Raw genomic sequence first — 46,745 nt, forward strand, 5'->3', positions numbered from 1 at the left:
CGTGCTCCTTCAGAATGCCGATGATCTGATCTTCAGTGAACCTGCTGCGCTTCATCTCTGGTCCTATCGGTTGGGCCAGAGTCTATCTCAAACTGGACTAGGCGGAGGGGGCAACGTCAAGCATCGCTTGGCCCCACCGATGCATCCGCAAACCAATGGCATGGTCGAGCGCTTCAACGGCCGGATCGAGGACGTCCTGCAAAGCCACCGCTTCCGCAGCGGCGAGGATCTTGAACAGACTATTCTTCGATATGTCCGGCTCTACAACGGCCAACTCCCCCAATCAGTGTTGAAGGGGCAAACGCCCATCAACGCGCTCAAGGACTGGCAAAGGCAAAGGCCGGACATCTTCAAGAAGCGGCCGTATAATCACGCGGGATGTGACACGTAGTGCCTAAAGGAATGAAATCTCCTCTCCCCCGCAATCGATCCAAGTTGCTTGTCCAGCATGTTTCTGAAGTTGTAATGGATATGGTCACCTAAATTTGCCAACCCCGATTTTCGTTTGAGTTCGGGGAAAATCCTGCCTGTTTTTATCTTATTGACATGATCCAGAAGGCCAAGTTCGATCAGATGCTCGTGGATGGGCACTTTCCTTTTTGACTGCGCGTTCTTCAGTCGGCGAACCTCGGTGAAGGTGAAGTTGAACGCCCAGATCTCGTCTTCCCTCAGAATGTCCGATTTTTGAAGCCCGGCTATCTCTTCGCGACGGGCACCCGTATAGGCCGCGATCAGAGGGATCCAGTAGAGTCCATCTCTGATAAACATTTTTCCCGGGGTCGTGCGACGTGCCGCACTTTGGCATCCGGACCAGATCGATCCGGTGAAGAGCTTGCGAATCTCTAGGCGGTCGAACGGGGTCACTTTCTCCTGGTCATCTTGAGCGTCGCGTTCCCGAAGATCCTTGATCTCGATCACTTCCTTCAGTGTGATTCCTTCCGCCTTTGCATGCGTAACGAACCGCTTGATAAACCCGATGTTTCTGTTCACGGTCGCGGGCGCCAAGCCGACTTTTGTGGACTTTTTTGCTGCCGCTGCGATGATGTCGGCCAGCGGCATTGTCTTTTCCTTAGCACTCTTTCGATAGGTTGGAGGCAGTTGCGACATCGTGTTGCAGAAGACAGCGATGTCCGACTGCTTCAGGTGCCTGATATCGGTGACGCCGGTCGACTCGACCAGAAGCGCGGCAGTGTTTCGGATCTGGTAAGCCGTCTTTTCCGTGGCACGCTCAGGGGTCGCCATCCTTTGCGCCAAGCGTCCTGCAACGGCCACGATGGCAGGATCGAACGGTGGCTCGACCTCCCGGTCCGCCGTAACCGTTCGCGCAATTGAGGCAGAGCCACCCCGTGCGAGGGCGTCCGCAACCTCCATCGCCTCGAAGAAGGCCGGGTCACGACGCTGAGACGCAGTCAGGTAGGCTGCCGCGCGACCGCGAAGATAGATGGTCCGGGCATCGATGAACCTGTGGCGCTTGCGGAGGTTTCGCCGGTAATTGCGGTGATAGTGTCTTGGATCTTGCGCTCCACCGCGGCACTGAACACTTCACCGGCTGCCTGCGCAAGGTAGTCCTCGATCTGTTCGAACGCGGTTTCCGGCACACCCTCCGAGATCAGTTCGTTCTTTTCTTCGTGCCCCAACTCGGCACTGACGCCGTCGCGTGCCAGCAGCCTGAGCGCATGGCCCATAGCACGGTCCGCGTCGGCGTTCTTTCGTGCATAGCCCTTCTCATGACTATCCGCCTGCGCCCGTTTGCGGCGTTCGATCCGAGCGATCTCGTCCTGGACGACCTGCTCCAGCCATTGTCTGGCCGCCTCCTTGGAAAGTCCGTCCAGTGCCATTGCCTCAAAGACCTCGTCGCTTTCATGCGTCAGGATGCCCGCGAGGCGCCGTGCGGTTGCCGGGCAGGTTGTTCTCAAACTGACCTGAAGGTGAAGGCTTTCGCAACCGACACGTGTAGGTATCCGGCCTCGCCACGTATAGATGGCAGCTTGGCGAAAGACGAAGTTGGCAATGCCCATTCTAGGCCCTCAAAGCTGGGGCGCGGTGGGTCTGGAGGACAGGCATGGAGGACACTGCCCTCCGTAGCCACCTGACGATGACTAACTGCTTATCTCTCCAATACTTAAGTGATCTTGGCTGGGGCGGTAGGATTCGAACCTACGGTACACGGTACCAAAAACCGATGCCTTACCACTTGGCCACGCCCCAACTGTGGAGCGTGATTACCCAAGGCCGCCGGAGGGTGCAAGTCGAAAATTCTGGAAATCTTGCCCATTTATCTGGCGGCAGGTAAGCGGCGGCCATGGAGCATGTAGACCTTTTGATTTTGGGTGCGGGCGCAGCGGGTCTGTTCTGCGCGGGTTCGGCTGTGGCGCCGGGGCGGCGGGTCCTCGTGGTGGATCATGCCTTGAAACCGGGCGAGAAGATCAGGATCTCGGGCGGGGGGCGGTGCAACTTCACCAACCTCGCGACCGCGCCGAATCGCTTTCTGTCCTTAAACCCGCGCTTTGCCTCCAGCGCTCTGGCGCGGTACAGGCCCGAGGCGTTTCTAGGGCTCGTGGATCGCGCAGGGATTGCCTGGCATGAGAAGACGCAGGGTCAGCTTTTCTGCGACGGGCGCGCGACGCAGATCACCGACATGCTGCTGGACCGCATGACGGGGGCCGAGTTGCGAATGGGCACCGCAGTCGGCGATGTGGCGCATCAAGCCGACCGCTTCATGGTCGAGACCTCGAGCGGTCCGATCAGCGCGGCGCGGCTTGTCGTGGCCACGGGGGGGAAGTCGATCCCGAAGATCGGGGCGACGGGCCGGGCCTATGATCTTGCGCGGCAGTTCGGGCTGCGCATGGTCGAACCCAAGCCTGCCCTGGTGCCGTTGACCTTTGCGGAACAGGAACTGGCGCTCTGTCGGCCACTGGCGGGCGTGTCCGTCGAGGCGGAAATCGCGCATGGCGGTGGGCGCTTCAGGGATGCGCTCCTGTTCACGCATCGCGGTCTCAGCGGGCCGGTGATCCTGCAGATCTCCAGCTTCTGGCAGCCGGGGGAGGAGCTTCGGATCGATCTTGCGCCCGGTTGCGACGTGGCGTCGGCGCTCAAGGCGGCGCGTGGCAGCGGCGGACGGACCGCGGTGGCGACGGCCCTGGCGCAGATCTTGCCTGATCGGCTGGCGCAGTCCATCGCCGCCGAGCTTGGTCTGGCGCAGGCGCGGCTGGCCGATCAGCCGAACGCGCGGCTGGAGGCTGTAGGGGCAAGGGTCAACCGCTGGCAGGTCCGGCCGGTCGGTACCGAGGGGTACCGCACGGCCGAGGTGACCCTGGGGGGCATTGACACCCGTGACCTCGACTCGCGCACGATGCAGGCGCGGAACATGCCGAACCTGTTCTTTATTGGCGAATGCGTCGACGTGACGGGCTGGCTGGGGGGCTATAATTTCCAATGGGCCTGGGCGTCTGCTGACGCGGCGGGGCGCGCCGCCTAGCGGGCGCCGGGGCTGAGCAGGTCGCGGCCGTCGTCGACACGCTCACGCTCGACCATTTCCTCGAAGGCGGCGTCGGGGCCAAGTTCCGACAGGCGCCGGTCCACCGGCTGCGCAGGCCGCAGCGGAGGGCGCGTGTCCGCCGATTGCTCCAACTGGATGCGGTGAACGGGCTCGGGCGGCAAATAGCCCTGCGAATCGAAGGCATAGCGCAGCAGGCGGAACGCCTCGCCACGCGCCAGGTCAAAGTCGGTGCCATCCTGCGATACCCATCCGCCAGCACGGATCACGACATGTTCCGGCCCGGATGCGTCCAGCCAGGCCACGGGTTCCGGGCGCGGCAGCACGAACGGCATGCCTGCTAGCGTCTTCAGCGCCAAGTCGCGCGCGGGACCCGGATCGGCAGCCGGATCGATGGCCAGATCCACCATGAACCGTCGTTCAGGATTGCGGGTGAAGTTCGTCAGGACGGCCTTGTAGATGATCTGGTTGGGAATGCGGATGTGGTTGCCGTCCAGCGTCAGCAACGTGGTTCCGCGGCTGGTCAACCGGATTACCCGGCCGCGCATGCCAGCAACCTCGATCAGGTCGTTAGGGCTGAACGGCTGGCGCAGGGACAGCAGCATCGTCGCAACGAAACCCTCAATCGTGTCGCGCGCTGCGAAGGACAGCGACAGGCCGAAGATGCCTGCCGCACCCAGCAGAGTCCCCAGCAGAGCCCGCGCCCCCATCAGGTCCAGCGCGACCACCAGCGCGATGATCCAGGCGCAAAGGCGGATCGCCTGCGCCAGAAAGCCCGCGATGAACGGGTTCGGGGCAATGCCAGACAGCACCCGCTGCCGCCGAGAGATCCAGCCGCCCAGCAGCACGATCAGCGCGCCGACCGCCAGACCCAGGACCATGAATGGCAGGCCCGCGATCACCTGCGTCAGGCGCACCCGAAAGCGTTCGCGCACGGAATCGAGCCGCGTGCCGAGGTCGGTGGAGAGCCGGACATTGTCTTCGACCGCGACGACGCCGTCGACCCGGTTGATCAGCCCGAGCAGCCGGTCGATCGTCTCCTGCTCGGTTACCTCACCGGTCAGGGTGACGACGCCGGCGTCGACCTGGACGCGCAGCCCGTCGAAATCGGGCAGCTGCGCCAGGATGCTGGAGATGCGGCTGAGGATCGCCAGATCCGAGGCGCTGTCGCTGCCGACGGGAATGGTGCCCGTCGGCGTCTCGGCCGGGGCGACCTGCTGTGCCGCCGCCGGCGTCAGGGCCAGCAGGAAGATCAGCAGAAATGCCCGGATCATGCCGGCAGAGGGTCCGCCTTCGCCAGCGCGTCGAAGCGCATGAGAGAGGCGACGAGGTCGCCCATCCGTGCCAGCGGGATCATGTTCGGCCCGTCTGACGGCGCGCGGTCGGGATCCTCGTGCGTCTCGATGAAGACGCCCGCCACGCCAAGCGAAACGGCGGCACGGGCCATGACGGGCGCGAATTCGCGCTGGCCGCCCGAGCTTCCGCCCTGGCCGCCGGGCTGCTGCACCGAATGGGTGGCGTCCATGATCACCGGATAGCCGGTGCGGGACATGATCGGCAGGGACCGCATGTCCGCCACCAGCGTATTATAGCCGAAGCTGGCCCCACGTTCGGTCAGCAGGATATTGTCGTTACCGGTCGAGGCCACCTTGTCAGCGACGTTCGGCATGTCCCAAGGCGCCAGGAACTGGCCCTTCTTGATGTTGACGACCGCCCCCGTCCGCCCGGCGGCCAGAAGCAGATCGGTCTGGCGGCAGAGGAAGGCTGGGATCTGGATGATGTCCACGACCTCGGCCGCGCGGACCGCCTGTTCGGCATCGTGGATGTCGGTCAGCACCGGGCATCCGATCCGGTCGCGGACGGAGGCCAGGATCTGCAGCCCCTCGTCGATGCCCAACCCGCGCCGCCCCGACAAAGACGTCCGGTTCGCCTTGTCGTAGCTGGCCTTGAAGACGAAGCCGGCGCCAGCAGCCCGACATGCCTCTGCCATCGTTTTGGCAATCATCAGGGCGTGGTCCAGCGATTCCAGCTGGCAGGGGCCCGCGATCACGGTCAGCGGCAGATCGTTGCCGCAGGTCAGCGGGCCGAGTGCGATGTGCTTGTGATGCGTCATGTCGAAACCTGTTCGCGAAGGATGGAGGCCGTCAGCGACAGCATCAGGTAGATACCCGAAAAGATGAGGAATGCCACCAGGGTGTTCTGGAACGCCTTGGGGTAGGTCGCCTCGTCCGGCGGGATCGGGGCGATCGACATCGACAGATAGCGGACCTGCTTGTTCGCCTCGATCCGCGCAGCCTCCATCTGCGCGGCGGCGGCGGACAGCAGTTCCTGCCGCGTCAGCAACTCGCTTTCGGCGATGCGCAGCTCTCCGGTGATGGCCGCGAGGGAGCTTCGGTTTTCGGTCCCCTCGGTCAAGTTCTCGCGCGTGTCGGCGATGATCTTCCGCAGGCGGGAAATATCGCCGCGAACTGCCTCGACACGGCTTTCGAGCGGTTGAGGATTCGCCAGCAACTGCCCGAGTTCCAATTGCTTTTCGGTCAACTGTGCTTCCAGCTGCGCGACCTGTCCCATGACGACCGACGTTTCTGCGGCCGGGTCCAGAACCCCCAGTCTTTGTTGCAGGTCCTGGACGCGGTTCTGCGCGGCCAGCATCTTGTCCTCGGCATCCTGATACGTCTCGCGCGCGCCATCCATCTGGTCGGAACGCAGGCGCGAGGTCAGGTCGTCGACCAGTTCCTCGGCATAGGAGATCAGCGCCCGGGAGAAAGCCTCGCTCAGCAGCGGATCGGGCGCGATCACTTCCATGTTCAGCATGCCCTCGGTCGGGTCATAGCCAATCTCGACCAGGTTCTTGTAGAGCGAGAAGGCGTCCTCCATCGTCGCATCCGGCTGAAGACGAGTGATGGGGTCGATATCGGGGTCTTGGAAGGCTTCGCGGAAGCCCAGGTCCTCATCCAGGCGCAGCATCGCGGCGCGCGAGGTCAGATAGCTCTGGACGGCGACGGCGTCGGTGTTGGCCGCCATGGCCGACAGGCCGGGCATGGACCCCAATCCACCGCCGCCGCCTTCGGCAGACTGGATCTGGAACTGTGAAAACGTGGCGTAAAGCGGCGTCGCATACCGGAAGTAATAGATCCCCACCGCGATCGTCGGGATGATGACGAAGACCAGAACGCGCGCCGCCAGCATGGTCAGCCGGCGGCGGCGGCGGCGGGCCAGGTCGCGCTGGATGCGGAAGATCTCGGCCGCGCGCTTTTCCTCGGTCAGATCTTCGCGCGAGGGGAGGGCAGGGCGCTTGGCCGGGGCGGTCTCGGGCACGACCGAAGGGACTGGCGGCTGGCGGATCGCAGGCGGATTGACCGCCGGCGCGGCCTGCGCGCGGCTGCCTGCTGACGACAGGATGCTGCCGACCGCGCTGCGGTGCGACGGGTCGATGCCGCGTTCCCGCAGCCGCAGCACGGCCTCTTCGCCCGACGCGACCTCGATCTGGTGCAGGGCCGCGATCCGGCGGGCAATGCGCAACTGCCGCTCTGTCAGCTTTTCGGCGCGAATTGCCCCCAGCCGCTTTTCAAGGTCGGCGTCGGGTGCCCCGTCCGCGGCGGCGGTGTCGGGCTCAGGACGGTTCAGGCTGAAATCGCCGAAGCCGTCATCCGTCGGTTGCGTCGCCGTCAGGCGTCCCAGCCGCTGTGCGTCCTGATCCTGCGGTGCGGGCTGGGCCTGCGGTGCGTCCTGATCCTGCGGGGCGGGCTGCGCCTGCGCTTCCTTGCGGACAACCTCCAGCCGGGGGGAGGGCGCCTGACCTCCGGACGGGGGGGCGCCGCCCGCGCGCACGGATTCGGCGGTCGAGGCGTGGTAGCGGCGCGTCTTAGGAGGTGTAGTCATAGTACTGCTTGGCCTCGTCCAGGGTCTCGAACATATAGAGCCTGCCGTCCCGCAGGATCGCCGCCCGATTGCAGAATTTCTCGATCGTGCTGGGCTGGTGGGACACAACCACGACAGTGGCCGTCTTCAGCCGGTCGAACAGCACGCGGCCCGCCTTGCGGTTGAATTCGACATCCGTTGTCTGGGGCATCCCCTCGTCGATCAGGTAGATGTCGAAATCCAGCGCCAGCAGCAGCGCGAAGTTGAAGCGCTGCCGCATGCCGCTGGAATAGGTGCCGACCGGCATGTCGAAATATTCGTGAATGTCGCACAGCCAGCGCGTGAAGGCCGACACGTAGTCCGGATCCAGCCCATAGATGCGCGCGATGTAGCGCGCGTTCTCGTTCGCGCTGTGGCGGTTCACCAGCCCGCCCATGAAGCCCAGGGGAAACGAGATGCGGCAGTCGCGCCGGATCTTGCCCTCATCCGGTTTTTCCAGCCCGCACATCATGTTGACAAGCGTCGTCTTGCCGGTGCCGTTCGGAGCAAGGATGCCGAGGGAATTCCCCACTTCGACCCGGAACGAGGCCTGGTCCAAGATGATCTTATGCTGCTTGCCGGTCCAGAACGACTTCGAGACGCTATCGAATTCCAGCATGGCGGTGATGAACCAATTGAGAGGGCACGGGCCGCGCCATGCACGGTGCCTGAGAGACGACACAACTTTAAGCTGCCAGGGCGGCGCTGTCCAGTAACTGCATGGGACCGCAGATCCGGTCGAAGGACCAGCACGATCTGATGCAAGTTTGCATCGAATCCCCGGCGTCCATGCCGTCGAATCGCGGGCCTGTGGTTGACCAGCCGCAGCCGCCGCTTGCCTTCGCGCCCGGCCTGCCTATCTGGCACAGCATGGATGACCTGATGACCCAGATCGAGGCCTGTCGCCTTTGCGCCGACAGGTTTGCCGCAACCTGCACGCGGCACGCGCCGCGGCCCGTGGTGTGGTTCGACCCCGCGGCCAGGCTGCTGGTGGCCAGCCAGGCGCCGGGCCTGCGGGTCCATGAGGCCGGCATCCCGTTCTGGGATCGGTCCGGCGACCGGCTGAGGGCTTGGCTGGGGCTGGACAAGGCCAGCTTCTATGACCGCAGCCGCGTGGCGATCCTGCCCACCAGCTTCTGCTTTCCGGGCTATGACGCGAAGGGCAGCGACCTGCCGCCGCCGGCGCTCTGCGCGGCCACCTGGCACAGTCGCGCCATGGCGACTATGCCGAACCTGCGGCTGAAGCTGCTGATCGGGGGGCATGCGCAGCGGTGGCACCTGGGCGACCGGCGCCCCGTAACCCAGATCGTGCAGTCCTGGCGCGACGCCCCCGACGGCGTCGTCCCGCTGCCCCATCCGTCCTGGCGCAATACCGCCTGGCTGAAGAAGAACCCTTGGTTCGAGGCCGAGCTTGTGCCCCACCTTCAGGCCCGCGTCAGGCAGGTCCTTCAGGACTGATTTGCACGCACGGCTGCGCAGTCTGCATCAAGGGGTTGTCGAAGCGGCAAACTTCGCAGACCATTAACGCATCTGTGATGGCGGGTTGCGTCCTGCCCCGCCACGTGACGAATCAGAGGAGAAGCCGCATGAGCAAACTGAAACCGATCCTGCTGGGCACCGCCTTCGCGCTGAGTGCGCAGCCGGTCCTGGCGCAGGAAGAACAGTTCATCACCATCGGCACGGGCGGTCAGACCGGCGTCTATTACGTCGTCGGCCAGTCGATCTGCCGGCTTGTGAACCGTGACAGCGCCGAAACCGGTCTGCGCTGCACCGCCCCCGCCACCGGCGGGTCCATCGCCAACATCAACGCCATCAAGTCGGGCGACATGACGATGGGCGTGGCCCAGTCCGACTGGCAGTACCACGCCTATAACGGCAGCTCAGATTACGAAGGCGACGCATTTGAGGATCTGCGCAGCGTCTTCGCCGTCCACCCCGAGCCCTTCACCGTCCTTGCCCGCGCCGATGCCGGGATCGAGAACTTCGAGGACCTGGCTGGCAAGCGCGTGAACGTGGGCAATCCCGGCTCCGGGTCGCGCGGCACGTTCGAGATCGTGCTGGACGCGATGGGCATGTCGATGGACGACTTTGCGCTGGCGTCGGAACTGCGCCCGGCCGAGCAGGCGGCGGCGCTGGGCGACAACCAGGTGGACGCCATCAGCTATACCGTCGGCCATCCGAACGGCTCGATCCAGGAAGCCACCTCGACGGTGGATTCGAATCTGGTGACCGTGGCGGGCGATGCCATCGACCAGCTGGTCGCGGACAATCCCTATTACTCGAAAGTCACGATCCCCGGCGGCATGTATGCCGGCAACGACGAGGATACCGAGACCTTCGGCGTGAAGGCAACCTTCGTGACCTCGGCCGAGGTGCCCGAGGAAACCGTCTATCAGGTGGTCAAGGCGGTCTTCGACAACTTCGACCGCTTCAAGGGCCTGCACCCGGCCTTCGAATCGCTGGAGCCCGAGGACATGATCAGCGAGGGCAACAGCGCCCCGCTGCACCCCGGCGCCGAACGCTATTACCGCGAACAGGGCTGGATCGAGTGATCCGGACCTGACGATCGGGGCGGTCCTTCGGGGCCGCCCCTTTCCCGACGACTGCCAAGCCACATCCCAGAGGTGCTTCGATGAGCGACGACCCCGAACATGAGAAGCGCCGCCAGCAGCAGGCCAGCGCGGTCGAGATGCAGGCCGCCGGCCACGGCGAGTTGAGCCAGGCGGAACTGGACGAGCTTGTAGCCTCGTCCGACACCGGCGCCAGAACCCCGCCGGGCGCGGTGGGCAAGCTGATCCTGGCAGTCGCGCTCTGCTGGTCGCTGTTCCAGCTGTGGATCGCCTCTCCGCTGCCGTTCATGCTGAACTTCGGCATCATCAGCGCGACAGACGCGCGCTCGGTCCATCTGGCCTTCGCAATGTTTTTGGCGTTCATGGCCTATCCGGCCGAGAAGTCGCCGTTCCAGCTGGCACTTGGTGTCGCTATCCCGCTGATTCTGGCAGGCCTCTTCGTCTATGGCGCACCCGGTGACTTTCCCCTGTGGTGGATCGGCCTGTCGGCCGCCGGCGTGATCGCCGCAATCCTGCTGGGCAGTCCCAAGACCCGCGTCCCGCCCTGGGAATGGGCGCTGGCGTTGGTGTCGGTCGCGGTCACCATGTACGTCTTCGTCTTCAGCGATGAACTGGGCCGCCGCGTCGGTGCGCCGATCACCCGCGACCTGGTCGTCGCCGTCATTGGCCTGCTGCTGCTGCTGGAGGCCACGCGCCGCAGCCTTGGCCCGGCCCTGATGATCGTGGCGACGGTTTTTCTGGTCTATACCTTCCTTGGCCCCTACATGCCGTCGATCATCGCGCATGGCGGCAATTCGCTGTCCGAGGTCGCGAACCACCAGTGGATCACGACCGAGGGCGTGTTCGGCATCGCCCTGGGCGTGTCGACCAGCTTCGTCTTCCTGTTCGTGCTGTTCGGCGCGCTTCTGGACAAGGCCGGGGCCGGCAACTACTTCATCCAGGTGGCGTTTTCGCTGATGGGCCACATGCGTGGCGGACCTGCCAAGGCGGCCGTGGTCAGCAGCGCGATGACGGGGCTGATCTCGGGGTCGTCCATCGCCAACGTGGTGACGACCGGCACCTTCACCATCCCGCTGATGAAGAAGGTGGGCTTTTCCAGCGAGAAGGCCGGCGCGGTCGAGGTCGCGTCGTCGGTGAACGGCCAAATCATGCCGCCGGTCATGGGTGCCGCCGCCTTCCTGATGGTTGAATACGTGGGCATCCCCTATTTCGACGTCGTCCGGCACGCCGTCCTGCCAGCCACGATCAGCTACATCGCGCTGGTCTATATCGTTCACCTCGAGGCCGCGAAGGCCGGAATGGAGGGGCTACCCCGCGCCTATGAGCCGCCCCCGGTCCTGCGCCGCCTGCTGACGGCGGCCTTCATCATCGCGGGCATCTGCGCGCTGTCGCTGGCCGTCTATTACGGCATGGGCTGGATCCGACCCGCCTTCGGCGCCAATGCGCCCTATGTCGTCTTCGCACTGCTGACCGCGGCCTATGTCGGCCTTCTCTGGATCGCCTCCCGCGAAGAACCGCTGCAGATCGACGATCCGAACGCCCCCGTCACGTCGCTGCCCCTGCCGGGGCCGACGGTGCGGTCGGGCCTGCACTTCATCCTGCCGGTCGTGGTGCTGGTCTGGGCGCTGATGGTCGACCGCCTGTCGCCGGGCCTGTCGGCCTTCTGGGCGACGGCCTTCATGATCTTCATCCTGGTCACGCAGCGACCGCTGATGGTGATGCTGCGCGGCATGGACCGCACCGGCAACGCGACGACGGGCGCCGCGGCGCGCGCCGGCGTCAACGACCTTGTGGACGGCCTGATTTCGGGCGCGCGGAACATGATCGGCATCGGCATCGCCACCGCGGCGGCGGGCATCATCGTCGGTGCGGTCAGCCAGACGGGCGTCGGGTCAGCCCTGGCCGACGTGGTCGAGGTGCTGTCGCGCGGCAACCTGCTGGCGATCCTGGGCCTGACCGCCGTCCTGTCGCTGATCCTGGGGATGGGGCTGCCGACGACGGCGAACTATATCGTCGTCTCGGCGCTGCTGGCGCCGGTGATCGTGACGCTGGGGCAGCAGAACGGACTGATCGTGCCGCTGATCGCGGTGCACCTCTTCGTCTTCTACTTCGGCATCATGGCCGACGTGACGCCGCCCGTGGGCCTTGCGTCCTTCGCGGCGGCGGCCGTGTCGGGGGGCGACCCGATCCGCACGGGGGTTGTCGCGTTCTTCTACAGCCTGCGGACAGCGGCACTGCCGTTCCTGTTCATCTTCAACACCGACCTCCTGCTGATCGACGTGGGCTGGGTGCAGGGCATCTTCGTCTTCATCACGGCCACGGTGGCGATGCTGCTGTTCGCGGCGGCGACGCAAGGGTGGTTCCTGGTCCGCAACCGCATCTGGGAAACCGTGGCGCTTCTTCTGATCGCCTTCACGATCTTCCGCCCGGGCTTCTTCTGGAGCTATGCCTTCCCACCCTTCGAGGAACGCCCCGGCACGGAATTCGTGCAGGCGCTGGCCGACAGCGACCCCGGCGACGGGCTGCGGCTGCGTATCTCGGGCCTGAACGAGATCGGAAACCCGGTCGAGTTCACCGCCCTGCTGCCGGTACCGGAGGGTGAGACCGGCGAAGATCGCCTTGCCGCCGCCGGGATCGAGCTCTTGCAGGATGGCGACCGTGTGGTGATCGACAACGTGGCCTTCGACAGCCCCGCGCAAGAGGCCGGGCTGGACTGGGACCAGACAATCCTGGCCGTCAACGCGCCCGTTGCGGCGCCCTCGCGGTACTGGATCTATATCCCGGCCTTCCTGCTGCTCGCTCTGGTCGTCTGGTCTCAGCGCCGGCGGCCGGACATCGCCCGCCCGCGACACGAGGTCCGCCATGCATAGGAACATCCTTCTGCCCATCGACCTGCAGCATTCCGAAAGCTGGGAACGCGCGCTGCCCGTGGCTCAACACATGGCGGGGGCGCAGGCGACCATCCACCTGCTGGGAATCGTGCACGACTTCGGCAGCTCGATGGTGGCCACGTTCCTGCCGAAGGGGTTCGAGGAAAAGGCCCTTCAGGCGATGAAGGACTCGTTGGAGGACTTCGCCAGTCAGCATTTCCAGGACCCATTCAGGGTCCGCACCCATGTCGGTCACGGCAACATCTCGGAAACGATCCTCAGGAACGCCGAAAAACACGACGTTGACCTGATCGTCATGGCCAGCCACAAACCCGATGAATTGCGCAGCATCCTGGTCAGCCGAGACGTGAATGCGGTGGTGCGGCATTCGCTCGTATCGGTCCTGGTGGTGCGGTAGAGGTTGATGCAGTTCGACATCCAGATCCGTCGCACGGCGAAGACGCGTGACATTCCGGACATCGCTGCCGGTCCGGGACTGACGGATCGGCAGATCCTTACCTACGGGCACCACCTAGCCAAGATCACGCACGGGGCAGTTGCGAATCTGCAGGGCCGCCCAGAAGGTCGCCTGATCCTGGTGAGGGCGACAACCACCCCTGCGGACGAGGGCAAGTCCACGAGCACCGCGGGCTTGGGGGACGCACTGAACCGCATCGGCAGGCGCGCCACCATCTGCATTCAAGAGGCGAGTGCGGGTCCCAGCTTCGGCATGTAGGGTGGGGCGGCCGGTGGCGGGCTTGCCCATATCGCGCCGGTGGGGGACATGAACTACCCTCCACCGGCGATTCTCGCGCGATCACCTCGGCCGACACTGCTGGCCACGATGATCGACAACTACGTCCATTTGGCAAAGGCCTGAACATCGACACGCGCCGAAGCACTTGACGGCGCTTGATCGACATGAACGCCCGGACCTTGCGCGACGTGATTGTCGGACTGGCGGACCCGGCAGCGGCTTTTCCCGCCAGACCGGCTTCGACATAACTTTCGCCTCCGAAGTCATGGCGATCCCGTGCCTGGCGCACGACCGCAGGACCTGCAGGACCGCTTGGGCCGCATCGTCATTGCCGAGACGTTCGATCGTCAGCCGGTCACCGCCCGCGACCTGAAGGCGGACAGCGCGATGACGGTCCTGCTGCGCGATGCGCTGCAGCCGAACCTGGCCCAGACGCTGGAGAACGGTCCCGCCCTGGTCCACGGCGGCCCCATCGCCAACATCGCGCACGGCTGCAACAGCGTCACCGCCACGCGGGCTGCGCTGCGGCTGTCGGACCATGTCGTCACCGGCGCCGGCTCCGGAGCCAATCTTGCGGCCGAGAAGCTCCTGAACATCGTCTGCTGCCAGATCATGATGATCCAGGCCCCGCCGCGCTGCCCCGAGGCTGAAGTCATCGGCATCAATGTCGAGCGCCAGATCGACCGTCTATTCTAGCCGGATTGCTGCCGGATCCTGGACACGCAGCGCTTCAAGATGCTTCTTTCAGCGAAAGAAGAACCGGTGATTGGTCTCGCAAAGCTCCTTTGACCGTTGCCATCCGTCCCCTTCAGACGACAGCAGAGAGCAAGAAGTTGACGTCGGCCTACGGGTGCTGGCTCAGGTCAGGTATCGGGAGGGCCGTGTGTGTCACCGGAAAGGCCTCGTAGCCCTGAGCGCCTGCGCATCGATGACATGTCAAGAAAACTGGTGCTGTGAGAGAGGATTGAAAAATCGATTTAATCTATATATCAATGGCTTGTATTGATCTATGGCACCGATCTTGGCACCAGTTCTGGCACCGCATGACGTAGGGGCATCTTCAATGAAGAAGCCCCAAGCGCGATGGGGACGCTTGGGGCTGAAGATAGGCACCACGCGGGCAAGGCTATCCCGCTGCACCTAGTCGGGGTTTTGGGGATGTCGCCCGCGCACAAACCGACTGACCGCGACCAAGCGAGGCTCGAAATCCCGCTTAGCTGCTTTGCTATTACGGCGTGTCAGGCTGCCTGTTGCATGGGATCAAGAGGGATGAGGCCGAGGGACCGGTCGATTTCACGAAAGGCCTGAGCAACCTGCTCGAGGTGCTTGAGGCGGCCCTTGGCGCTTTTGCGACGCTCTGACACCGAGTAGCCGCGATAGCCGTGCACTGAGTAGTGCCCAGTGTCGAGGTCTGCGAGTTCCATGTTGATCTTTACCCGATGGTAGGCAATGACCATGTCCCTCTCTTCGCGCCGAAGCTTCGCCAAGACGCTGATGCGAGGCAATTCCGACCTTGAGTCGCAAAAGCGGGGCCATCCACGCTGAGGGTCAGGCATCGCGGCCATAGCGTGAAGAGCGATATCGGTCAGGTTCGAGACAGTCCTGTCGCCCATTATTCTGCCTCCCTTTCCTGATCGTCATTCAACTCGGAGATAATCAGTTCAGCCGCGCCAGCATAAGTAACGTCGACGAACCGATCCTCCTTTCCCAAGATCTGCGCGAGAAAGAAGCCGACATTATCGTTCCGGACGCGATCGTGATCGTCGGCGAGACGCTTGGCTGCGGCAAGAAGCGTGTTCCGCGCGTCGGTGTGGCCGTCCGAGTAGCTTTCGAGGGCGTCCAAGAAGGTAACGCGATCCTGCTGGGTTGCTGCCTCGGGTGCGGTCATGGTATCAATGTTAGACATGATGAAAACTCCATTCATCGGGGTTCAAGTCTGAGACAAGGGCGGCGCGGTTGTGAGAGGCTGGCACCGCCCTTGCTATTCCTGTGTATCGGGTTTCTTTGTGGCCGTCCTCCGGCAGATCTCAGGCAATTCGCACTTCGCAACTGACTGATTTGTCTCCTAAAAAAAATTCTGGAACGATCCTCAGGCGGCGATAGGCTCTATCTCAGGCTCATCATCCCGGCATGCTTCGGGCAGCACGTCAGCATTCGCCAGCGCCAGCGCAAGCAGATCGCTCAAGGTGTAGCTGGTCGAGTTCGCCGCCTCGGTGAAGGCGGCAGCCAGATCGGACAGCAGTTCATTATAGGTCGCTGTAGGCAGGTATTTCGTCACGGCATTTTCCCTCGTTACCGGTGCAGCGATGTATGCTGAACTTTAGCCCTGACGCAAGGATAGAATCCTTCTAACTTATTGAATTTGCAGTAAGTAAGTGCTTACCGCTACTGCCGATCCATGCCTTTAAAATGCGCCGAACATTGGATTGCGCTCGAGTTCTGCTTGTTCCTCATCCGCCTCGTAAGATGCTGCACGTTTGGCCTCGCGGGACCGTATGCGCACGACAAGTTCGGCCTGTATCTTCACCTCAGGCCAACCGGCTTTTCTGCAGCGGCGACGCCATGCGCGGTCCGCAGCGCCGTCTTTGTCGTGCTGCTGTCTCTGTTCTGGGGTCATGCTGGCAACGTCCGCGTGAGGCGTTCCCCTCCCATTGCGCCGGCTCGAGTTGTAAGTTTCCCGCCCAGCATCGGCACGCCATTCGTCGATACTCTCCTGCCGCCGGGAAACATCACCCTCGGCCCGCTTAAGGGCCTCGCGGGCACGAACGATCTGCGCATCCAGGATCGCAGCCGTTTGAAACGAATGGTCCAGCGGCAGGGCATCGCGCTTTGCTACAAGATCGCGGAGCCTGCGGCTGGCCTTGTCCCACCGGGTCAGCTTCACGTCATCAATGATGGTATCAGGGTCATTCGGATCAGGGTCTTGGAAGCTGCGCGTTGATACCTTGTGCGCGTCAGAACCTTGAACTTTTTGGATGTCCGACATATTCTAGCTCTTGCATGAGACGACATTTACGGGGGTTCGAGGTTGGCGCGTCGGCCCCTGTTTCTATTTGGCGGCGCGGTCGATCTGGTCGGCCAGATCGGCGGCGACGCCGAATGTCAGCGGATACGTCTTGTCGCTGACGGGCGACACCAGCCGGACACCCTGCGCCATCCGCTCGACCTTGATACCTGACACCGCGCCCAGACCTTCAAGCATCCGCTGTTTCCGTGCCCGGTCTATTGGCGTTGAAGGGGCTCCCGCTTCACGCAGGCTGTCTGCCAGCTTCGCGGCGTCACTGGCCGAGACTTCCCCCTCGAAGCCAGGCATCTCGATCCGCAGCTTGTTGTCAGACCGGGTGACGGTGACACCGGGAAGGTCAGCAGGCATGGCGTGTTCCGCCAGCTTCGCGCGGATCATGTCGGAAACGACATCAACCGCAGTCCTTCCCTCGTGTTCCGCGATCATCTTCAGTTGTGCGCCGCGTTCGTCCGGCAGCTTCAGCATATAGGGCATGTGTAACCTCATTGACTTAATAAAGTTCATTTAAGGTATACCGGTATACCATTCAAGTGCAGTTGGAACATAACATCGTCACGTTTTTGTTCGTAACGCAGCCAAGGGACGTGCGCCCGAGAGCGTCACGTTTTTGTTCGTATTAAGTGATCTTCTAAGTATCTTTTACTTTTACTCATACAGGATAAGCGTAACGAACAAAAACGTGACGCATCTCTGAGACCTCCCCCGGTCGTTCACAGGCCGCGCCCACTCACACCCTCGGCCGGCTACAACACGTTGCGTCGCACCTGCTTGGGCGAAGCCTGCTGTCATGCCGTTCCCGGCTGCACCAAACGCGGCCACGCCGCCGACCGGGCACGGGCATGGCTGCAGGAACTCGCAGGCGGGCCGTGAGGCGCCGGCTCGTATCCTCGGGTGCACCGGCACCGGCTGCGCTTCAGCGGGCTTCTAGGTGGCCTCCCAGAGCCTCTAGCGCCTCAGGCCGGAAAGCATGCCACCGCTGCGCATCTGCTGGACCATTTCACCCTGCACGAACGCGCGCATGTTCTGCTCGATCTGCCGGCTGATCTGCCCGGCCATTACGGGATTTGCTTCAATCGTGCCGTTCGCGCCCTGCACGTTCACCGTCGTGTTGATCGTGGCGCTGCCAATAGTGATGCCCTCGGCCGAACCGGCGGTCGCGCCGCTCTGGCTTACTGCTGCTGCCAGCGTCCCGGTGGCCGCGACCAGCCCTCCCTCGGCGTATCCGCGCTTCGCGCTCTGATGCAGGCGTTCGAGGTTGCCCGCGCCGAGCCGCGCAACGGTTTCCTTGCTGAAGACATACTCGCCGCGATGAACCACGCCGGCTGGTTCATACTTGCCGCCGTGGCCGGTGTAGCCGCCGGCCACAAAGCCCAGCTGGCCGCCAACGGCAGTTCCAACCCCGCCTAGCATGCCACCGCCGCCGAAGATGCCAGCCAGACCCTTCGTCAGTTGCGCCTGCGCGATCTGAAGCAGCAAGTTCGTCAGTGCCTCTTCGGCCGTCATGCTGCCGTTCGCCACGCTCATGAACATATCGGTCAGCGCATCGGCGCCCCGCTGGCCGCGTTCTTCGACCTGCCTGATCTGTGCAGCGGCCTGTTCGGCGCGGTTGCCGGCTTCGACATAGGCGCCGGCCAGCCGGTCGATCTCTGCCTGCAAGGCCGGGGTAACGGTCTTCCCCTCGCGCTGGGCGGCCATCAGCAATTCGGCGCGCGCGCGGGCGTAGTCGATGGCATCGCCATAGTCGCGGCCGGCAGCCGCAGCAGCGATCAGCGCGACAGCCTCGGCATCTAGCGCGGCCTGTTCCTCGCGCATCCGCGCGACAGCATCAGCATATTCATCGCGATCACGGCCGGCGCCGCCAGATGCACCGCCCTTGTCGGCATCGGCACCGCCCCCGGTCCGATCAGCCGCGCGTCGGACCTCTTCGCCTGCGATGGCGTCGGCCGCATAGCTGTTCACCTGCGCATCGGTCAGACGAACGCCTGCTTCCTCGGCGCGCTGGCGGACTTGCTCGGCTTCGCGCTGAAGGCGGATTTGTTCGCTGGTCGCAGCGTTGCGGCCGTTCTCGGCTTCGGTAAAGCCTTCCACGGCCTGCCGGTGCCGCTCAAGGCTCGCCATGCTGGCGGCTTCAGCCTCGTTGCGCGTCCGGGCGGCTGCCACGATGGCATCCCCGCCACCGGGCAGCGCGGCACGCAACTCGCCGGCCTTGCGCTTTAGCACGTCCAGCGCGCCGCCCAGACCGGCCAGCCGGTCGATCACGCGGGCGAAGCGCACATCGTCGATGGCGGCGATCTGCGACATGGCGTCTTGCGCCCGGTCGATCAGCGCGCCCATCTGGGTCTCGAAGTCCCGCGCCTCGATCTCGCCCCGATCCAGTTCGCCGGTCAGGCGCATCGTGCCCTGTGCTGCCTCGAAGAGAGCATCGGCGGCGTCCGTCTCGCCCATCCGGCGAAGTTCGTTGCCGAACTTCTCAAGGATCGGCGCAAGCTGGCTGGCCTCGGCGCCGAAGCGCTCGTATTCTACTAACAGCGCGCCGATCTGGGCCGCGTGATCGGCCACGGCCTGACCGTCGCCGGCCAAGGCGTCGGAGATACCTGGGCCGAGGATACTACCGGCCTGCGCGCCCGTCCGAAACAGGTCCGAGGCTTCCAGCGCTTCAACATCCTGCCGGATGTTCGCCACTTGCGCGGCGAAGTCGGCGGTGCCCAAGGCAACCCGCTTCCAGCCGTTTGCGAGGTTCTGGGTCAGGGCCGAATAGCGCCGGTCCAGTTCGGCGGCCTTGTCGATCTGCCCGGCGCTCATCACGCTGGCCTCGCCCATCATCCGGCGAATGCCGGCTTCGCCCATGCTCAGCAGTTCCACGAAGCGCTCGCCGCCGGTGCCGCCGAAGACCTCATCCGCGACCCTGATCTGCGCCGCCTTGTCGAGGCCCTGCATTCGGTCCACGATTTCCAGCATCAACTCGGATGGATCAGTCAGCCGCCGGGCCAGTTCCTCGGCAGACAGCCCGAGGCGGGTGAAGGACTCTTCGGCCGATCCCTTGCCGGTGACGATGAACTCATCGGCGCGCAGCGACAGTTCCTTGAAGCCATCGGTCAGCGCATCGACGCCGATCCGGTTCTGCTCGGCGACATAGCGCCAGCGCTGGAACGCCTCGACCTCGACGCCCGCGCGCTTCGCTTCATCGCCGAGTTCGGCGATGCCGCGCACGGTCTGGCGGATTTGCTGGGCGCCGGCGGCAAGGCCGGCGCCGCCAATCAGCGGCAGAGCCACGCCCTTCAGCATGGCGGGCAGCTTGGCGAAGCTGGCGCCAATGCCGTTGCTCATTCGGCCGTAGGTGTCGTTGATCCGCTCGGCGCTCTGCCGCGCCCGGCGTTCCATTTCGCCGGCGGCCCGGCGCTGGCGGTCGTTGGCCTGCTTCAGGCCGCGTTCCAGCTTGTTGATCCGGGCTTCGATGTCGATCACAAGGCCGGGCGTTACTGCGTTCATCGGGTCGTCTCACTCATTACAGGACAAAGAGGCCGGACACGTCCGGGTCGTCGTAGCGGGATTTCGTGTCATGGGCGGCCAATGCGCGCGACACGGCCATGCTGGCGGCCACGGCGCCGTCGATATGGCCGCGCTTGGGGTCGGCCTTCGTCATCCAGACCATGCCGGTATTGTTGACCTTCGCCGCGACGCTGGCGAAGTGCTGGCGCAAGACCGGGTGGCCGTCATGGCGGATCAGGCGCCCGTTGACGGCCCGGATCAACTCGCCATTGGCCGGACCCATCGTCGCCGGGCCTTGGCGCATTTCCAGCATGGGCACGCCGTCGCCCAGAAGCTCGATCGCCATGCGCCGGAACTGCCACGGGTCATAGGCGGCTTCCTGCACGTCATAGGTGCCGCAAATTTCGCGCACCTGATCGGCGACGGCCTCGGGCGTGATGACCGGACCTTCGAGCTCGATCACATGCCCGGCCTCGATCCACGCCCGATAGGGCAGGTCTTCCAGCCGTGCCCGTTCGTCCAAGCCCTCGGAAGGCACGAAGAACCACGGCTTGATCGTGATCTGCCCGTCATCATGGCGCCATGCGGCGACGATGGCGGCAAGATCGCCGCTCTGGGCGTAGTCGATCCCGAGATAGCAGGGCAGCGCTTCAGGGTCGGCTTCGTCATCTTCGAACTGCCGGGCGTCGTATTCGGCGAAGTTGAACAGGGGCGCAGTGCTGTTCCCGAGCCAGCGGCAGAGGTGATACTGCTGGAAGTCATACATCGCCGACAGATCGTTCTCGGCGCGCTTGGCGTCGATCCGCAGCTTGCCGATATCCTGAAAGCCATCTGCCAGACCGGGATTGCAGCGGTGCCAGACCGCCTCATTGGTCCAGTCGTCATCCTCGCCCATCTCGAACAGGATCGGCAGGAATGACGGGTCGATGATCTCGCCAAGCGCGACCTTCCGGGCGTAGGCATAGCGTTCGGCTGCCAGCCCCTCGCGCCCTCGGCCGGCCGTGGTTGCGGTGACAGTGAGGCCGCCGGGGCGCTTCGCCATGCCTGTCTGCAACGCCTGCCACAACTCTCGCCCGTTCGCCCGCCACGCGTGGATTTCATCGACCAGCACAAAGGTCGGCGTCGTGCCATGCTGCGCGCGGCCATCGGATGCGACCGCCTTCAACGTGCTGCCGTCCAAACCGGACCGGATCATCTTCGCGCTGTTGAAGGCATCGTAGATCTTCGTGGCGCGCGTCATGCTGGGCACGATCCGCACAATGTCGGCGGCCTCGCGAAAGCCGATACCGGCCTGTTCGCGATCAGCGGCTGCAAAGATGGCCTGTCCGTTGGGCACGCGCTCGGGGCCGATCAGATGCAGAAGCGCCATTGCGGCTGCGAGGCTCGTCTTTCTGTTGCCGCGCCCAATCAGCAGGAAGACGTCGCGCACGATCCTGTTGCCATCCGCATCGCGCGGGCCATAGATGGCGCGGATGATCCGTTCCTGCCACGGATAAAGCTGGAACTTGCGGCCCGGCAGGGTGCTAGACGGATGGCGAAGGGCGCGCAGGAAGCGCACCGCCCGGTCGCCGTGGCCGAGCGGGTCAGGGATCGGGCTGTTGTCGAAGACCCACGCCGGGAAGGTCAAGGCCATCAGCGCACCGCCAGCGGATCGTCGTCGTCATCCTCGGGCGCTGCTGTGCCGAGGCGGGCGCGGCTGACCGGATCAAGACCGAGGGTGGCGGCAAGCTGGCGTGCGGTCTGGGCAGCCCGGTTCTGAACGCCGAAGAGCTTCACGTCGATCAGCCCGCCCGAAAGCTGGCGCTCATGGGTGATCTGCCGGACAAGCCCGGTCATCTCGCAATAGGTCTCGACCTGAGCCAGATCAGCCTTGCAGATCACCCGGCGGCCGATCAGCGTCGGCATGATCCGGTGCCATTCGTCACGGGCATAGGTCGAGAACCACGCGGGCGGCTTTGGGGCGCGCGTCAGTGGTTCTTGATCCGCGCCGATCCGAGGCTTCACGCCGCGAAGATGCGCGCTCATGCGACAGCCTCGGCTCTGATCTCCAAGCCTCGCCGGCGGCCGATCTCTGACAGGCCGGTGATGTTCCAGAGCTTGCCCGCATAGGTGAGCCGGTCGGCGGTGCTGATCGTCTGCACCGGCCAGCGGATCAGGAAGACGGCGCGGGCCGTGTAGCCTTCAATCTGGCCGGTCAGGAACTCGGTCGTGGTGGCTTCTTTGACCTCGGCCCGTGCCGTGACCAGCGGCAGCCAGACCTCTTGGACATTGCCGCTGTCGCTAACCATTTCCAACATGCGCTCGATCCGGACGCGGTGCTGTAGCTTTCCTGCCCGCATCAGTCGCGCCACCGGATGACAGTGCGCAGGTTAATAGCGCCGTGCACAGCGTTGCCGATGCCCGTCGATTGATCAGACCAGACCATGTGCGGGCGTTCCCAGCTATCGAACGCGAAGCCGGCCGCAGCGGGGGCATCCAGCATGGCAACAAACGCGGCCGCGCCGATGTCCTGCGCGGCGTTCAGGTCGTTCTGGGTCGAAGCCCATACATGCAGCATCAGACTGACCTCGGCGACGATCTGGCCGCCCGAGGCGCGGCCGAGGATTTCCGAACGGGTCGGGGCGATCATGATCGCGGGCAGTTGCACGGGCCGGACAGTGCCAACGCGCACATGATGGGGCGCGACGTGCTGACTAACGACAGGATCGGCCAGAAGGCGCGCGCGGATCGCGGCTTGCAGGGCATCGACCGGGATCATTGCGCGGCCTCGCGGATCGCGCGGCGGATCGCTGTGTTGATCCGGCGCTGCACGCGCGCACGGTTCAGCCGCCACGCGGGCAGCAGGAAGGGCGTGGCCGGCATGGTGCCGGTGCTGCTGCCGTCCTCACGGCGCCGGGCCTCGGTGCCGAACTCGACCAGATGCCCATGCCGCGCGCCGGGATCGCCGGCCGTGACGAAACCCTGAAGCTCGGTCGCCGTCCTGCGCCCGCCGTCGCTGGCATAGGCGGGCGTTGTCTGGCCGGGGCCGGTCGCCTCGACGGACTCTGCCAAGCTGCCCGTGCGCCGGGTGGCCTCGGCTAGCACGGCGGCATCGGCTGCCACGTCCTTCACACTCTTCAGGATGGCCGGCTGCACCTTGGCGACGATCTCGCGAGGCAGAGCCGCCAGACGGCGAGCTAGTGCGTCAGAAGATTGCTTCGTGATACTCATTGCTCACCAGCCTTCAGACGCGAGAACTGCGTTACAGGGCGCAGCGGTCGGGCCGTCAGTAATCGCGCCGTGGCCGGTGATCCGTTCCTTCAGCGGCGACAGCAGGTCATGAACGCCATAGGGAAGCTGATAAGCGTTCGAGAACGTGACCGCTTCCCGGCTTTCGTATTGGGTCGCGATCAGCAGAAGCGCCGCCTGCGCCATCAGCGGCTGGGCCGGGTCGAAGGGCCGGGCGGTGTAGGCCGAGACCCAAGCAGCCGCGACATTGGCATAATGCGTCAGAAGATCGTCGTCGGCCTCATGGTCGATGACGAGGTGCGCCCGGATAAGGGCAATGGGCAGGGGCATACTCGATACTCACACAGTCAACCCAGACCATGTGGGTGCGGTATCAAGATACCTCAAGGCGCGGAAAAGTTATATTCCTGCTGTCTTGCGGGGCGGTCCATGCGCCGGTTTCTACAAACCTACGAAAGATCACTGGCGCCCCCGCCCGGCGAATTATCTTCAAAATCGTGTCGCCATCGGTCATGATGCCTCAACGAGTCGCCTAGGAAAGCTAATTTTATGAATAAAGCATTGCTGAAAACCATTCGGAATAGGATGCCGTGGGCCATTGCTTCACGAGCGTTTAGAGCTAATGGCATTCCCACCAGTCAAGGATGGGACCGCACTATCGGCCGCCTGAAGTCTCTAAAAGACGACAAGTTAGAGACCATTATAGAGAGCTTGCTGTTCGAGCATGCCCTGTTTGGTGAAAAATTTACAAAGTTCTACTCAGTCACCGACAAGCAGAAAAACAAGATCCGCGAATTTATTGAAGGAGTGGACATTCCGAATAACGTCTTCTCGGCGGCTTTTCCGAAAGAGGTTAATAAGGCTGCTTTTGAAAATGTGACTGAGCCACAAGTCCCAGTTGCCAAGTTTTCGAACGGCGACGGAATGTGTCTCGTTTATACATCAGAAATGAAGCTGACCTATCGCGAAAAATTGAGCGCGGGAGATTTCGGCGAGGCAGTGAGTGATATTCTCCGCGGCTATGACGAGATCATCGGATTGAAGTTTAGAAGCGTTCAGCTCTTCAATGTGATATGGATTTCACACTTCGATAACTTGCTAGAGGTTCGCGTTGACAACCCTCAGGGAATGCCGTCCGAGGCCTCGCATCAGCTACATTCCTTGCTGAAGGGAATGATTAACAACGCACTCGGAAAAAACAAGCTTGAATTTGCAAGAGACCTATTCCCTCTGATTGACTCGATATACAATTCCGAAGACGGTAAGGTTGTTGAGCTGGGATTTAGCACCTCTACTGGTTCGGTAAAGCTTGAGAAAATGCGACGCACAAAAACCTGCTTGCGTGAAGAATTGTATCATGTTGGAGGAAAGCGCGAACTTAAAACAAGAATCTCCCCCTATAAAATATCTGTTCAGTGGAGTTTCGGAGGCGACGATGAAGCATACCGACCCGAGCTAACTCTAGCGGGCACATCGAGGGGTTTGAACAGCATTGCGGCTAAGCAAAGTGCCCCCCAGGTCACAGGAGCGTCAATTGCAAACTGCATCGGCGCAGTAGACTATGAACATGTCCGTGAGCGTATTTCGGCGCATTTGACTAAGGTTTCGCCAGCAAGCTCAGAGATATCTCAAACAGCTGCAGAATAATGGAAAAAGATCCTCTCTTTAGCTATATTGAGACCAGATGGGCCAACGAGGTCTCGGGCCACCTTGCGAAAGTCATCGCCGAGCGCGTAATGTCCTTGCGTCCGCAAGAGGCGGACTGCTTATCATATCCCGATCTGCTTTCCATGGTTGGTCGCCGATACATTGACCGTGATTTTCAGGCGGCTCTTACTATTCTGACTGCCGGCAAGCACGCATTATTACGAGCTTACGGTGTTTATGTAGATGAAGATGGAAACGAATATCCTCTTCGCGGGGAGGATTTCACTGCGCTACTTTCTGAGAACGTCTTGGTGCATCCACAAACGGGAGAAGTTGTGGAAAACGCTGCGCAGCACGTTGCACCAGTGTTCGAAAAGGCGCAGGAGGATCGATGAGCATTCTAACCTTTACGGTCGATCAGCTTATAAAATCTGAGGCCGGAACTGCATTAGGTGAAGCTCTCCTTTTCCGGTCTGCGAGCAACCATAAAGAACGAGCGCGGGCGATCAGGAAGCTGGTAGATTATTGCTGTAACGAATTTGAGCGCAATAAACATCTAAAGAAGCAAAAGGAAACTTCGGAAGACCAGTTAACGGTGGAGATAGTTTCTCAGATGTCACTACTGGGCATTGATGCGGCTCATGACAAACAGCAGGGGGGGCACTGTGATATTCTCGTTTCCGGCAGGGAAGGTTTTATTTGGATAGCGGAAGCTAAGAAGCACAGTGATTACGCTTGGCTGGATAAAGGATTTAAACAGCTTTCAACGCGTTACTCTACCGGGGTGGATGGGCAGGACACAGGAGACATAATAATTTACTGCTGGGCAAAGTCATCGGCTGAAGTCTTGGAAAAGTGGCGATGCGAATTGCGGGACCGGCACAAAGACGTATGTGTCGATAAAGCTGTTTGTCAGACGTCGCTGACTTTCAACTCGGCGCATGAACATGTTGCCACGTCTCGGCAGTTCCAAACACGCCACAAGATTGTGTCGTTACACTTCGAGCCAGAGGCCTAGCATCGTTCTTCCATTCTCTGCTTGATGCTGTTATGGCAGTGGGCGCACAAGCTTTGTAGGTTCACCCAAGACAGCAGGAGCGCCTTGTCGCCCCGATGTCTGACCTTGTGGTCAACATGCTCTGCCGGGGCGCCACAGAAGGCGCAGAAGGGATGCTCGCGCAGGAACTCGGCGCGCAGCTTGCGCCATTCGCCGTTGTAACCGCGCGCCGAGGACGACGGGCGGTTCTGGTCGTGGCGTTTCTTGCGGGCGCGCATGGTCTGCACCTGACAGGCGCAAAGCTGATCGGCGGGCACGATCTGGCCGCAGGCGCAGAGGCGGGGCGGCCTAGCCATTCTGCTGCGCCTTCAGGCGCTCGAAGCCGGCGCGGTCGAAGGCCGGGTCGTAACCCAGTTCGTCAATCTCGCGCAGGTGCTCGGCGGTGTAGGCAGTCGAGGTGCTGGTGCCAGCCTTGCCGACTTCGTCGGACAAGCCGGGCGTCATCTTCACCAGCCGGTCAACATGGGCGGCGAAGGCGGCTTCGATCTCAGCCGGTGATGCTGCCCAAGTCTCTGATGGGGTCCAGCCAAGCCAGCCGGTCGCGTAGTCATAGAGGGTCTGGAAATACGCGCGCAGGGGCATCGCCTCTGCGGTCGTGGCGCGGCCCTGTGCGGCCTCGGCTGGCTCTGGCTGGTAGGATGCCAGAACCGCCAGACAAGCCGCCTGTGCGTCCGGTAGAATGGCGCAGAGGGGCTTGTCGGCGGTGGCGGCGAGGAAGCGATGGGCGTCCTGCCGATCCGTGGCCGCTGCGAGGATCACCGCACGGACCCTTGACCATGACAGGCGGCTGATCTGGTCCCAGACCTCGGCTATGCCGCCTGCCATGCTGTCGAGGGTGACGACAGCCCGCAGAGAGGCCCGCAGCGTGACGGCAGCGCCGTCATGCACCAGGACGATCTCGAACGCGGGCTGGGTCATGGCTTAGGCAGCCATCATCAGCTTGCGGAAGACATCGCTGCGGACCACGCCGGCGCCGACACGGCGGCGGGCGTGGAAGCGAGCGAGGCCGGTGACGCGCTGCGTCAGCAGGTCCGGCATCACGTCCAGCGCAACGCGGTCATAGATGCGGTAGCCCGCCTTGAAGTCGCCGAAGATGATTGGGGTCGCGCCACTGGCGATGTTCGGCATGTCCAGCGCTTCGACCACCGGGCGGCCGAGGATCGTCTCGGGCTGGCCGGCCTGATAGCTGGGCTGCCACAGGTAGTTGCCATGACCGTCCTTCAGCAGCCGGACAGCGGCGAGTGTGGTGCCGTTCATCACCCAGGCACCTCGGTTGCGGTAGGTCGCGGGCATCGCATACATCAGCCGGATCAGCGCATCGGCCGAGAGGTTCGTCGCGTGGCCGTTGTTCGTCTCGGCGATGCCGGCGGCGGTCATGAAGCCTTGCGGCTCGACCGGCTGCGCGCCGCCGTTGACGAAGGCAGCGGCTTCCTTCTGGCCGAAGTCTTCGGCCAGCGCGAGCCGGACTTCGGCTTCGACATTGGCGCTGTCTTCCAGCATCCGCAGCGAGATATCGACATAGGTCGCCAGCTCCTTCACCGCGATCTCGGACTGGCCGAAAGTCGGCTCGCTGCCGGTGCGGGCGGTAGTCTCGCCGACCCAGACGGCATTGGTGATGCCGGTGCGTTTGGGCAGCAGGATCGTATGGCTGCCGGTGCTGCGCACGTCAGCGATGGACCGGATTGGCGAGAACTCGACCAGATTGCGGATGAACTCGCCGCTGGTTTCCTCGGGTGCCAGCACATAGGCCGGGGCATCGGCGGCGACGGTCAGGGCTTTCTGGTCCACCTGACCGCCTTGCAGGAAGCTGACGAAAGCCTTCTTCTCCGTCTCGCCCTGCACAATGGCGGGGGCGCCGGTGCGGCCGCTCTTGGCTTCCAGCTTGTCGAGGCGGGCTTTCACCGCGTCGAGCGCCTTCTGGTCGATGACCGGCGCGTCATTGGCCGGGGTCTGGGCCGTGACGGCCGGGTCTTCGTTTTCCACTTGGATCTCCATGTTCGTGGACTGGGGGGCAGATTTAAGGGTGCGGACGGCCGCGCCCGGATTGCAGGGCGTCTTGACGACGCTGATCTCGCGCAGCGACAAGGCGGTGATCTGCCGGCCCTTGGTGTTGCGCTGCGCGGTCTTGGTGATGAAGCCGATAGACAGGCCGCCGATCTCGCCGGAGCGGATTAGGGCTGCCACCTCGCGGGCGCGGGGCACGTCATGGACCAGAAGCCGGCCTTTAACGGCCAGCCCCTCGGCGGTCTCGGTTATTTCCGACCAGACGCCGATGGTCTGCCCGCTGTCATGCTCGGCCAGCATCGGCAGGGATGCAGGACGGTCAAAGGCGCCGGGCATTATGCTGTCGCCGACCAGATCGACCGAGCCGAACGGCCACGCGAGGCCGCTGATCTCGCCGGTTTCGGCGACGGACAGCGCGGCCTTCGTCTCGATATGTTCCAAATGCTCGGTCATGCCGCCGCCTCGGTGCCGTTCCAGCGCGCGTCCAGCACGTCGAGGGCGAGCGGCAGCACTTCAGTGATGGGACGATGCCGGGCGTAGGTCTCAACCATCCGGGCCGCGTCCTCGGGGCTGGTGCCGCCGCCTATCAGGCCCAGCCGGATAACCTCGGTCAGATCGTTCAGGCGGAAGTCGCTGCGCGTCAGGCGCAGGAACAGGCTGCCGATCCCGGTGGCGGTCAGCCGTTCCAGTTCGGCGATCATCGGATCGGTCAGGGTGAAAGCGCGCTCGCCGTCGCCGAAGAACGCGCGGTGCGTGATGGTCATTCGTCATTGTCCTGTGCGGGTTCCGTCGGGGCTGGCTCGGTCTGAGGGGCGCCGGTCGAGGTAAAGGGATTTTGCAGATCGTCGCCGCCCGGCAGCGCGGGGCGGTTCATGCTGGCGCGGACTTCGTTGGCGGTCAGCACGCCCATGCTGCGATACTGACTGAAGGCCGTCGCGCGGGCGGCGTGATCGACAGACAGCATGTCGTCTGGGTTGCCTTCGACATAGAGGCTGGCGCGTTCCTCGGGCGTCAGCAGGCAGCGGGCATAGGCAGCCTGCCAGCGAGCGATCCACGGGCGCAGGGTGCCGGTCAGGAACTCGCGCTGCGCCTGTTCGTAGTTCGACCACGTTGCACGGCTCATCTCGAACAGGGACGCAGGCGGCACGCCGAACGCGCGGGCGATCTCGCGGACCTGCTCGCGCCGCACCTCCGAGAACTCGGCATCGGCGAGCTTCGTTGCCACCTCGGAGAAGGTCATGCCTTCGTCCAGAAGTGCGGTCGAGCCGGACCGCTCGCCGCCGTGGCTGGCAAACCAGCTTCCGGCGATCTTCTTGGCCGCTTCCGCGTCCAGCTTGCCGGGATGGTGGATAACGCCCGACGGGCGCCCGCCGTTCTTGTAGAAGCCGGACAGGTGCTGTTCGGCGGCCAGAGCAAGGCCGATGGCTTCGCGGGCGAGGGTGATCGGGCTGACGCCGTGCAGCGGCTGAATGTGCAGAACGTCATGGAACGGCAGAACCTGATCCCCGCCGTCCTTCAGACGGACGCGATAGGACGGCTCGCCGAGGTCGTCATGCTCGACCGAGACCGCGCCGGGGTCCATGCGCAGCAGGAAGACCGGCTTGCCTTCGGCATTGCGCGCCACCTGTGCAAAGCCGCTGCCGATCAGTAGGGCGTCGGCGGTCAGTTGTTCGCGAAAGGCTTCGGCGCTGGTCCAGTCGTTTGCATGGTCATGCACCAAGGCGAAGGCGGGATGATCCTTCGCGGCCTCGCGCGTCTCTTGAGCGTAGATCTTGAAGGGCAGGCAGGCGACGGACTCCGCAATGAGGCTGACAGCGCGCCGCACGGCCGGAACGTGCATGGCGCTGGCGGCGGTGACGGTCATTCCCGAGGCGACAGGCTGAACGCCGAACAGGGCCAGCGTCGCCGGATCGATCAGGGTGAGGGACTTGTGTTCGACAGGGGCGCCCCGCCCGAATGCTCGGGCGAGGCTGGAGAACATGGACAACGGCAACTCGCAACATAACGTGGTAACATGATACCATGTTGGTGCGCGGCGCTTCTAGTTCAAGGTCTCCTTAAGCGTTCACGACAGGTCATAATCAGGCAGAGCGTCTATAACCTTGGCCTTCGCGATCAGTGACACGTCGCCGTAGCCGTCACCGGCTGTTCTCCCTGCGTGACCTTGGATCGCATCGGCGATTCGGTCTGAAAGTCCAAGTTCACGTGCCTGCGTCTTGAAGCGGTGCCGCCAGCCGTGTGACGGCTGAACGCCGGCCGGGACCAGCTCTTGAGCTTGAAGCCATTGTGAGACTCGCCCTGCTGTCGCTCTAGCCCCGGCAAGAAATCGGGCGGGTGTCTGTGCCGCGTGGAACAGGGGGCCGTCCTTTGCACTGTCCACGAAGCTAACAAAGCCCAAGTCAATAACCTGCCCGTGCAGCGGCACGTCCCTATAGCCGCCGGCTTTGACGCTGCCGGCATCTGGCGTAATGCGGATCACCCACCGGTCGCCTTCCTTTCGCACGTCCTGCTTCCGTAGTTGTGCGACTTCGGCGATGCGTGCGCCAGTGAACGCGCACAGGATCGGCAGCCAGCGCTTAGCCGCTGTGATGTGCTCGCTTTCACGAACCGGGAAGTTGCTTGTCTTCACCGGCTCGAAGTTAACCGTGGCCCTTAGGACGGCGACAGCTTCGGGCGTGGTGTAGCCGCGCTCGCGCGTTCGTTGCACCTTGGCAACCGGCTGCCGCACCGTCTCGGCTTCATTTGTCGGCAGGCGGTCGTTCTCGTAAGCCCAGCGCAACAAGGCACGGATGCTGGCAAGATGCTTAACTGCGACGGTTTTCGTGGATTTGCCTTCAGCTAAAAGCGCGTCCCGCCAATCTAGCAGATTTCGCTTCGTGATACGCCGGGCGTCAGCATGCCCCAGAAAACCGATCAGGTGGATAATGGCCGTCTCCCACGCCACGGCGCCATCACGGTGTTTTCCGAGAGCCTGCCGGGAAGCAATGTAGTCCTTGAAGAGAGGCTTGATAGGCACGGGTTCAGCGATGTCGAACTGGGCCGCTGGGGGCTGCTTCACGATAGGGTCGGATGGCTGCCCGCCATAGTTCCCCTGATCCCGTTCTAGCGTGCGTTCCAGCGCTTCGATATCGGCCCTTAAGATCTGCCGCGCCAAAACCTTGCGCTCGGCCGAACCTCGCGGCGCTGAGAGGTTGCTGCGCTGAAGAAAGTCCTCAATTACATGCTCGACAAGATGGGTCCGGTCTGCGGCTAGGTCACGGCGTAGCGCATCGAGCTTGGCTTCACGCAGCGTCTGATCGACTGCCGCAGCGCCTTGCAGCCTGATTAGATCAAGCGACGCGTCCAGCACCGCCAAGGGTTCAGCCGGCACAGTGCCGGTTTTCAGATGATCCAGCACGCGCGCTTGCTCGGCGTCGACTTCCCTCTGCGACGGATAGCCGGCGCGCGCAGCATCGTCGGCCTCTAGCATGCTTTGGTAGTGCAGCCATACCGCGCGCCCAAAGTCTGCTGTCGTGATCGGGCTGCGCAGGTTGTCCAGCCGGGCGCCTGCCTCGGACTGACCGGCAGCATCAAGTCGACGCTGAAGGGCTGCTACGGCCGCAGGAAGCGCCTTCATCGCTGCGCGACGTTCACCACCGAGAGGCGTGACCAGTTCCGTCTTGCCTACGATCGGCCGAAGCCGTGCAGGGACCGCGAGGCGGGCATAAAAGCGCCCGTTCTTTACCTTCAGATTCTTGACCTGCCCAGCCACGCCTGATCCCCATTCTGGCACCAACTAGGGCACCAAAAGAGGCACTAACCCTAGCAATGCAAGGGTTTTCTTTCCATTCAATAGGATGAACTGGTGCTGTGAGAGAGGATTGAACTCTCGACCTCACCCTTACCAAGGGTGTGCTCTACCACTGAGCTACCACAGCGCCGGTGAGGGGCGTTTAGACAATGAGCGGGGGGTGCGCAAGGGGCATCGGCCGATTTTTGGCGAAAACGTCGCTTGTCGCGCCCGGCGCTCTGCGTTTGCTGGACTGCGGCGCGGGCGGGCGATAACAGATGACTTCATGACCGACCGCCGTGATCCCAAACACTCTGCCGACAGCCGCGAAGAGCGTCTTCGCCAGGCGCTGCGCGCGAATCTGGCGCGGCGGAAAGCGCAGGCCCGCGCGCGGGCGGCAGTCGAGAACAACGACAAGACCATCCCGGACGCGGATGGCGAGACAGGCAAGGACAGCTGATGGACCAGATCATCGTCGAAGGGAACGGCCCGCTGAAGGGAGAGATCCCCATTGCCGGCGCGAAGAACGCCTGCCTGACGCTCATGCCAGCGACGCTGCTGACGGACCAGCCGCTGACGCTGACCAATGCACCACGGCTGTCCGACATCCGCACGATGACCGCGCTGCTGCAATCGTTGGGGGCAGAGGTCGCGGGGCTTCAGGACGGGCAGGTCCTGGCGTTGTCCAGCCATGCGATGACCAACCACCGGGCGGATTACGAGATCGTGCGGAAGATGCGCGCGTCGATCCTGGTTCTGGGCCCGCTGCTGGCGCGGGACGGCGTGGCCGAGGTGTCGCTGCCCGGCGGCTGCGCGATCGGGGCGCGGCCCGTGGACCTGCACCTGCGGGGCTTAGAGGCCATGGGGGCAAGCCTTGATCTGCGGGACGGCTATGTCCATGCGAAGGCGCCGTCGGGCGGGCTGCGGGGGGCCGAGTTCGAATTCCCCGTGGTCTCGGTGGGGGCGACCGAGAATGCACTGATGGCGGCGACGCTGGCCCGCGGCACCACGGTCCTGAAAAACGTCGCGCGCGAGCCCGAGATCGTCGATCTGGCGCGCTGCCTGAGGGCGATGGGCGCGCAGATCGAGGGCGAGGGCACCAGCACCCTGACGATCGAGGGCGTGGCGGCCCTGCACGGCGCCACCCATGCTGTCGTCACCGACCGGATCGAGCTGGGCACCTATATGCTGGCCCCGGCCATGTGCGGCGGCGAGGTCGAGTTGCTGGGCGGCCGGATCGAGCTGCTTGCGGCATTCTGCGAGAAGCTGGACGAGGCCGGCGTCAGCGTCGAGGAGACGGCCCGCGGCCTGAAGGTGGCCCGCAAGAACGGCCTGGTCCGCGCGGTCAACGTCACGACCGAGCCGTTCCCGGGTTTCCCGACCGACCTGCAGGCGCAGTTCATGGCGCTGATGTGCATGGCCGAGGGCACCAGCGTGCTGGAGGAAACGATCTTCGAGAATCGCTTCATGCATGCACCGGAGCTGACGCGCATGGGTGCGCAGATCGAGGTTCACGGGGGGCATGCGACTGTGACCGGGGTCGAGAAACTGCGCGGTGCGCCCGTCATGGCGACGGACCTGCGCGCCTCGGTGAGCCTGATCCTGGCGGGGATGGCGGCCGAGGGCACGACGACCGTCAGCCGCGTCTATCACCTGGATCGGGGATACGAGCATGTCGTGCGCAAGCTGCGCGGCGTGGGGGCCCATATCGAACGCGTGAAGGAGGATCAGGGATGATCGAAGACGCCCGTTTTGCCGATGCCGACCCGCGCCCGCTGGCGCTGAAGGCCGAGGACGAGGTCGACCTGCGCATCTTGTCGTCCTTGGTTCAGGACGCGGTGCTGACGGGGGCAGACATCAGCCACGACGCCAAGGCGCGGCGGCTGGCCTTGCTGCTGACCCGCTTCCGGTGGGAAGACGCCGACGCCGCCAAAGCCGAGGGGCGGGAGTTTGAGCGGGTGCGATCGATTTTGGTGATCGGCGACGTCATGCGGGTCGTCAGCGACGGCATCGTCCGTGACGCCGATACCGTACTGGAACTGCTGGCGATCGGCTGGCAGTCCGGAGAGGACGGGACCGGGCGCCTGTCGCTGGACTTCGCCGGCGACGGAACAATCCGGGCAGAAGTCGAATGCATCAACCTGGATCTGCGTGACGTGACGCGGCCGCATCGCGCCGTCTCGGGCAAGGCGCCGCGGCATCCGGACTAGAGTCATTGGGTATTGGACAAAGAAGAAGCCGTTCCGCCGTCAGGTGGAACCGGGTCAGGGGAGGCGAGATGCCGGTCTTTCTGAACAGCAGTGACAGTGACTTCGAGGCCGGTTTCCTGCGGATGCTGTTGGCCAAGCGCGAGGACTCGTCAGACGTCAACGACGCCGTTTCGGCGATCATTGCAGATGTCCGGGCACGTGGAGACCAGGCTGTCTGCGAGCTGACGGCGCGCTTCGACCGGCTGGACCTGACGCCGGAAGGACTGCGCTTTTCGGCTGACGAGGTGGCGGCCGAAGTGGCAAAGGTTGGTGACGAGGATCGGGCGGCGCTGGCCTTGGCGGCCGAGCGCATCCGCGCCTATCACACCCGCCAGATGCCCGAGGATGCCAGCTGGACCGACCCCGAGGGCGCTATGCTTGGCTGGCGGTGGAGCGCGGTCTCGGCGGCGGGGCTTTATGTACCGGGCGGGCAGGCGGCCTATCCTTCCAGCGTCCTGATGAACGCGATTCCCGCACGCGTGGCAGGGGTGGACCGGCTGGTGATCTGCGTGCCGACGCCGGGCGGGGTGGTGAACCCGCTGGTCCTGCTCGCGGCGCAACTGTCCGGCGTGGACGAGATCTATCGGATCGGCGGCGCGCAGGCGGTGGCCGCGATGGCCTATGGCACCCAGACGATCGCGCCCGTGGACAAGATCACCGGCCCTGGCAACGCCTATGTCGCGGCGGCCAAGCGGCAGGTATTCGGCCGGGTGGGCATCGACATGATTGCCGGCCCGTCAGAGGTTTTGGTGATTGCCGACGGCCAGCAGAACCCCGAGTGGCTGGCCTGGGACCTGCTGGCGCAGGCCGAGCATGATGCCGATGCGCAGTCGATCCTGATCACCACCGACCCCGCCATGGCCCGCGCTGTGGCGGCAGAGGTCGAGCGGATCATCCCGACGCTGGACCGTGCGGCCATCGCGGGTGCCAGCTGGCGCGACTATGGCACGGTGATCGTGGTGCGCGACCTTGCCGAGGCGGCGGCCCTGTCGAACAGGATCGCGCCCGAGCACCTGGAGCTGTGCGTTGCCGATCCGGACGCGCTGGCGGCACAATGCGTCCATGCCGGCGCGATCTTTCTGGGCGCCCATACGCCCGAGGCGGTGGGTGATTACGTCAGCGGTCCGAACCACGTTCTGCCGACGGCGCGGTCGGCGCGGTTTTCGTCCGGGCTATCGGTTCTTGATTTCCTCAAGCGCACGACGATGGCGCGGCTGACGCCAGGCGCTCTGGCGGCGATCGGGCCGGCGGCGGTGCGGCTTGCGGCATCCGAGGGCTTGCAGGCCCACGGCTCTTCGGTTCAGGCTCGGCTGGGGATCCTGAACGAGAGGCCCGTGGAATGAGCCGCATCATCCGTGTCGAGATCGACGACAGCGCCATCGCGCCCGCCACGCCCGAGATGGAGCAGGAGCGGCGCGTCGCCATCTTCGACCTGATCGAGGACAACAGCTTCCAGATCCCGGGGCGCGAGGGCGAGCCTGTCCCCGACGGGCCCTATGTGCTGGAGTTGTGCATCCGTGAGGGACGGCTGGTTTTCGACGTGACCACCGAGGCCGCCGACAAGGTGGCCGAGTTCCACCTGTCGTTGGGTCCGTTTCGGCAGGTCGTGAAGGACTACTTCCAGATCTGCCAGAGCTATTTTAACGCGGTCAAGCGCCTGCCGCCCGCACAGATCGAGGCGATCGACATGGCCCGCCGTGGCATCCACAACGAAGGCGCCCGCACCCTGCAGGAGCGGTTGGAGGGCAAGGCGGCTCTGGATATCGACACGGCGCGGCGATTGTTCACCCTGATCTGCGCGCTGATTCCGCAGGTGTGACGCGGATGACGCAGGACAGGTTTCCATCCTCGGTGCTGTTCTGCTGCGATCACAATGCCATCCGCTCGCCCATGGCCGAGGGGATGATGAAGAAGTTCTATGGTCGCGCCGCCTACGTGCAGTCGGCGGGCGTCAGGAACGACATGGAGGTAGACGGCTTCGCCATCGCCGTCTGCGACGAGATCGGCGTTTCCCTGGGCAACCATCGAAGCCGCAGCTTCGAGGAGATGCAGGACTGGGGCGACGATCTGGGCCAGTTCGACCTGATCATCGCCCTGTCGCCTGCCAGCCAGCGCATGGCGCTGGAGATGACGCGGCATGCGCACCTGGACATTGAGTATTGGCCCATCATGGACCCGACAGGTCTGGCCGAGGGGCGCGACGCGCGGCTGGCTGCCTATCGGCAGACGCGCGACCAGATCCGGGACCGGATGCAGGACCGGTTCGGGCCGCCGCGAGAGGTCCAGGACTAGCAGCGGGCGCGCTCGGCCTGACGCCAGTGGCGCGGCACGTCCCACATGGGGCGGGCGATCTCGGCCTCGACCTCGTCACGGGTCAGACCGATATCGCGCAGCTGTCTGTCAGACAGGCGCGACAGGTCGATCCGGGTGCGGCGGACGTCGAACATCGTCAACAAGCGCTCAGCCCAGGCAGGGCGGGGCAGGATGCCGTGACCGGTCACGACGCGGAGCAGGACGGCTTTGGACATCATTCGAATCCTCTGATGAATTTCATCAACCAAGAAGATGCGTTGCAGGTATAGCATCTTCTGCATTGATAATTAGACCGGTTTGGTCTATCTTTGAAACGAATGTTTCTGATGCTTTCCATCAATGGTGGTGACGAATGCGCAATTTGGATATCGGTACGCTCAGGTCACTTCAGGCGGTGGCGGAATATGGAGCCGTCACCCGCGCGGCCGAGGCGTTGAACATGACGCAAAGTGCCCTTTCGATGCAGATGAAGCGGTTGGAGGATCTGTTCGGCCGTCCGATGCTGCAGAAGGCGGGTCGTGGCGTGGTTCTCAGTGATTTCGCTCAGGATTTGCTGGGCGAAAGCCGCAAGCTGGTGGCGCTGAATGACGCGATCTTGTCGCGTTTCACGGGCGCGCGGCCCGAAACGCGGCTGCGGGTCGGGCTGACGAGTGACTGGCTGTTCACCAAGGTGGCGCAGGCTGTGCGCGCCTTCCGTCTGGACCATCCGGCGGTCGAGCTGGTCATGAACGACGCGCGCAGCAAGGATCTGCGTGCGCAGATGGCGCGCGGCGAGCATGACGTGATCCTGACCACGGAATTCGACGCCCCGCCGGCGGCGATGCATCTGGCCAAGGTCGACCTGGCCTGGTTCGGGGCCACGGGCGGGCGGGCATGGCAACAGCGGCCGCTGCCGATCGCGAATTCGCCGCATTGCGCCTATTACCCGGTCGGAATGGCGGCGCTGGAGATGGCCGGCATCGAGTGGCTGCAGGTCGTCAGCGACGGGGGCAGCGACACCTGGCGGGTTCTGGCGGCGGCCGATCTGGGCGTGACGCTGCTGCCGCGCGGCATCCAGCAGCCGGGGCTGGAGGTCATCGACCACCGTGGCGCCCTGCCGCCGCTGCCACCCACCTGGCTGAACATCTATGTCGCCGACGGACCCGCACGGAAGGTGGCATCCGATTTTGCGGGCTATCTGCGCCGGGTCGTCTGCGAGGTGGCGGCGGCGGCCTAGACCACCACGCCGGCCCCTTCGGTCGCGGGACCTGCCACGGCGCGGAAGGCGGCGAACAGTTCCCGGCCCAAGCCCACGCTGCTGTCGGCGCCGTCGAAGGTGGCGGGGGCGCGGTCCTCGAAGTCGGGGGCGAGGCATTCCAGCGTGCCAGCCGCTGCATCCAGACGGACAAGGTCGCCGTCGCGGAGCCGCGCCAGCGGTCCGCCCATCGCCGCCTCGGGCGAGACGTGGATGGCGGCAGGCACCTTGCCCGATGCGCCCGACATCCGCCCATCGGTGACCAGCGCGACCTTGAGGCCCCGGTCCTGCAGTACGGCCAGGGTGGGCGTCAGCGAATGCAGTTCCGGCATGCCGTTCGCGCGCGGTCCCTGGAAACGGACAACGACAACGGTGTCTTCACTGAACTCTCCGTTGCGGAAGGCGGTCTTCACCGATTCCTGGTCTTGGAAGACGCGAGCCTTGGCCTCGATCAGGTGACGTTCGGGTGCGACGGCGCTGATCTTGATCACGCCACGGCCCAGGTTCCCCTGCAGCTGCTTCAGCCCGCCTGTCTTTGCGAAAGCATCACTGGCGGGGCGCAGGATCTTGTCGTTGAGGCTGGTGCGCGGCCCGGCTTCCCACCGGATGCGGTCGCCGTCCAGCTTGGGTTCGCGGGCGTAGCCGTCCAACCCGGTGCCGTTGATGGTCTTCACGTCCGGGTGCAGCAGCCCCGCCTCCAACAACTGGTCGATCATGTAGCCGAGGCCGCCGGCGGCGTGGAAGTGGTTCACGTCCGCCAGTCCGTTCGGATAGACCCGGGCCATCAGCGGCACGTTCTCGGACAGGTCGTGGAAATCCTCGATGTCCAGAAGGACGCCTGCCGCGCGGGCCATGGCTGGCAGGTGCAGGACAAGGTTCGTCGAACCGCCGGTCGCCATCAACCCGACGATGCCGTTGACGAAGGCGCGTTCGTCCAGGACCTCTCCGGCCGGCAGGTATTCGTTGCCCAGGTTCGTGATCGCCGCCGCCCGCTGCACGGCGGCCACCGTCAGCGCATCGCGCAGCGGTGTGTTCGGGTTCACGAAGCTGGACCCCGGCAGGTGCAGGCCCATGAACTCCATCAGCATCTGGTTGGTGTTGGCGGTGCCATAGAAGGTGCAGGTGCCGGGGCCGTGATAGCTGGCCATCTCGGCAGCCATCAGGGCGTCGCGGTCGACCTCTCCGGTGGCGAACTGCTGGCGCACCTTCGACTTTTCGTCGTTCGGCAGGCCTGAGGGCATCGGACCGGCGGGCACGAAGACCGCAGGGATGTGCCCGAACGTCGCCGCCGCAATGACCAAACCCGGCACGATCTTGTCGCAAACGCCCAGATACATCGCCGAATCGAAGCAATCGTGTGACAGGCCGACGCCCGCTGCCAGCGCGATCACGTCGCGCGAGAACAGCGACAGCTCCATCCCGGCGCGGCCTTGGGTGACGCCGTCGCACATGGCCGGAACGCCGCCAGCGACCTGCACCGTCGCCCCCGCTGCCCGTCCCGCGGCGCGGATCACGTCGGGGAACCGCTCGTATGGCTGATGGGCCGACAGGATGTCGTTATAGGCCGTGATGATTCCGATGTTCGGCTTGCGCGTGGTCGCCATGTCCTGCTTGTCGTCCATCGCGGCATAGGCATGGGCCTGGTTGCCGCAGGACAGATGCGCACGGGCCGGGCCTTCCTGCGCCGCGCGCGCGATCTTGCCCAGATAGGCGGCACGGCTGTCGGCAGAGCGTTCGCGGATCCGGTCGGTGACGCGGTCGATCGTGGCGTGAAGGGTCATGGCGGCCTCCTCTGGCTTTGTCACTATATACGCCGTTAGCGTTAACGGTTCAACCGCTCGTCATTCGCGGCGGGATAATCGAGGTGCTGCGGCTTGTGCGGAACCTGCCGGCGTGCCAGATCGGCAGCGAAAGGATTTCACCCATGACCGATCTGCCCGTCATCCGACTGCGTCCGAAGGCCAAGCCGCAGGCGATCCGCCACGGCTTTCCCTGGGTCTTCGCGGACGAGGCCGTGCTGGACCGCCGCACCCGCGCCCTGCCGCCCGGTGGCATGGCCCTGCTGGAGGACGCCGAGCGGCAGCCCCTGGGCGTAGTGACGGTGAATCCCAACTCGAAGATCATTGGGCGGATGATGGACCGGGATGCCGGTGCCGTCGTGGATCGCGCATGGATCGAGAACCGCCTGGCCCGCGCCCAGGAAATGCGCGCCAGGCTCTATGACGCGCCATTCTACCGCGTGGTCCATGCCGAGGCCGATGGCTTGCCGGGCCTGGTGATCGACCGCTTTGGCGATGCGGCTGTGATGCAGCCGAACGCGGCCTGGGCGGACGCAATGGCCGAGGATATCGCTGATGCTCTGGTCAACGTCGCAGGCGTGACGACGGTCATCCTGAACGGTCAGGGACGAGCCAGGGGACTGGAGGGCCTGCCCGAGCGGATGGAGGTGCTGCGGGGCGACGCGCCAGATGCGCCGGTGCAGGTGGGGATGAACGGGGCGATCTATCTGGCCGACCTGATGGGCGGGCAGAAGACGGGGCTGTTCTTCGACCAGCGCCCGAACCACGCCTTCGCGCAGCGGCTGGTGCAGGGCGGCACGGTGCTGGACGTTTTCAGCCATGTCGGCGGCTTCGGGCTTGCCGCGCTTGCGGCTGGCGCGGCGCAGGCCATCTGCGTGGACGGCAGCGCCGCCGCGCTGAAATTGGCAGAGGGTGGCGCCGAAGCAATGGGCGCCCGCGACCGGCTGGAGGTCGTGCAGTCCGACGCTTTCAAGGCGCTGGAGCAACTGGCCGAGCAGGGACGCCGTTTCGATGTGGTCATCTGCGATCCGCCCGCCTTTGCGCCCGCCAAGCCGGCGCTGGAGGCTGGGTTGAGGGCCTATGAACGGGTGGCAAAGACTGCCGCGCCGCTGGTCACGCCGGGCGGCTACCTGGTCCTTTGCAGCTGCAGCCACGCCGCCGACCTGACGGCGTTCCGCAATGTCAGCGCGCGCGGCATCGGGCGCGGCGGACGGCGCGGGGTGCTGATCCACACGGGTCAGGCCGGGCCCGATCATCCGACCCTGCCGCAACTGGCCGAGACGGGCTATCTGAAGTCGCTGTTCTTCCGGCTGGACTGATGCGGGCGGTCCTGGACGCCAATGTTCTCTTCCCGACGATCCTGCGCGAGATCCTGACCGATCTGGCGGCGGCCGGTCTTTATGACGCGGTCTGGTCCGAACGGATCATCGAGGAGTGGCGTCGTGCCGCCGCCCGGCTGGGTTCCGAGCAGGAGGCGGTGGCCGGAGCCGAGATTGCGATGCTGCGACTGCGCTTTCCTCAGGCTGCGGTGCAGTCGGACGGGCAGGCGGCCATTGATCTTCCCTTTCCCGACCCCGCTGACCGGCACGTGGTCGAGGCCGCGCTGGCTGCAGGTGCCGAATTGATCGTGACCGCGAACCTGCGCGATTTTCCCCAGAGGCTGATGGCTGGGCTTGGACTGCGCGCCATCCACCCAGACGCATTCCTGCTGGATCTTCGCGACCGAGATCCGGCAGCCGTCGATCAGGCGCTGGCCGATGCGCAGCAAAAGGCCGCGTTGTCGGGCGGGCAGATGTCGATGCAGCAGATGTTGAAGCGTTGCCGCCTTCCAAGGCTGGGCAAGGTCGTCAGAGGTTGAAGCGCATTGCTGTTAACGCTAACAAGAGATATGGCGGACGCCAACCGCAAGGAGGACAGCATGGTCTCGCGTGTCATTCCGGTCGATGACTTCGACCTCGTGATTTTCGGCGCCACGGGCGATCTGGCCCATCGCAAGATCCTGCCGGGCCTGTTCCGGCGGTTCGAGGCGGGGCAGATCCCACCGACCAGCCGCATCATCGGCGCCGCCCGCACCGAGCAGAGCGACGATGACTTCCGCGCCGAAACCGCCCGGGCGATCTGCGAATATACCAGCGTGCGCAAGGAACATCCGCAACTGGCCGAGTTTCTCGGGCTGCTGGGCTATGTCTCGATTGACGCCAAGGGCGACGGCGGGTGGCAGGAGCTGAAGGACCGGATGCGGCCCGGTGCGGTCCACGCCTTCTACTTCTCGGTTGCGCCATCGCTCTTTGGTGATATCGCCGAGCGTCTGGCAAGCCACGGGATCGCCGACAACGACAGCCGCATCGTGGTTGAAAAGCCCTTCGGCCGCGACCGGGCCAGCGCCCGCGCGTTGAACGCCACGCTGGCGCAGCATTTCGACGAACATCAAATTTATCGGATTGACCACTATCTGGGCAAGGAAACCGTCCAGAACCTGATGGCCGTCCGCTTTGCCAACGTTCTGTTCGAACCCCTGTGGAACGCGCAGTTCATCGACCACGTACAGATCACCGTGGCCGAGACCGTGGGCGTCGCCGGGCGCGGCAGCTATTACGACAAGTCCGGCGCGATCCGCGACATGGTCCAGAACCACATGATGCAGCTTCTGTGCCTGATCGCGATGGAGCCACCTTACCATTTCGATCCCGACGCCGTCAGGGACGAGAAGCTGAAGGTCATCCGGGCGCTGGAGCCGGTGGCGCCTGCCGATATCGTGCGCGGCCAGTATCAGGCCGACGGCACCGACAGCGGCTATCTGGAAGATGCCGAGAACCCCGAATCGCGCACCGAAAGCTATGTCGCAATGAAGGTGCGCATCTCGAACTGGCGCTGGCAGGGCACGCCCTTCTACCTGCGCACCGGAAAGAAGCTGCGCGCCCGCACCTCCGAGATTGCGATCACCTTCAAGGAGCCGCCGCATTCGATCTTCGACGACAGCGGTGTGCCCAAGGCCAACGAGCTGGTGATCCGGCTGCAGCCGAACGAGGGCATGAACATGAAGGTGATGATCAAGGAGCCCGGCCCCGGCGGCATGCGCCTGGTCCAGGTGCCGCTGGACATGTCCTTCGCCGACGCCCTGGGGCCGGACGGTGCGGACATGCCCGACGCCTATGAACGCCTGATCATGGATGTCATCCGCGGCAACCAGACCCTGTTCATGCGCGGCGACGAGGTCGAGGCCGCCTGGGCCTGGACCGATCCGATCATCGAGGCGTGGGAAGACGGCAAGCGTCGCCCCGAACCCTATGACGCCGGATCCTCGGGGCCGGACGAAGCGTTGCGGCTGATGCATCGCGACAACCGTCGATGGAGGGAAATCAGGGCATGACCGTCGAACTGAAGGAATACCCCGACCGCGAGATGCTGGCACTGTCGCTGGCCGACCGGATCGCCTCGCAACTGGCGCAACATCTGCGGGGCAACGACAGCGCCACGCTTTGCGTGCCTGGAGGCACCTCGCCCGCTCCGGTGTTCGAAACCCTCAGCGGGACCGATATCGAATGGGACCGCGTCACCGTGGTTCTGGGTGACGAACGGTGGGTCGATGGCGATCATAAGCGGTCGAACTCGCGCCTGCTGCGTCGTCACCTGCTGAAGGACAAGGCGGCGGCGGCCAGCTATATCGATCTCTATACCGGTGATGCATCGCCCGATCTGGCAGTCGACGGTCTGGTGCAGCGGCTAGCCCCGCACCTGCCGCTGACCGTGGTGCTTCTGGGGATGGGCAATGATATGCACACAGCCAGCCTGTTTCCCGGCGCCGATCACCTGCAGGCCGCGATGGCGCCGGACGCGCCGCCGGTCATGGCCATCCGTGCCGAGGGCGCCGAAGAGCCGCGGATCACCTTGACGCGGCCGGTGCTGTCCGACGCCATCAACCTACATGTGCTGATCATGGGCCCCGAAAAGCGCGACGCGCTGGAACGTGCACAGCACATGGACCCCCTTCAGGCGCCGATCCGCGCCTTTCTTGACGTCGCAACCGTCCACTGGGCCGAATGAGGGATCACCACCGCATGTCCGACATCTGGAACCGCCTGTCCGCGCATCGCAAGGCGCAGGGCGATCGGCGCATCGACGCCTTGTTTGCCGAAGACACCGACCGTGCCGCCGCCTGTACGACCCGTGCCGACGGGGTGGTCTTCGACTGGTCCAAGACGATGATCGACAAGGACGCGCGCGACCTGCTGATCCAGCTCGCACGTGATCGGGGCGTCGAGGCCCAGCGCGACGCGATGTTCGCCGGCGAGAGGATCAATGAAACCGAAGGCCGCGCGGTCCTTCACACGGCGCTGCGCAACCTGTCTGGCAGCGTGACGGTGGACGGCCAGGACGTCATGCCCGCGGTTCGCGAAACCCACGCCCGCATGTCAGACTTCGCGCGGCAGGTCCGCGACGGCAGCTTCATGGGGCAGGGCGGCCGGATCACGGACGTCGTCAACATCGGCATCGGCGGATCGGACCTTGGCCCCTATATGGCGGTGCTGGCGCTGGCACCCTATCACGACGGGCCGCGGACTCATTTCGTCAGCAACGTCGATGGCGCAGACATCGCCGACACGCTGAAAGGTCTGAACCCGGCAAAGACCCTGGTGATCGTGGCGTCGAAGACCTTCACGACCATCGAGACGATGACAAACGCCCGCACCGCGCGCGACTGGATGGCCGGATCGGTGGATGACCCGGCGGCGCAATTCGTGGCCCTGTCCTCTGCCGTGAAGATGACCGCGGATTTCGGGATCGACGGCACGCGCGTCTTCGGGTTCGAGGATTGGGTCGGGGGCCGCTACTCGGTCTGGGGGCCGATCGGCCTGTCGCTGATGCTGGCCGTCGGACCCGAGCGCTTTGACGAGTTTCTGGCAGGCGGCGCGGCGATGGACGCCCATTTCCGCACCGCGCCGCTGGACCGGAACCTGCCCGTCCTGCTGGCGCTGGTCGGGATCTGGCATCACCAGGTCTGCGGCTATCCCACCCGCGCCGTCCTGCCCTATGACAACCGCCTGCTGCGCCTGCCAGCCTATCTGCAGCAGCTCGAGATGGAATCGAACGGCAAGCGCGTCGCAATGGACGGCAGCGACCTGACTGTCGCGTCCGGACCCGTGGTCTGGGGAGAGCCGGGGACGAACGGCCAGCATGCCTTCTATCAGCTGATCCACCAAGGCACGACGCCCGTGCCATGCGAATTCATCCTGGCCGCAAAGGGCCACGAGCCGGACCTGGCGCATCACCACATCCTGCTGGCCGCGAACTGCCTAGCGCAGTCCGAGGCGCTGATGCGCGGCCGCAGCTTGGACGAGGCCCGGGCGCTGATGCAGGCCAAGGGCCTTCAGGGGCCCGAGCTTGAACGGCAGGCGCGGCACCGCGTCTTTCCCGGCAACCGCCCATCGACCACGCTGCTGATCGAACAGCTGACACCTTTCGTGTTGGGCCAGATCGTCGCGCTCTATGAACACCGGGTGTTTGTCGAGGGCGTGATCCTTGGCATCAACAGCTTCGACCAGTGGGGGGTGGAGCTTGGAAAGGAATTAGCGCTGAAGGTCGAGCCGCTGCTGAAGGGCGATGCGTCCGGGGGGCACGACGCCTCGACCGAGGCGCTGGCCGCAGAGATCCGCGCCCTTCGCGGCTGAACGGCGCCGCAAGCAGGGCGTGACGAGGTGCCTTGTTCAGGAAACCCGCGGCGGCCCGTGCCGCGGGTTTTCCTTGCCGACGTGACGCTGTAGGGTCGCGCCCAGCATCGAAAGGTCTGATCATGGCGTTCTTCTCCAAACTGCGCGAGCGGCTGACGCGGTCTTCGTCCAAGATCGGGGCGGGGCTGGACGATATCGTGGGCGAGGCGCCAGAGGCTCCGCCGGCACCGCCGGCCGAGATGCCGGCGCCGGTGGCGACGCCCCATCCCCAGCCGGTCCAGCCGGGACTGGTCGGCCGACTTTTCGGTCGCGGCGAAAAGACCGAAGAGCCGCGCCGCGCCCTGGACGACGACATGCTGGAAGAGCTGGAGGACATGCTGGTCCAGGCCGATCTGGGCGTCGACACGGCGCTGCGCGTCACCGCCAACATCGCCGAAGGCCGGATGGGGCGCAGGGTGTCATCGACCGAGCTGAAGGAGCTGCTGGCCGCAGAAATTGCCCGGATCATGGCATCGGTGGCGCGCCCGCTGCCTCTCTATCCGAAAAAGCCGCAGGTCGTCCTGGTCGTCGGCGTCAACGGGGCGGGGAAGACCACGACGATCGGCAAGCTGGCCAGCCAGTTCCGCGCGGCGGGCAAGTCGGTTGTCATCGCCGCGGGCGACACCTTCCGGGCGGCCGCCGTTGAACAGCTGCAGGTCTGGGGGCAGCGCGCTGGCGTGCCGGTCATGGTCGCACCGCAGGGCAGCGACCCCGCCAGCCTTGCCTGGGACGCGATGGTCCGGGCCGAGGCCGAGGGCGCCGACCTTCTGATGATCGACACCGCCGGGCGCCTGCAGAACCGCCAGGACCTGATGGAGGAGCTGGCCAAGATCGTCCGCGTGATCCGCAAGCGCGACCCCGAGGCACCGCACAACACCCTGCTGGTGCTGGACGCGACGACCGGGCAGAACGCGCTGAACCAGGTCGAGACGTTCCGAAAGCTGGCCGATGTCTCAGGGCTGGTGATGACCAAGCTTGACGGCACGGCGCGCGGCGGCGTCCTGGTGGCGCTTGCCGACAAGTTTGGCCTGCCGATCCATGCGATTGGCGTCGGCGAACAGATCGACGACCTCGATGCGTTCGAGCCCGAGGACTTCGCGCGGGCGCTGGTCGGCCTCTAGGGAAGGCACGGCGCCTGGAGGTGCGACACCTCCTCAGAGCTGGAACAACGCCTGATGCTCGATATCCGACTTGGTCGCTCCACAGCCCCGCATGCGTCTGGGCCAGAAGACAAGGCGGCCGGTCACGGACGGCATGTTCGTTCAACCGGGAGCCTGCGCCCTGAAGGCGGAGCCAGGTGCCGCGGTCGCTCTCTTGATGGTCTCACGACAAGGATGGCATCGGTAGGTCGTTGCATCGAATGCACCGCAGCAGGCCGTCTCGTCCCTTAGAACACCTTGCGTCCAATCGGCTTCATATTCCTCGGCTTTGAAGAGATCTCAGCAGTCCTCATCGCTGAACAGATCGCAGACCTGCCTGACAGCGTGCCAGAGAGCCTCGCAGGTTCGGGTGGCGGCTCTTCGGATCAGGGCCTTGAGCTTTGGGAATTTGAGGGCGTGGACACCATTTGCCCGGGTGAACGCCCGAATGATCTCGGTTGGGCTCAGATCCGGGCTACAGAGAGGCAAGA

At 64.4% G+C, this 46,745-nt stretch carries 48 protein-coding genes, 2 tRNA genes and 2 pseudogenes; 23 read left to right on the forward strand and 29 right to left on the reverse strand.

From position 1 onward, the window contains the following. Window positions 1–391: integrase core domain-containing protein (locus tag OC184_RS11145; RefSeq protein WP_265507273.1), on the forward strand; the 391-nt coding region annotated here is incomplete at its 5' end. Here the strand turns inward: OC184_RS11145 and OC184_RS11150 are convergent. From OC184_RS11150 to OC184_RS11160, 3 genes are all read right to left on the reverse strand, one after another. After that, window positions 370–1,371 carry a site-specific integrase gene (locus OC184_RS11150; RefSeq protein ID WP_265507274.1) on the reverse strand — a complete coding sequence of 334 codons (1,002 nt, stop codon included), beginning with the start codon at window positions 1,369–1,371 and terminating at the stop codon, window positions 370–372. The two genes, OC184_RS11145 and OC184_RS11150, sit on opposite strands and share 22 nt — an antisense overlap. Window positions 1,372–1,409: 38 nt before the next feature. Beyond that, the gene (locus tag OC184_RS11155; RefSeq protein WP_265507275.1) at window positions 1,410–2,018 is read right to left on the reverse strand and encodes a DUF6538 domain-containing protein; all 609 of its coding nucleotides are present in this window, start codon (window positions 2,016–2,018) and stop codon (window positions 1,410–1,412) included. A 115-nt stretch (window positions 2,019–2,133) separates the two neighbouring features. Next, a tRNA-Gln gene (locus OC184_RS11160) sits at window positions 2,134–2,208 on the reverse strand. Between the two features lie 94 nt (window positions 2,209–2,302). Here OC184_RS11160 and OC184_RS11165 point away from each other — a divergent pair. Next, complete coding sequence (locus tag OC184_RS11165; protein WP_265507276.1) at window positions 2,303–3,478, forward strand: BaiN/RdsA family NAD(P)/FAD-dependent oxidoreductase; 1,176 nt, start codon at window positions 2,303–2,305, stop codon at window positions 3,476–3,478. On the opposite strand, the gene OC184_RS11170 is transcribed toward OC184_RS11165, so the two are convergent. From OC184_RS11170 to OC184_RS11185, 4 genes are read right to left on the reverse strand one after another with little or no spacing between them, the layout of a single operon-like run. Beyond that, entirely contained in the window at window positions 3,475–4,770 is a 1,296-nt protein-coding gene (locus OC184_RS11170) for a mechanosensitive ion channel domain-containing protein (protein ID WP_265507277.1), read from the reverse strand. The genes OC184_RS11165 and OC184_RS11170 overlap by 4 nt on opposite strands. Continuing rightward, window positions 4,767–5,609, reverse strand: a complete 843-nt coding sequence (gene kdsA, locus OC184_RS11175) for a 3-deoxy-8-phosphooctulonate synthase (protein ID WP_265507278.1) — start codon at window positions 5,607–5,609, stop codon at window positions 4,767–4,769. Before kdsA ends, OC184_RS11170 begins: the two co-directional genes overlap by 4 nt. After that, window positions 5,606–7,378 carry a capsule biosynthesis protein gene (locus OC184_RS11180; protein ID WP_265507279.1) on the reverse strand — a complete coding sequence of 591 codons (1,773 nt, stop codon included), beginning with the start codon at window positions 7,376–7,378 and terminating at the stop codon, window positions 5,606–5,608. The genes kdsA and OC184_RS11180 overlap by 4 nt, the downstream gene beginning before the upstream one ends. Further along, window positions 7,362–8,015, reverse strand: a complete 654-nt coding sequence (locus OC184_RS11185) for an ABC transporter ATP-binding protein (protein ID WP_265507280.1) — start codon at window positions 8,013–8,015, stop codon at window positions 7,362–7,364. The genes OC184_RS11180 and OC184_RS11185 overlap by 17 nt, the downstream gene beginning before the upstream one ends. Before the next feature lie 251 nt (window positions 8,016–8,266). Between OC184_RS11185 and OC184_RS11190 the strand changes: the two genes are divergently transcribed. From OC184_RS11190 to OC184_RS20485, 5 genes and pseudogenes are all read left to right on the forward strand, one after another. Beyond that, a complete protein-coding gene (locus tag OC184_RS11190; RefSeq protein WP_265507320.1) occupies window positions 8,267–8,854 on the forward strand; it encodes a uracil-DNA glycosylase family protein in 588 nt (195 codons plus the stop codon). Window positions 8,855–8,982: 128 nt separating this feature from the next. Further along, entirely contained in the window at window positions 8,983–9,948 is a 966-nt protein-coding gene (locus OC184_RS11195) for a TAXI family TRAP transporter solute-binding subunit (protein ID WP_265507281.1), read from the forward strand. 137 nt (window positions 9,949–10,085) lie between these two features. Beyond that, complete coding sequence (locus OC184_RS11200; RefSeq protein ID WP_378926596.1) at window positions 10,086–12,836, forward strand: TRAP transporter permease; 2,751 nt, start codon at window positions 10,086–10,088, stop codon at window positions 12,834–12,836. Next, window positions 12,829–13,254, forward strand: coding sequence for a universal stress protein (locus tag OC184_RS11205; RefSeq protein WP_265507283.1), 426 nt, complete (start codon window positions 12,829–12,831; stop codon window positions 13,252–13,254). The genes OC184_RS11200 and OC184_RS11205 overlap by 8 nt, the downstream gene beginning before the upstream one ends. Window positions 13,255–13,260: 6 nt before the next feature. After that, window positions 13,261–14,196: pseudogene (locus OC184_RS20485) on the forward strand (formate--tetrahydrofolate ligase); the annotation flags it as partial. 635 nt (window positions 14,197–14,831) lie between these two features. Here OC184_RS20485 and OC184_RS11220 read toward each other — a convergent pair. The 12 genes from OC184_RS11220 to OC184_RS11275 all read right to left on the reverse strand — a co-directional run bounded on the left by OC184_RS11220 (window position 14,832) and on the right by OC184_RS11275 (window position 23,665). After that, a complete protein-coding gene (locus OC184_RS11220; RefSeq protein ID WP_265507285.1) occupies window positions 14,832–15,050 on the reverse strand; it encodes a hypothetical protein in 219 nt (72 codons plus the stop codon). 155 nt (window positions 15,051–15,205) lie between these two features. After that, window positions 15,206–15,499, reverse strand: coding sequence for a hypothetical protein (locus OC184_RS11225; protein WP_265507286.1), 294 nt, complete (start codon window positions 15,497–15,499; stop codon window positions 15,206–15,208). A gap of 183 nt (window positions 15,500–15,682) precedes the next feature. Then, entirely contained in the window at window positions 15,683–15,871 is a 189-nt protein-coding gene (locus tag OC184_RS11230; RefSeq protein WP_265507287.1) for a hypothetical protein, read from the reverse strand. A gap of 126 nt (window positions 15,872–15,997) precedes the next feature. Beyond that, complete coding sequence (locus tag OC184_RS11235; protein ID WP_265507288.1) at window positions 15,998–16,579, reverse strand: hypothetical protein; 582 nt, start codon at window positions 16,577–16,579, stop codon at window positions 15,998–16,000. 63 nt (window positions 16,580–16,642) lie between these two features. Then, window positions 16,643–17,083, reverse strand: a complete 441-nt coding sequence (locus tag OC184_RS11240; RefSeq protein ID WP_265507289.1) for a hypothetical protein — start codon at window positions 17,081–17,083, stop codon at window positions 16,643–16,645. A 480-nt stretch (window positions 17,084–17,563) separates the two neighbouring features. Beyond that, window positions 17,564–20,107, reverse strand: a complete 2,544-nt coding sequence (locus tag OC184_RS11245) for a phage tail tape measure protein (protein WP_265507290.1) — start codon at window positions 20,105–20,107, stop codon at window positions 17,564–17,566. 16 nt (window positions 20,108–20,123) lie between these two features. Beyond that, entirely contained in the window at window positions 20,124–21,740 is a 1,617-nt protein-coding gene (locus OC184_RS11250; RefSeq protein ID WP_265507291.1) for a terminase large subunit, read from the reverse strand. Beyond that, window positions 21,740–22,132 (reverse strand): phage terminase small subunit P27 family, encoded by a 393-nt coding sequence (locus OC184_RS11255; RefSeq protein WP_265507292.1) that lies wholly within the window; start codon window positions 22,130–22,132, stop codon window positions 21,740–21,742. Before OC184_RS11255 ends, OC184_RS11250 begins: the two co-directional genes overlap by 1 nt. After that, a complete protein-coding gene (locus tag OC184_RS11260; protein ID WP_265507293.1) occupies window positions 22,129–22,446 on the reverse strand; it encodes a head-tail adaptor protein in 318 nt (105 codons plus the stop codon). Before OC184_RS11260 ends, OC184_RS11255 begins: the two co-directional genes overlap by 4 nt. Then, the gene (gene gp17 / locus OC184_RS11265; protein WP_265507294.1) at window positions 22,446–22,865 is read right to left on the reverse strand and encodes a tail completion protein gp17; all 420 of its coding nucleotides are present in this window, start codon (window positions 22,863–22,865) and stop codon (window positions 22,446–22,448) included. The genes OC184_RS11260 and gp17 overlap by 1 nt, the downstream gene beginning before the upstream one ends. Continuing rightward, window positions 22,862–23,317 (reverse strand): HK97 gp10 family phage protein, encoded by a 456-nt coding sequence (locus OC184_RS11270; protein ID WP_265507295.1) that lies wholly within the window; start codon window positions 23,315–23,317, stop codon window positions 22,862–22,864. The genes gp17 and OC184_RS11270 overlap by 4 nt, the downstream gene beginning before the upstream one ends. A 3-nt stretch (window positions 23,318–23,320) precedes the next feature. Continuing rightward, entirely contained in the window at window positions 23,321–23,665 is a 345-nt protein-coding gene (locus tag OC184_RS11275; protein WP_265507296.1) for a head-tail connector protein, read from the reverse strand. Between the two features lie 219 nt (window positions 23,666–23,884). Between OC184_RS11275 and OC184_RS11280 the strand changes: the two genes are divergently transcribed. From OC184_RS11280 to OC184_RS11290, 3 genes are read left to right on the forward strand one after another with little or no spacing between them, the layout of a single operon-like run. Beyond that, window positions 23,885–24,982: a hypothetical protein gene (locus tag OC184_RS11280; protein ID WP_265507297.1), complete on the forward strand. Its 1,098-nt coding sequence runs from the start codon at window positions 23,885–23,887 to the stop codon at window positions 24,980–24,982. After that, window positions 24,982–25,377 (forward strand): hypothetical protein, encoded by a 396-nt coding sequence (locus tag OC184_RS11285; RefSeq protein WP_265507298.1) that lies wholly within the window; start codon window positions 24,982–24,984, stop codon window positions 25,375–25,377. Before OC184_RS11280 ends, OC184_RS11285 begins: the two co-directional genes overlap by 1 nt. Beyond that, window positions 25,374–26,000 carry a hypothetical protein gene (locus tag OC184_RS11290; RefSeq protein ID WP_265507299.1) on the forward strand — a complete coding sequence of 209 codons (627 nt, stop codon included), beginning with the start codon at window positions 25,374–25,376 and terminating at the stop codon, window positions 25,998–26,000. The genes OC184_RS11285 and OC184_RS11290 overlap by 4 nt, the downstream gene beginning before the upstream one ends. On the opposite strand, the gene OC184_RS11295 is transcribed toward OC184_RS11290, so the two are convergent. The 7 genes from OC184_RS11295 to OC184_RS11325 form a co-directional block, all read right to left on the reverse strand. Next, window positions 25,997–26,257 (reverse strand): HNH endonuclease, encoded by a 261-nt coding sequence (locus OC184_RS11295; protein ID WP_265507300.1) that lies wholly within the window; start codon window positions 26,255–26,257, stop codon window positions 25,997–25,999. The genes OC184_RS11290 and OC184_RS11295 overlap by 4 nt on opposite strands. Window positions 26,258–26,327: 70 nt before the next feature. After that, window positions 26,328–26,957: a hypothetical protein gene (locus tag OC184_RS11300; protein WP_265507301.1), complete on the reverse strand. Its 630-nt coding sequence runs from the start codon at window positions 26,955–26,957 to the stop codon at window positions 26,328–26,330. Between the two features lie 3 nt (window positions 26,958–26,960). After that, entirely contained in the window at window positions 26,961–28,496 is a 1,536-nt protein-coding gene (locus OC184_RS11305) for a phage major capsid protein (protein WP_265507302.1), read from the reverse strand. After that, a complete protein-coding gene (locus OC184_RS11310; protein WP_265507303.1) occupies window positions 28,493–28,807 on the reverse strand; it encodes a gene transfer agent family protein in 315 nt (104 codons plus the stop codon). The genes OC184_RS11305 and OC184_RS11310 overlap by 4 nt, the downstream gene beginning before the upstream one ends. Next, on the reverse strand, window positions 28,804–30,024 hold the full coding sequence (locus tag OC184_RS11315) for a phage portal protein (RefSeq protein WP_265507321.1): 1,221 nt from the start codon (window positions 30,022–30,024) through the stop codon (window positions 28,804–28,806). The genes OC184_RS11310 and OC184_RS11315 overlap by 4 nt, the downstream gene beginning before the upstream one ends. 84 nt (window positions 30,025–30,108) lie before the next feature. Further along, on the reverse strand, window positions 30,109–31,794 hold the full coding sequence (locus OC184_RS11320; RefSeq protein ID WP_265507304.1) for an integrase: 1,686 nt from the start codon (window positions 31,792–31,794) through the stop codon (window positions 30,109–30,111). A 91-nt stretch (window positions 31,795–31,885) separates the two neighbouring features. Then, window positions 31,886–31,960 (reverse strand) — tRNA-Thr (locus OC184_RS11325). 138 nt (window positions 31,961–32,098) lie between these two features. Between OC184_RS11325 and OC184_RS11330 the strand changes: the two genes are divergently transcribed. From OC184_RS11330 to OC184_RS11355, 6 genes are all read left to right on the forward strand, one after another. After that, window positions 32,099–32,272 carry a hypothetical protein gene (locus OC184_RS11330; RefSeq protein ID WP_265507305.1) on the forward strand — a complete coding sequence of 58 codons (174 nt, stop codon included), beginning with the start codon at window positions 32,099–32,101 and terminating at the stop codon, window positions 32,270–32,272. Further along, window positions 32,272–33,549, forward strand: coding sequence for a UDP-N-acetylglucosamine 1-carboxyvinyltransferase (gene murA, locus OC184_RS11335; RefSeq protein WP_265507306.1), 1,278 nt, complete (start codon window positions 32,272–32,274; stop codon window positions 33,547–33,549). Before OC184_RS11330 ends, murA begins: the two co-directional genes overlap by 1 nt. Continuing rightward, window positions 33,546–34,022 (forward strand): DUF2948 family protein, encoded by a 477-nt coding sequence (locus OC184_RS11340; RefSeq protein ID WP_265507307.1) that lies wholly within the window; start codon window positions 33,546–33,548, stop codon window positions 34,020–34,022. Before murA ends, OC184_RS11340 begins: the two co-directional genes overlap by 4 nt. A 68-nt stretch (window positions 34,023–34,090) precedes the next feature. Then, the gene (hisD, locus tag OC184_RS11345) at window positions 34,091–35,404 is read left to right on the forward strand and encodes a histidinol dehydrogenase (protein WP_265507308.1); all 1,314 of its coding nucleotides are present in this window, start codon (window positions 34,091–34,093) and stop codon (window positions 35,402–35,404) included. After that, complete coding sequence (locus tag OC184_RS11350) at window positions 35,401–35,880, forward strand: UPF0262 family protein (RefSeq protein ID WP_265507309.1); 480 nt, start codon at window positions 35,401–35,403, stop codon at window positions 35,878–35,880. Before hisD ends, OC184_RS11350 begins: the two co-directional genes overlap by 4 nt. 5 nt (window positions 35,881–35,885) lie before the next feature. Continuing rightward, window positions 35,886–36,353 (forward strand): arsenate-mycothiol transferase ArsC, encoded by a 468-nt coding sequence (locus tag OC184_RS11355; RefSeq protein ID WP_265507310.1) that lies wholly within the window; start codon window positions 35,886–35,888, stop codon window positions 36,351–36,353. On the opposite strand, the gene OC184_RS11360 is transcribed toward OC184_RS11355, so the two are convergent. Beyond that, complete coding sequence (locus OC184_RS11360; RefSeq protein WP_265507311.1) at window positions 36,350–36,589, reverse strand: DUF1127 domain-containing protein; 240 nt, start codon at window positions 36,587–36,589, stop codon at window positions 36,350–36,352. The genes OC184_RS11355 and OC184_RS11360 overlap by 4 nt on opposite strands. Window positions 36,590–36,726: 137 nt before the next feature. Here OC184_RS11360 and OC184_RS11365 point away from each other — a divergent pair, with 137 nt between their 5' ends. After that, window positions 36,727–37,590 (forward strand): LysR family transcriptional regulator, encoded by an 864-nt coding sequence (locus OC184_RS11365; protein ID WP_265507312.1) that lies wholly within the window; start codon window positions 36,727–36,729, stop codon window positions 37,588–37,590. Here OC184_RS11365 and edd read toward each other — a convergent pair. Beyond that, the gene (gene edd / locus OC184_RS11370; RefSeq protein ID WP_265507313.1) at window positions 37,587–39,389 is read right to left on the reverse strand and encodes a phosphogluconate dehydratase; all 1,803 of its coding nucleotides are present in this window, start codon (window positions 39,387–39,389) and stop codon (window positions 37,587–37,589) included. The genes OC184_RS11365 and edd overlap by 4 nt on opposite strands. A 143-nt stretch (window positions 39,390–39,532) precedes the next feature. On the opposite strand from edd, the gene OC184_RS11375 reads away from it, so the two are divergent. The 6 genes from OC184_RS11375 to ftsY all read left to right on the forward strand — a co-directional run bounded on the left by OC184_RS11375 (window position 39,533) and on the right by ftsY (window position 46,236). Next, window positions 39,533–40,726: an RSP_2647 family RNA methyltransferase gene (locus OC184_RS11375; RefSeq protein WP_265507314.1), complete on the forward strand. Its 1,194-nt coding sequence runs from the start codon at window positions 39,533–39,535 to the stop codon at window positions 40,724–40,726. After that, window positions 40,726–41,265 carry an RSP_2648 family PIN domain-containing protein gene (locus OC184_RS11380; RefSeq protein ID WP_265507315.1) on the forward strand — a complete coding sequence of 180 codons (540 nt, stop codon included), beginning with the start codon at window positions 40,726–40,728 and terminating at the stop codon, window positions 41,263–41,265. The genes OC184_RS11375 and OC184_RS11380 overlap by 1 nt, the downstream gene beginning before the upstream one ends. A gap of 60 nt (window positions 41,266–41,325) precedes the next feature. Beyond that, window positions 41,326–42,777 (forward strand): glucose-6-phosphate dehydrogenase, encoded by a 1,452-nt coding sequence (gene zwf / locus OC184_RS11385; RefSeq protein ID WP_265507316.1) that lies wholly within the window; start codon window positions 41,326–41,328, stop codon window positions 42,775–42,777. Then, the gene (gene pgl / locus OC184_RS11390; protein WP_265507317.1) at window positions 42,774–43,451 is read left to right on the forward strand and encodes a 6-phosphogluconolactonase; all 678 of its coding nucleotides are present in this window, start codon (window positions 42,774–42,776) and stop codon (window positions 43,449–43,451) included. Before zwf ends, pgl begins: the two co-directional genes overlap by 4 nt. 14 nt (window positions 43,452–43,465) lie before the next feature. Beyond that, window positions 43,466–45,076: a glucose-6-phosphate isomerase gene (gene pgi, locus OC184_RS11395; RefSeq protein ID WP_265507318.1), complete on the forward strand. Its 1,611-nt coding sequence runs from the start codon at window positions 43,466–43,468 to the stop codon at window positions 45,074–45,076. 122 nt (window positions 45,077–45,198) lie between these two features. After that, on the forward strand, window positions 45,199–46,236 hold the full coding sequence (ftsY, locus tag OC184_RS11400) for a signal recognition particle-docking protein FtsY (RefSeq protein WP_265507319.1): 1,038 nt from the start codon (window positions 45,199–45,201) through the stop codon (window positions 46,234–46,236). Window positions 46,237–46,554: 318 nt separating this feature from the next. Here the strand turns inward: ftsY and OC184_RS11405 are convergent. Beyond that, window positions 46,555–46,745 (reverse strand): annotated as a pseudogene (locus tag OC184_RS11405) (hypothetical protein); the annotation flags it as partial.

It is taken from the genome of Paracoccus rhizosphaerae (genome assembly GCF_026162645.1).
Classification (GTDB): domain Bacteria; phylum Pseudomonadota; class Alphaproteobacteria; order Rhodobacterales; family Rhodobacteraceae; genus Paracoccus; species Paracoccus rhizosphaerae.

Bases quoted from the DNA above. Each gene is read 5' to 3' on its own strand.
- OC184_RS11340 (WP_265507307.1), top strand. From the start codon at position 33,546: ATGATCGAAGACGCCCGTTTTGCCGATGCCGACCCGCGCCCGCTGGCG.
- OC184_RS11300 (WP_265507301.1), bottom strand. From the start codon at position 26,957: ATGACCCAGCCCGCGTTCGAGATCGTCCTGGTGCATGACGGCGCTGCC.
- OC184_RS11290 (WP_265507299.1), top strand. From the start codon at position 25,374: ATGAGCATTCTAACCTTTACGGTCGATCAGCTTATAAAATCTGAGGCC.
- murA (WP_265507306.1), top strand. From the start codon at position 32,272: ATGGACCAGATCATCGTCGAAGGGAACGGCCCGCTGAAGGGAGAGATC.
- OC184_RS11165 (WP_265507276.1), top strand. From the start codon at position 2,303: ATGGAGCATGTAGACCTTTTGATTTTGGGTGCGGGCGCAGCGGGTCTG.
- OC184_RS11255 (WP_265507292.1), bottom strand. From the start codon at position 22,132: ATGAGCGCGCATCTTCGCGGCGTGAAGCCTCGGATCGGCGCGGATCAA.
- kdsA (WP_265507278.1), bottom strand. From the start codon at position 5,609: ATGACGCATCACAAGCACATCGCACTCGGCCCGCTGACCTGCGGCAAC.
- OC184_RS11305 (WP_265507302.1), bottom strand. From the start codon at position 28,496: ATGACCGAGCATTTGGAACATATCGAGACGAAGGCCGCGCTGTCCGTC.
- OC184_RS11180 (WP_265507279.1), bottom strand. From the start codon at position 7,378: ATGACTACACCTCCTAAGACGCGCCGCTACCACGCCTCGACCGCCGAA.
- OC184_RS11245 (WP_265507290.1), bottom strand. From the start codon at position 20,107: ATGAACGCAGTAACGCCCGGCCTTGTGATCGACATCGAAGCCCGGATC.
- OC184_RS11360 (WP_265507311.1), bottom strand. From the start codon at position 36,589: ATGTCCAAAGCCGTCCTGCTCCGCGTCGTGACCGGTCACGGCATCCTG.
- OC184_RS11235 (WP_265507288.1), bottom strand. From the start codon at position 16,579: ATGTCGGACATCCAAAAAGTTCAAGGTTCTGACGCGCACAAGGTATCA.
- OC184_RS11150 (WP_265507274.1), bottom strand. From the start codon at position 1,371: ATGGAGGTTGCGGACGCCCTCGCACGGGGTGGCTCTGCCTCAATTGCG.
- ftsY (WP_265507319.1), top strand. From the start codon at position 45,199: ATGGCGTTCTTCTCCAAACTGCGCGAGCGGCTGACGCGGTCTTCGTCC.
- OC184_RS11280 (WP_265507297.1), top strand. From the start codon at position 23,885: ATGAATAAAGCATTGCTGAAAACCATTCGGAATAGGATGCCGTGGGCC.
- OC184_RS11220 (WP_265507285.1), bottom strand. From the start codon at position 15,050: ATGGTCATTGCCTACCATCGGGTAAAGATCAACATGGAACTCGCAGAC.
- OC184_RS11250 (WP_265507291.1), bottom strand. From the start codon at position 21,740: ATGGCCTTGACCTTCCCGGCGTGGGTCTTCGACAACAGCCCGATCCCT.
- OC184_RS11365 (WP_265507312.1), top strand. From the start codon at position 36,727: ATGCGCAATTTGGATATCGGTACGCTCAGGTCACTTCAGGCGGTGGCG.
- OC184_RS11240 (WP_265507289.1), bottom strand. From the start codon at position 17,083: ATGCTGAAGCTGCCGGACGAACGCGGCGCACAACTGAAGATGATCGCG.
- OC184_RS11315 (WP_265507321.1), bottom strand. From the start codon at position 30,024: ATGTTCTCCAGCCTCGCCCGAGCATTCGGGCGGGGCGCCCCTGTCGAA.
- OC184_RS11190 (WP_265507320.1), top strand. From the start codon at position 8,267: ATGGATGACCTGATGACCCAGATCGAGGCCTGTCGCCTTTGCGCCGAC.
- OC184_RS11205 (WP_265507283.1), top strand. From the start codon at position 12,829: ATGCATAGGAACATCCTTCTGCCCATCGACCTGCAGCATTCCGAAAGC.
- OC184_RS11350 (WP_265507309.1), top strand. From the start codon at position 35,401: ATGAGCCGCATCATCCGTGTCGAGATCGACGACAGCGCCATCGCGCCC.
- zwf (WP_265507316.1), top strand. From the start codon at position 41,326: ATGGTCTCGCGTGTCATTCCGGTCGATGACTTCGACCTCGTGATTTTC.
- OC184_RS11275 (WP_265507296.1), bottom strand. From the start codon at position 23,665: ATGCCCCTGCCCATTGCCCTTATCCGGGCGCACCTCGTCATCGACCAT.
- OC184_RS11170 (WP_265507277.1), bottom strand. From the start codon at position 4,770: ATGATCCGGGCATTTCTGCTGATCTTCCTGCTGGCCCTGACGCCGGCG.
- OC184_RS11260 (WP_265507293.1), bottom strand. From the start codon at position 22,446: ATGCGGGCAGGAAAGCTACAGCACCGCGTCCGGATCGAGCGCATGTTG.
- OC184_RS11295 (WP_265507300.1), bottom strand. From the start codon at position 26,257: ATGCGCGCCCGCAAGAAACGCCACGACCAGAACCGCCCGTCGTCCTCG.
- OC184_RS11310 (WP_265507303.1), bottom strand. From the start codon at position 28,807: ATGACCATCACGCACCGCGCGTTCTTCGGCGACGGCGAGCGCGCTTTC.
- OC184_RS11225 (WP_265507286.1), bottom strand. From the start codon at position 15,499: ATGTCTAACATTGATACCATGACCGCACCCGAGGCAGCAACCCAGCAG.
- OC184_RS11270 (WP_265507295.1), bottom strand. From the start codon at position 23,317: ATGAGTATCACGAAGCAATCTTCTGACGCACTAGCTCGCCGTCTGGCG.
- pgl (WP_265507317.1), top strand. From the start codon at position 42,774: ATGACCGTCGAACTGAAGGAATACCCCGACCGCGAGATGCTGGCACTG.
- OC184_RS11155 (WP_265507275.1), bottom strand. From the start codon at position 2,018: ATGGGCATTGCCAACTTCGTCTTTCGCCAAGCTGCCATCTATACGTGG.
- OC184_RS11285 (WP_265507298.1), top strand. From the start codon at position 24,982: ATGGAAAAAGATCCTCTCTTTAGCTATATTGAGACCAGATGGGCCAAC.
- hisD (WP_265507308.1), top strand. From the start codon at position 34,091: ATGCCGGTCTTTCTGAACAGCAGTGACAGTGACTTCGAGGCCGGTTTC.
- edd (WP_265507313.1), bottom strand. From the start codon at position 39,389: ATGACCCTTCACGCCACGATCGACCGCGTCACCGACCGGATCCGCGAA.
- OC184_RS11380 (WP_265507315.1), top strand. From the start codon at position 40,726: ATGCGGGCGGTCCTGGACGCCAATGTTCTCTTCCCGACGATCCTGCGC.
- OC184_RS11200 (WP_378926596.1), top strand. From the start codon at position 10,086: ATGCAGGCCGCCGGCCACGGCGAGTTGAGCCAGGCGGAACTGGACGAG.
- OC184_RS11185 (WP_265507280.1), bottom strand. From the start codon at position 8,015: ATGCTGGAATTCGATAGCGTCTCGAAGTCGTTCTGGACCGGCAAGCAG.
- OC184_RS11355 (WP_265507310.1), top strand. From the start codon at position 35,886: ATGACGCAGGACAGGTTTCCATCCTCGGTGCTGTTCTGCTGCGATCAC.
- gp17 (WP_265507294.1), bottom strand. From the start codon at position 22,865: ATGATCCCGGTCGATGCCCTGCAAGCCGCGATCCGCGCGCGCCTTCTG.
- OC184_RS11195 (WP_265507281.1), top strand. From the start codon at position 8,983: ATGAGCAAACTGAAACCGATCCTGCTGGGCACCGCCTTCGCGCTGAGT.
- OC184_RS11375 (WP_265507314.1), top strand. From the start codon at position 39,533: ATGACCGATCTGCCCGTCATCCGACTGCGTCCGAAGGCCAAGCCGCAG.
- pgi (WP_265507318.1), top strand. From the start codon at position 43,466: ATGTCCGACATCTGGAACCGCCTGTCCGCGCATCGCAAGGCGCAGGGC.
- OC184_RS11330 (WP_265507305.1), top strand. From the start codon at position 32,099: ATGACCGACCGCCGTGATCCCAAACACTCTGCCGACAGCCGCGAAGAG.